The organism is Buttiauxella sp. 3AFRM03, from assembly GCF_003675305.1.
Taxonomy (GTDB): Bacteria; Pseudomonadota; Gammaproteobacteria; order Enterobacterales; family Enterobacteriaceae; genus Buttiauxella; species Buttiauxella ferragutiae.
Map to the genome: position 1 here is coordinate 1,319,778 of NZ_CP033076.1, position 57,671 is coordinate 1,377,448.

Genomic DNA, 57,671 nt, shown 5'->3' on the forward strand with positions numbered 1-57,671 from the left:
AGCGATAGCAATTCGCCCGAATTGGTAGTGGTGATTTTTTGCAGCGGCAGCAGATTGAGCAAATGCCAGGCCACCGACAACATAATCGGGTGCAGTCGGGTTTCAGGATCTTCCACCAGCAGCAATGGCCGCGCGTCTTTATCCAGAACCACGTTGCCTTTAGCCTGCAGCAAGGTTGAAAACATCCCCAGTAAAATCATTCGATGAGTGCGGCTGTTGGGTTTGTCGATCATGCGGTTGATGATGTCCAGATAACGCCAGCTGCGTTGTTCATCGTGCGAGCGGCGACGTAACAAGCGTTGATGCGCGGTAGCACCTTGCTCAGCAAAATAGTGCTCAAGCAATTGCACCATCGCCGACAAACCTTGCCGCAGCTGCGCATCGGTAAGATTTTGTGGACTCGAAACCAGTTCACGCGCCAGAAAATCAAGCTGGCGGGCGGTCATTTCGGTGTCTGGCATGGCGGGAATGCTGTCATTGCGTAAACGCCGCATAAAACGCGCATCACGCAAACGTAATACTGGATTGAGGCGGATGATTTGCTGGGCAAAAATGTCAATGTCATCAAGTTCGATAGCATGGCCTTTCTCATCGAGGAAACTGCGCAGCGTCAGAATAGAACCATCTTCCGCGAGCTCCCCCACCAGCCGATACATAATGCGATGAAAACCTTCCTCACCAGCAACCCATACCGGCGCAAGCGAACGATAACGTCGGCCAAGATGATGGCCGGGCGCGGTTTCCCGAAAGGTCAGTACAATATGTAAATGATGTTCCCGGCCCTGTACGTCCCCGGGCGGGAAATAGAAATCATCGCGATTGAAGTGATAGAGCGTTTGATGCGGCGACAATAATAGCGTTAATGCGTCCAGCAGGCTGGATTTACCCCAGGCGTTTTCACCGATCAGCACGTTATTTTGTTCAAGCATTAACGAAAGGCGGTTAATCCCCCGGAATCCGACAATCTCTACACGCTCAAGAAACATAACCCCTCCAGATTGGTTGATGCGCTTTCCTTTACCTGACCGGCTGCATAGTTCGAGTATAGCGACAGATTATGCGTACATCTCGGCCAAACTTTATACAATAAAAAAACAGCCGATTTTTCCATTATTACCTACTATTTATCTGAGTGTCGTAAAACAATTTCAATCCAAGAGGATTCTTGTTTATTAATAAACACTTTACTCAATCACACGTATGTTATTGAAAATAATGGCATCGCATTGCCCCACGTCAATTTATGAGGATTTAATAGGCTAGCACTGACTTAGCGAACTCATTAATATCACTGCTCTTTTATTATTAACGTTACTTCTTTCATGGTTGTAACAAACAATAACCGGGTAGGTGCCATTATATACCTCGCCCGGAATTCAATTTTTTGAAATGCAGAGGTGGTTATGTTTAGGAAATTAGCGGCAGAATTTTTTGGTACATTTTGGTTAGTATTTGGTGGCTGTGGGAGTGCGGTACTGGCGGCGGCTTATCCGCAATTAGGAATAGGTTTTGCTGGGGTTGCATTAGCTTTTGGCTTAACCGTATTAACGATGGCTTATGCTGTCGGTCATATTTCCGGTGGTCACTTTAACCCTGCTGTTACTCTGGGTTTATGGGCCGGCGGTCGTTTCCCTGCCAAAGAAGTCATTGGCTATCTTGTTGCACAAGTTATTGGCGGCATCGTGGCTGCCGGTATTCTCTATTTAATTGCCAGCGGTAAAAGTGGTTTTGATGCAGCGGCTAGTGGCTTTGCTTCAAATGGCTATGGCGAATATTCACCAGACCATTATTCCATGCTGTCAGCAATCATTATTGAAATCGTATTAACCTGCGGCTTCTTGATTGTTATTCATGGCGCAACAGATAAATTTGCTCCCGCCGGTTTTGCACCGATTGCTATCGGCCTGGCACTGACGTTGATTCACTTGATCAGCATTCCAGTGACCAATACTTCTGTGAACCCAGCGCGTAGTACTGCGGTGGCTATCTTCCAGGGGGGTTGGGCCTTACAACAGCTGTGGTTATTCTGGGTGATGCCAATTATTGGCGGTATCCTGGGCGGCGTTATCTACCGCACATTGCTGGAAAAACGTCACTAATTGACTCGCGTAGGGCGGATTCTTCTGCCCTACGCCAAAAGCTTTATCCCGCCGCATGTAATCTGCATAAAAAACCTCTTTTTTCGTAGCTTTACTCATTCCCTTTCTTTGGGTAGTGTGACATACGCCGTTACTTTTTTTGCAAGGATTGTCCGCACCATGTTTTCGGGATTGTTAATTATCTTAGTACCGCTGATCGTCGGTTATCTCATTCCATTAAAACAAACCAGTCTGCTCAAGCTTATTAATCGCCTGCTGAGCTGGATTGTTTATGTCATTCTATTTTTCATGGGCATCAGCCTCGCATTTCTCGATAACCTGGCCAGTAACCTGCTGGCGATATTTCAATATGCTGCGGTTAGCGTTGTGGTGTTATTGCTTTGCAATGCGGCAGCGTTGCTGTGGCTTGAGCGCTCTATGCCATGGCGACACAATCATGAACAAGAAAAGCTTCCTTCGCGCATAGCGATGGCGCTGGAATCTCTCAAACTGTGCGGCGTGGTGATTGCAGGATTTGCACTCGGTCTAACGGCATGGCCGATTCTGCAACACGCTACAGACGCCAGTGAATACACGCTAATTTTCCTGTTATTACTGGTGGGGATTCAACTGCGTAATAGCGGCATGACATTAAAGCAGATCGTATTAAATCGCCGCGGCATGATTGTCGCCGTTGTTGTGGTGCTCAGCTCAATGGCGGGCGGCGTCATCAACGCCTTTATTCTCGACCTGCCAATCAAAACCGGCTTAGCCATGGCGTCAGGCTTCGGCTGGTATTCACTTTCCGGTATTTTGATAACGGAATCTTATGGCCCGGTGATCGGCAGCGCGGCGTTCTTCAACGACCTGGCGCGGGAACTGATTGCCATCATGTTGATTCCCGGTCTGGTGCGCCGCAGTCGTTCAACCGCTCTCGGGTTGTCCGGCGCAACATCAATGGATTTCACACTCCCGGTACTGCAACGCAGTGGCGGTCTGGAAATTGTCCCGGCGGCGATTGTTCACGGCTTTATCCTCAGCTTACTGACTCCGCTATTAATGGCTTTTTTCGCCTCCTGATACCTCATTGGCGGTAGGTTCCTGCCGCCAAAATTGCGCTAAATCAATCTCCTTTTAAGTTGCATTAAAAATACCTTTTCCCGGTGCAGTACTGAGCATAACCTTAAAGATGTATATTAAATATAACTTTAAAAGGTACGATTATGTTTTGTGTGCAATGTGAACAAACAATCCGCACCCCGGCTGGCAACGGCTGCTCTTACGCTCAGGGGATGTGTGGCAAAACGGCTGAAACTTCTGATCTCCAGGATCTGCTGATTGCTGCATTACAGGGGCTGTCTGCATGGGCGATTGCCGCACGTGAAGCCGGCATTATCGACCATGATATCGACAACTTTGCGCCACGCGCTTTCTTCTCTACCCTCACTAACGTTAACTTCGACTCGCCACGCATTGTCGGTTACGCGCAAGAAGCCATCGCGCTGCGCGAAAGCCTGAAAGCACGCACTCTGGCGATTAACCCAAACGCCACCGTCACTAACCCAATGGCTGAACTGCAACTGGTCAGCAGCGATTTGGGCGACCTGCAACGCCAGGCGGCAGAATTCTCGCCAAACCGTGATAAAGCAGAAATCGGTGAAGATATTCTTGGTCTGCGCCTGTTATGCCTGTACGGCCTGAAAGGCGCCGCAGCGTACATGGAACACGCCCATGTACTCGGACAGTACGACAACGACATCTACGCGCAGTACCATAAAATTATGGCGTGGCTCGGCACCTGGCCTGCAGATATGGGCGCGCTGCTGGAATGCTCGATGGAAATCGGCCAGATGAACTTCAAAGTGATGAGCATTCTGGATCACGGTGAAACCGAAAAATACGGCCATCCGACCCCATCGCAAGTGAATGTCCGTCCGGTTGCAGGCAAATGTATTTTGATCTCCGGCCACGACCTGAAAGATCTCTACAACCTGCTGGAACAGACTGAAGGCACAGGCGTAAACGTCTACACCCATGGCGAAATGCTGCCAGCACACGGTTATCCGGAACTGCGTAAATTCAAGCATATGGTCGGTAACTACGGCAGCGGCTGGCAGAATCAACAGAGCGAATTTGCCCGTTTCCCTGGCCCAATAGTGATGACATCCAACTGCATCATTAACCCAGAAGTCGGCTCTTATACCGACCGCATCTGGACTCGCAGCATCGTTGGCTGGCCGGGCGTTAGTCACCTTGAAGGCGATGATTTCACCTCAGTGATTACCCAGGCGCAACAAATGGCAGGCTTCCCGTACAGCGAAATCGAACATCTGATCACCGTCGGCTTTGGTCGCCAGACTCTGCTGGGTGCTGCCGATACACTGATTGATTTAGTCAGCCGCGAAAAACTGCGCCACATCTTCCTGGTCGGCGGTTGTGACGGCGAGCGCGGCGAACGTAGTTACTTCACCGACTTCGCCACCAGCGTGCCGAAAGATTGCCTGATTCTGACCCTTGCCTGCGGTAAATATCGTTTTAACAAACTGGACTTCGGTGACATCGAAGGCTTGCCGCGCCTGGTAGATGCCGGTCAATGTAACGATGCTTATTCGGCGATTATTCTTGCTGTCACCCTCGCAGAAAAACTCGGCTGTGGCGTCAACGATTTGCCGTTAAGCCTGGTTCTGTCCTGGTTTGAGCAAAAAGCGATTGTCATCCTTCTTACCCTGCTGTCGCTGGGCGTGACAAACATCGTCACCGGCCCGACCGCTCCAGGCTTCCTGACGCCAAATCTGTTAGCTGTTCTGAACGAGAAGTTTGGCCTGCGTGCCATTACCACCGTTGAGCAAGATATTGAACAGCTGATGAGCGCATAAGGAGCAACCATGACTATGCCAACGCCACTGTGCCCGCATCGTATGCAGGTGCACCATATTCACCAGGAAACGCCGGATGTCTGGACGCTGTCGCTGATTAATCACGACTTTTATCCCTACAAGGCCGGGCAATATGCGCTGGTGAGTATTCGTAATAGTGACGAAACACTACGCGCTTACACGATTTCTTCGACACCAGGACTCAGCCCGTTCATGACGTTGACTATCCGTGGTATCGAGAATGGCGTTGGCTCACAATGGCTGACACAAGAAGTGAAGGTCGGTGATTACCTGTGGTTGTCAGAAGGCCAGGGGGAATTTACCTGCGAAGAGCTGGCTGCCGAACGTTTCCTGTTATTAGCGGCAGGTTGTGGCGTAACGCCAATTATGGCGATGCGCCGCTGGTTAGCAAAACATCGCCCACAAGCCGATGTACAGGTTATTTATAACGTCCGCTCACCGGAAGACGTCATCTTTGCGCAGGAGTGGCGTAATTATCAGGTGACGCTGGTTGCTGAGAATAATGCGACGCATGGTTTTATCGCTGGACGCCTGACGCATAACATTCTGGCTAGCGTTCCGGACATTGCCTCGCGTACTGTCATGACCTGCGGCCCTGCGCCTTATATGGAAATGGTTGAGAAAGAAGTCAAAGCATTGGGCGTCAGTGAATTTTATTCGGAGAAATTCTTCACCCCCGTCGCAGCGCCCGTCGATAACGGTTTGAAGTTCACCACTTTAAAGCCGCTGCGTGAGTTCTACGCACCAGTCGGCAGCACCTTGCTAGCCGCGCTGGAAAGCAACAGTGTTCCGGTCAATGCCGCGTGCCGTGCAGGAGTTTGTGGAAGTTGCAAAACCCGAGTCGAATCCGGTGATTACACGGTCAGCAGCACGATGACTCTGACCGACACTGACATTGCTAATGGTTATGTGCTGGCCTGCTGTTGCCATCCGCAAGGTGATTTAGTTCTCGCTTGATCCCACTAGTGCCACTCTGATTTTGAGTGGCACTTTCTGCTCCGTATCTTCTGTTTCCTTGACTAAGCTTGTTTACGTTAACTGAATCGTGACAAGGAGCAGTAATGAAACAGACAGTAGCCGCTTATCTGGCAAAAACTCTCGAAAGCGCAGGTGTTAAACGTATCTGGGGTGTCACTGGCGATTCCCTCAATGGCCTGAGTGACAGCCTGAACCGCATGGGCACTATCCAGTGGATGCCCACCCGCCATGAAGAAGTCGCGGCGTTTGCCGCAGGCGCGGAAGCGCATCTTTCCGGCGAACTGGCGGTTTGTGCTGGTTCGTGCGGGCCTGGTAACTTGCATTTAATCAATGGCCTGTTTGACTGCCACCGCAACCGCGTTCCAGTGCTGGCGATTGCCGCACATATTCCGTCGAGTGAAATTGGCAGCGGTTATTTCCAGGAAACCCATCCCGAAGAGTTGTTCCGCGAATGCAGCCACTATTGCGAGCTGGTGTCATCCCCGGAACAAATTCCCCAGGTACTGGCGATTGCGATGCGCAAAGCGGTGCTTAATCGTGGCGTGTCAGTCATAGTTTTACCGGGCGACGTGGCGTTAAAACCCGCGCCAGAAACCGCCAGCACGCACTGGTATTCCGCGCCACAACCGGTCGTTATTCCGGCACACGAAGAGCTTAAAAAGCTTGCTCAATTACTGCGCTATAACGACAACATCGCTCTGATGTGCGGTAGCGGTTGTGCCGGTGCGCATGAAGAATTAGTGCAGTTTGCCGCCACCCTTAAAGCGCCGATTGTTCACGCGCTACGCGGCAAGGAGCATGTTGAGTATGACAACCCTTATGATGTCGGTATGACCGGCTTAATTGGCTTCTCGTCCGGGTTCCATACCATGATGAATGCCGACACGCTGATCTTGCTTGGCACCCAATTCCCGTATCGCGCGTTCTACCCGACGGACGCGAAAATTATTCAAATAGACATCAACCCTGGCAGTATCGGCGCTCACAGTAAAGTGGACATGGCGTTAATTGGCGATGTTAAAGCGACGCTTGCGGCACTGCTTCCACTTCTGGAAGAAAAAACCGACCGCAGCTTCCTCGACAAAGCGCTGGATAACTATCGCGAAGCCCGTGAAAGCCTGGATGAACTGGCACAAGCTGGCGATGGCAACGTTATCCATCCGCAATATGTCGCCCAGCAAATCAGCCACTTTGCCGACGAAGACGCCATTTTTACTTGTGATGTTGGCACGCCAACGGTCTGGGCTGCGCGCTATCTGAAAATGAACGGCCAACGCCGCCTGTTAGGTTCTTTCACTCACGGTTCAATGGCCAACGCCATGCCGCAAGCGCTTGGCGCAAAAGCCACTGCACCAAACCGACAAGTTGTCGCGATGTGTGGCGACGGCGGTTTCAGCATGTTGATGGGCGATTTTCTCTCGGTCGTGCAAATGAAGTTGCCGATCAAAATTGTGGTGTTTAACAACAGCGTGCTGGGTTTTGTGGCGATGGAAATGAAAGCAGGCGGCTATCTGACTGACGGAACCGAGCTGCATGCCACTAATTTTGCCAATATCGCCAACGCCTGCGGAATCACAGGTATTCGGGTTGAAAAAGCCGAGGAGCTGGATAACGCATTGCAGCGTGCTTTTAGTATTGACGGCCCCGTTCTGGTGGACGTGGTAGTGGCGAAAGAGGAACTGGCGATCCCGCCGCAAATCAAGCTCGAACAAGCCAAAGGGTTTAGCCTGTATATGCTGCGTGCGATTATCAGCGGACGCGGTGATGAAGTTATCGAACTGGCGAAAACCAACTGGTTCCGGTAAAACATTCCTTTAATTGAGGATAATAATAAGGATCGACCGTGATTGACTTGCGCAGCGACACCGTAACCCGCCCGAGCGAAGAAATGCTCAAACGTATGATGGCAGCCCCAACGGGCGATGACGTTTACGGTGATGACCCTACGGTCAACGAACTACAGGATTACGCCGCCAAACTTAGCGGCAAAGAAGCGGCGCTATTTCTGCCAACCGGCACCCAGGCAAACCTGGTGGCGCTGTTGAGCCATTGCGAACGTGGCGAAGAGTATATTGTTGGGCAACTGGCGCACAATTACCTCTACGAAGCGGGTGGCGCTGCGGTGTTAGGCAGTATTCAGCCACAGCCTATTGATGCTAATCCAGATGGTTCACTGCCGCTTGATAAAGTCGCCGCGAAGATTAAACCAGACGATATCCACTTTGCGCGCACCAAACTGCTCAGCCTCGAAAATACCCATAACGGCAAAGTTCTGCCGCGTGAGTATCTGAAGCAGGCCTGGGAATTTAGCCGCAACCATAATCTGGCTTTGCACGTTGACGGCGCGCGTATCTTTAACGCCGTGGTGGAATATGGCTGCACGCTGGAAGAAGTGGTGCGCTACTGCGACACCTTCACGATTTGCCTCTCAAAAGGCCTCGGCACGCCGGTTGGTTCTTTGTTAGTCGGCAGCCACGAATACATCAAACGTGCGACGCGCTGGCGCAAAATGGTCGGCGGCGGTATGCGCCAGGCCGGTATTCTGGCAGCCGCAGGTTTGTACGCTCTTGAGAATAACGTGCAGCGCCTGAAAGAAGACCACGACAACGCGCACTGGCTGGCGGGTGAATTACGTGAAATTGGCGTCAATGTGACCCGTCAGGACACCAATATGGTGTTTGCGCGTGTTCCGGTTGAGCAGGCTGAAAGCCTTGGCAAGTTCATGAAAGAACGCGGTGTGCTGATGAGCGCAGGGCCAATCACTCGTCTGGTCGTGCACCTTGATGTGAATCGCCAACAACTGGCTGAAGTGGTTGCCCACTGGCAGGCATTTTTACAACGCTAAGTGAGGGTTCAGGGACGATGACACAGCCACAAAATATTCTGGTGCTCGGCGCAAGCGGCTATATAGGGCAGCATTTGGTGCCGCAACTTGCCCTGGCAGGGCATCATGTTACCGCCGCCGCAAGGCGGGTTGAGTGGCTGGAAAAACAACCCTGGGATTCGGTCGTCTGCCGCCATGTCGATTTGCAATGGCCGGAGACCCTCCCCGCGCTGCTGGAAGATGTCGATACGCTCTATTATCTGGTGCATAGCATGGGCGACGGAGCGGATTTCGTGGCCCATGAACGCCAGACAGCGCTCAACTTGCGCGATGCACTGCGCGCGCATCCGGTAAAACAGCTGATATTTCTCAGCTCGCTGCAAGCCCCGGAAGGTGATGGTGATTCTGAGCACCTGCGTGCTCGCCAGCTTACCGCCGATATTTTACGTGATGCTGGCGTACCGGTAACTGAAGTCCGTGCGGGGATCATTGTCGGCGCGGGTTCCGCCGCTTTTGAAGTGATGCGCGATATGGTTTACAACCTACCGGTACTCACTCCGCCACGCTGGGTTCGCTCACGTACTACGCCTATCGCTCTTGAGAATTTACTGCATTATTTAGTCGAACTACTGAAGCATCCTTCACAGGAAAACCGTGTCTTTGAAGCCGCTGGCCCTGAAGTATTGAGCTACCAACAACAATTCGAGCGCTTTATGGCGATTAGCGGCAAACGCCGCCCGTTGATCCCGATTCCGCTGCCGACCAGTTGGATCTCAGTGTGGTTCCTGAACATGATCACCTCCGTGCCGCCGACCATTGCCAAGGCGCTGATCCAGGGGTTAAAACACGATCTTCTGGCGGACGATCGCGAATTACGCGCGTTGATCCCGCAACAACTCCTGAATTTTGATGATGCAGTGCGCATCACGCTTGAAGACGAAAATAAACTCGCGAATTCACAAAACTGGGGATACGACGCACAGGCCTTTGCCCACTGGCGTCCCGAGTATGGCTACTTCCCGAAGCAAGCAGGTTGTACGCTAAATACCACGGCTGAACTGGCAGATTTATGGCAAGTGGTGAATCAGATTGGCGGCAAAGAGGGTTATTTCTTCGGCAATATTCTGTGGAAAACCCGCGGCTACATGGATTTGTTAGTCGGGCATAAACTGGCAAAAGGCCGTCCGCCACGCGACATGCTCGAAGTCGGTGATCAAGTTGATAGCTGGAAAGTGATTATTGTTGAGCCGCAAAAAGAGCTGACGCTGTTATTTGGGATGAAAGCTCCAGGGCTTGGGAGGCTTTCATTCACCTTACGCGACCACGGTAAGCATCGTTCGCTTGATGTACGCGCATGGTGGCATCCTCACGGAACAGCCGGTTTGTTCTACTGGTTGGTGATGATCCCCGCGCATCTGTTTATTTTCCGTGGTATGGCCCGACGGATTTGTCAACTTTCCGAACAATTGTCATATAAAGTCCGTTAAGTTCTCCTAATCTTTGGTATTCCCATTGCAAGCGCTGCCATTTCACGGAAAAATGCGCAGCGTAAATCTCAATTATCATGAGTTGGTTGACATGAAGGTACTGGTAACGGGCGCCACCAGCGGCTTAGGCCGAAACGCGGTCGAGTTTCTTTGCGCTAAAGGCATCAGCGTTCGGGCTACCGGGCGCAATGAAGCCATGGGTAAACTGCTGGAAAAAATGGGTGCAGAGTTTATTCACGCTGACCTTACCGAATTGGTTTCCTCGCAGGCCAAGGTAATGCTGGCTGATGTCGATACGCTTTGGCATTGCTCGAGCTTCACCTCACCGTGGGGGACTCAGCAAGCGTTCGATCTGGCTAACGTCCGTGCCACTCGTCGCTTAGGTGAATGGGCCGTTGCCTGGGGTGTACGTAACTTCGTGCATATTTCCTCGCCGTCGCTCTACTTTGATTACCACCACCATCGCAATATCAGCGAAGAATTTCGCCCTGTCCGCTTTGCTAACGAATTTGCCCGCAGTAAGGCCGCCAGTGAAGAAGTGATTCAGCTGTTAGCGCAATCAAACCCGCACACACGCTTCACCATTTTGCGCCCGCAAAGTTTGTTTGGCCCGCATGACAAAGTCTTTTTCCCACGCCTGGTGCATATGATGCGCCACTACGGCAGCGTTTTGTTGCCACGCGGCGGCGATGCGATGGTGGATATGACTTATCTTGAGAATGCGGTGCATGCGATGTGGCTCGCCTCTCAGCGTTGCGAATCGTTACCCTCGGGGCGCGCGTATAACATCACCAATATGGAAGCTCGCCCGTTGCGCGTTATCGTGCAAAAGCTGATTGATGACTTAGAGATTAAGTGCCGCATTCGCTCTGTTCCGTATCCAATGCTGGATATTATCGCTCGCAGCATGGAGCGTTTTGGCGACAAATCCGCCAAGGAACCTGCACTAACGCATTATGGTGTATCGAAACTTAATTTTGATTTAACGCTGGATACCACACGTGCAGAAACAGAATTGGGTTATCAGCCGATTGTGACGTTAGATGAAGGCATTCGGCGTACCGCGCTGTGGTTACGCGATCACGGTACGTTGCACCGCTAACCAGACCCGCCATCCTTCAAGCCGCAGTAGTATTGATTGCAGCTTGAAGGATAACGAGTTTACCCCTGCCCGTATTTCTCAAGTAACGCTTCTGCAATTGCCTCCGTTTGCGCATCCGGCTGGCCAGAATATTCTTTTGGACGGAAGTGCATCTGGAAAGCCTGAATCACTCTCTTTTGCTGCTCCGACGTCATTTCAGGCGTCACCTGATAACCATAACGCGATAGCAAATCAAGCAAACCTCGTTTATCCACCGGTTGGTACGGACCACGGCCATTCAGATAAAAGGCAACTCTGTTAGCATCCGGCCAGGCACCCACGCCCTGCTGTGCCAGTTGCTGCCACGGGAATAACGGGCCAGGATCAACTTTACGCTGCGGGGCAATATCCGCATGTGCGACCACGTTTTGCGGCTGGATTTGATAGCGAGCGATAATCACTTTCGCCAGTTTCTCCAGCACCGAGATCTGCGGCGCATTGAACGGATAGAACTGCTTTGCGCGGCCCTGGCGCGTGAAACCTTTATTCTCCAGTTCAATACCAATCGAGGTGTCATTAATGCGGGTGGCACCACGCCAGAAACTTACCCCGGCATGCCACGCCAGTTCACTTTCAGGCACCAGTTGCCAGATAACCGGTTTGCCGCCGGATGTCGGTGGCGTATCGGGTATCAAGTAGTGAGAACTGACATTTTGGTCAGTCAACGTGGATAACGAACCGGCAAAATCATCGGCGGTGTAGTGAATAACCAACACTTTCACACGTGGATAAGCTGCCCGCGCAGTGTGGCTGGTGTCGACTTTAAAATCGCCTTTATCAACAACGGTTTTATCGGCAACTTGAGGTTTGCTGGCACACCCCGCCAGCAAAATCGCGATTAAAAATGTGGCTAGACGGCCTTTCATCGTTGCGTTTTCACCGCAGTACCGGTGACGCTCACCATCAGCATGCTCCCTTCTTTGCCCACGGTTTCGTAGTCAATATCGATACCGACTACGGCATTAGCGCCCAAACTTTCTGCTTGTTCCTGCAATTCTCTAAACGCGATTTCACGCGCTTTACGCAACTCTTTTTCGTATGCACCGGAACGGCCACCGACGATATCGCGGACTCCAGCGAAAAAGTCGCGAAAAATATTGGCGCCCAGAATCGCCTCCCCTGTCACCACGCCACAATACTCTGTGATGCTCTGCCCTTCGAGCGTAGGGGTCGTTGTAAACTGCATAAGCTTCTCCTCTCTTTGGATCAATATCTTAGCGTAGAACCTGCCACGCATTTTGACAGCGATACGCTATGCTAAGTTAGTCCTCCTGAGAAAATAAGGAAATAAAAATGCGCAGCTCAGTTTTGGTTCTTCTTCCGTGCGCGATGTTCCTCACGGCCTGTACTACCCCCGTAACACCCGCGTTTAAAGATATTGGTACCCGCAACGGCCCTTGTATTGAAGGTGGCCCGGATAGCGTGGCGCAGAAATTTTACGACTATCAGATAAGCCATAAAACTCAGGGCAGCAGCGCCATTACCGGCTTGCGTCCGTATCTGAGTGATGACCTTGCTGCACAAATGCAAAAAGCCAGCGCTTCGCCAAATGCACAAAATGAGTTTATGCGCAGCAACATGTTTACCAGCAACGCAGATGGTGCAGACAGTGCAACAGTGGCTTCTTCGTCAACTATTCCTAACACCGATGCGCGCAATATCCCGCTACGAGTGGACCTCACAAAAGGCAGTCAAAGCTGGCAAGATGAGGTGCTGATGATTCGTGCAGGCCAGTGCTGGGCGGTCGATGACGTGCGTTATCTCGGGATAAACAGCCATGCGCCTTCTGGCAGCCTGCGTCAGGCAATAGAAACCGAGTAATTTTCCCTGCGGGAGAGGTAAGGTAACCCATGTAAATAGTCTGGAATTTTCTGATAACTCCGACATTTATTCTTGCCCCCCTCCCGCCCCGCTATATTGTGCTACCTTTAAGGCGTGGGAGTAGTTATTTTTAGGTTTTAACGCACAAAGATTGCATAACTATTCTGTTAAAGGTACCCTTTGCGGCTTCAATTGCTATTCAAGTTATGCGCATGAGTATTCAACTAAACGGCATTAATTGTTTTTACGGCGCACATCAAGCGCTGTTCGATATCACCCTTAGTTGCCCACAGGGCGAAACGCTGGTGCTGCTTGGTCCAAGCGGCGCAGGCAAAAGCTCGCTTTTGCGCGTACTCAACCTGCTTGAGATGCCGCGCTCCGGGCAACTCACCATTGCAGACAACCATTTTGACTTTACAAAAGCGCCTGGCGATAAAGCCATTCGTGAGTTACGTCGCAATGTGGGCATGGTGTTCCAGCAATACAATCTTTGGCCTCACCTCACTGTGCTGCAAAACCTGATGGAAGCGCCTTGCCGTGTCCTTGGGATCAGCAAAGATGAAGCCCGCCTTCGTGCAGATAAACTGCTTGAGCGTTTACGCCTGAAACCTTACATGGACCGCTATCCGCTCCACCTTTCCGGTGGCCAGCAGCAGCGTGTCGCGATTGCCCGTGCATTGATGATGGAACCACAGATTCTGCTGTTTGATGAACCAACCGCAGCGCTGGACCCAGAAATCACCGCACAAATCGTCAGCATTATTCGTGAGTTGGCTGAAACCAACATCACTCAGGTCATCGTGACCCACGAAGTGGAAGTTGCGCGTAAAACCGCAAGCCGCGTGGTTTACATGGAAAATGGCCACATCGTTGAACAAAGTGATGCGAGTTGTTTCGCAAAACCACAGACCGAAGCGTTTAAATTCTATCTGTCACACTGATGTATCCGGGAAAATAACCATGAAAAAAGTTCTGCTTGCCACATTATTAGCCAGCCTGAGCCTTTCCGCGACGGCTGCACAAACGATTCGTTTTGCTACGGAAGCGTCTTACCCTCCGTTTGAATCTATGGATGCCAGCAATAAAATCGTTGGTTTTGATGTCGATTTAGCAAACGCACTGTGTAAAGAAATTGATGCAACCTGCACTTTCTCAAACCAGTCTTTTGACAGCCTGATCCCAAGCCTGAAATTCCGTCGTATCGACGCGGTTATGGCCGGTATGGACATCACTCCAGAGCGTGAAAAACAAGTTCTGTTCAGCACCCCTTACTACGATAACTCTGCATTGTTTATCGGCCAGAAAGGTAAAGTTGCTGATATTGCGGCGCTGAAAGGCAAGAAAGTTGGCGTACAGAACGGCACCACGCACCAGAAATTCATCATGGATAAACATCCGGAAATCACTACCGTTCCTTACGATAGCTACCAGAACGCGAAACTGGATCTGCAAAATGGCCGTATCGACGCGGTATTTGGTGACACAGCTGTCGTGACCGAATGGCTGAAAGCTGAACCAAAACTGGCCGCTATTGGCGATAAAGTGACAGACAAAGGTTACTTCGGTACCGGTCTGGGCATCGCGGTTCGTCAGGGCAACACTGATTTACAGGCTAAGTTCAACACGGCGCTGGAAAAAGTGAAGAAAGATGGGACTTATCAGACCATCTACGAAAAATGGTTCCAGAAGTAATCTGAATGAACGAAATGTTTCCTTTAGCGAGCGCCGCCGGGATGACCGTCGGCCTTGCCGTTTGTGCGCTGGCAATCGGTCTGGCTCTGGCGATGGTTTTCGCCGTATGGGAGTCTGCGAAATGGCGCCCAATTGCCTGGCTGGGTTCAGCTCTGGTAACGGTGCTGCGCGGCCTGCCTGAAATTCTGGTGGTGCTGTTTATTTATTTCGGCTCCTCACAGCTACTGCTGATCCTCTCGGATGGTTTTGTCCTCAACCTCGGTTTTGTACAAATCCCCATCCAATTACAAATTGAGAATTTCGATGTCAGCCCGTTCTTGTGCGGCGTGATTGCGCTTTCCCTGCTCTATTCGGCTTATGCTTCGCAGACTTTGCGTGGTGCACTCAAAGCCGTGCCAATTGGGCAATGGGAATCCGGCCAGGCTTTAGGCCTGTCGAAAGCTGCAATTTTCTTCCGTCTGGTGATGCCGCAAATGTGGCGTCATGCGTTGCCGGGTTTAGGTAATCAGTGGTTAGTTTTACTGAAAGATACCGCACTGGTTTCGCTGATTAGCGTTAATGATTTGATGCTACAAACTAAAAGCATCGCCACCCGTACTCAGGAGCCATTTACCTGGTATGTGGTTGCGGCAGCCATCTACCTCGTTGTCACCCTTATTAGCCAGTACGTTCTCAAGCGTATTGACCAGCGAGCGACACGTTTTGAACGGAGGCCTGGCTGATGCTTGAGTATTTACCAGAATTGTTTAAAGGCCTGCACACCAGCCTGACTCTCACCGTGGCATCGATTGTCGTCGCGCTGATTTTATCGCTGTTTTTCACCATCGTTCTGACGCTGAAAACACCAGTGCTGGTTCACTTTGTGCGTGTCTACATTACTCTGTTTACCGGTACGCCTTTGCTGGTGCAAATCTTCCTGATTTACTACGGCCCAGGTCAATTTCCGGCGATTCAGAATTACCCAGTTTTGTGGCACCTGCTTTCTGAACCGTGGTTGTGCGCATTGATTGCGCTGTCGTTGAACAGTGCAGCCTATACAACACAACTATTTTACGGTGCGATCCGCGCTATCCCTGATGGGCAGTGGCAGTCATGCGGTGCTTTGGGTATGAGCAAGAAAGACACCCTGGCGATTTTGCTGCCTTATGCATTTAAACGCGCACTTTCTTCTTACTCGAACGAAGTGGTTTTAGTGTTTAAAAGTACTTCTCTGGCGTACACCATTACGCTAATGGAAGTGATGGGGCACGGGCAACTGCTGTACGGACGCACTTACGATGTGATGGTATTCGGGGCTGCTGGTCTGGTTTATCTGGTCGTTAACGGATTACTGACGCTGCTAATGCGAGTGATAGAGCGCCGCGCATTGGCGTTCGAACGCCGTAACTAAGAGATCGTTAATGAATCATAAAGGCGGGGACTCCCCGCCTTTTTTGCACCCATATAAATATAATTATACGTTTTATTTGCATATAAATTCATTTACTGGCATGATTTTTTGACACTGGGAAACGGTGAAAACAATAAAACACGACAGACGGGAGCAACACACATGAAGAAGTTTATTTTGGCCGCTATGTTCGCTACAGCCGCATTTAGCGTGGCCGCAGCAGATAAAATCAACTTTGGCTCTTCGGCCACTTATCCGCCATTTGAATCGCTTGATGCCAACAATCAGATTGTCGGTTTTGATATCGATTTGGCGAAAGCTTTATGCAAACAAATGCAGACTGAATGCACATTCACAAACCACGCGTTTGACAGCCTGATCCCGTCGCTTAAATTCCGCAAATATGACGCGGTGATTTCAGGCATGGACATTACGCCTGAGCGTAGCAAACAAGTTTCCTTCACCACGCCGTACTACGCCAACTCGGCGGTTGTGATTGCCAAAAAAGGTGCGTTTAAATCTTTTGACGAACTGAAAGGCAAACGTATCGGGATGGAAAATGGCACCACACACCAGAAATATCTCCAGGAAAAACATCCTGAAATTAAAACGGTTTCTTACGATAGCTACCAGAATGCGATTATCGACCTGAAGAATGGCCGTATTGATGGGGTGTTTGGTGACACAGCAGTGGTAAATGAGTGGCTAAAAACTAACCCACAGCTAGGCACCGTCGGTGAGCATGTGACCGATGCAGAATACTTCGGAACTGGGCTGGGTATTGCGGTGCGTCCGGATAACCAGGCGCTGTTAACTAAACTGAATACGGCACTGGCGGCAATTAAAGCTGACGGGACGTATCAGAAGATTAGTGAGCAGTGGTTCCCGCAGTAATTATTGCCCTCACCCTGCCCTCTCCCACAGGAGCTGTCTCTTATACACAACTTTGAGGGACGGTTCCTGCCAAGCCGGAGAAGGTTCCGTTCACCAGGCGACAGCGTGTTTATGTCGCGACTGAACCGGTGAACGTCTTAGGGTGGCCACCGTCGCCACCCTAAGAACCCGGACTCCCGGCAAATAAATCGCCGCAAGCGGTAAACCTCCATTTTGCCTCCGTGTCAGGGTCGGTTGCGATTCGTTCCCGACGATCGCGCCCTCCAGCCGTTCCCGACGGCTGGACCCTGCCACCTGGAGTCAAAATGGAGGCGATTTAAGCCGGACCCGAAAGTCAAAGTCAAAAGACAGAGCGGTTTTGACCTTGTTCCCAGCTTCAGTCGCACCGTTTGCGGGAATTACAGAGATAACTGAACGCACGGGTGAACGGAAAACCTGAGAGGCTAACAGATCTTACCCTGACAAAATTGCCAGGGTGAGTTGTGTATAAGAGACATCCCACCGGAGAGGGAGAAACCAGACAGTCCCCTCTCCCTGGGGAGAGGGTTAGGGTGAGGGGAAAACTACCCGCGCACCAACAGCGCCAACACCTCGTAATGTGCGGTGTGCGGGAACATATCGAACAATTGCACGCGTTCTACCCGATATCCCGCCAGCGACGCTATATCCCGCGCCATCGTCTGCGCATTGCAGCTTGAATAGATAATGTATTGCGGGGCCATGTTATTAAGGAAATAACACAACGCCTGGCCAATGCCACGCCGTGGCGGATTCACTAATACCAGGTCAGGAACATCTTGCTGTTCAGTGGCAAATTTCGTTGAATCCAGCGCCTGGAAGTGAATATCGGTTAATCCTAGTTTTTCCGCCGACTGACGTGCACAGGCAATAGCCTCAGGGGAAATTTCAATTCCGGTCAGTTTCATCTCCGGCGTTGCGCAATGCAGGCCAAACCCACCTACCCCGCAGAACAAATCCCACATATGTTTGACTGGCAACCCGTGTACCCATTCGCGTGCCGTGGCATACAAAGATGCCGCGACCGTCGGGTTGGTCTGGAAGAAACTTTGCGGGCGGATATACAGTGGCACACCGTTAAACTGCTCTTCCAGTGCCTGCTGTTCGGTTAACGGGATTTCCTGCTCGCCTTCCATAATCGCCATATGCACTGGCTGAATATTGGCGGAGATAACCTTTAATTGTGGGAGCTGTTGTTGCAACCAGGGTAATGCGGCGCGTAACTGTTCTAGTTTGGCATCGCTTCGCAGCACAAAACGCAGCATCATGCCACCGTCTAGCTGGCTTTCAGTGATAAGCAGATATTTCAGTTCACCGCGTTTACGCGCCACGTTATACGGCGTCAGCCCCGCACGCGCGATAAACGGTTTAAGTGCGGTAAACACAGCCTGGAATGAAGCCGGATAAAGCGGGCATTCGGTCAAGTCTTCAGGTGTACCGTCGCGATGGAGCATTCCCAGCAACGGTTTTTCTACGCTACCGCTGACCACCATTTTGGCTTTATTGCGGAATGCGTGCTCAGGGCCGCTGACTGGTGCACACCACTTTTTCACCGCAATACCCTCCAGCAATTGCTGAAGCTCATTCATTTTGGCGGTGAGTTGCTCGGAAATCGGCTGTTCTATCCACGTACAAGAACGGCAACGATTAGCCTGATATAGCGCGCAGTACATAATTAAGCCCTAAAGAATTTGGACGCAGATTGTAACACTACGCAGTCATTGAAGTTTGAAAAAAAGCCGACTTCGCGAAGGGATAAATAACAAGAATAGCACCAAAATGTCGGGCAGTTTTTGCGTCATGAGTGAACGTAAAATCTCTCGTTTTGACTCACCTGGAATGCTAAACAACTCGGGATAGCCCCAACCGAGTGACGCCGCCCATAAATAGCTAACGGAAATAACCTGTGTGGCAAGAAATACCCAGCGTCCCCAATTACGCCCTTTCATAATGACAAATGCACAGCGTAATTCGACACACAGCATCACCAGGCTGGCGAGGAAAATCAGCGTCAGGCTCCAGGTTTGCACGCTGCGGTGAATAAAATCAAGCGCGCCACTGACCCCGAGCAAGTTGAAAACCAACATCAGATCGAGGATGCGTGTCGTTAGAATAGCAATGGCCGCCACCAGCACTAATGTGGGAGCGTTCAATTTTGCCTGTGTTTGAGTTCGTTTCCTGAAAATTTCCGCAAACCTCGTGTTCCATACGATACAGTGCCGCGTCTTCCGCGGCACTGTGGGTTTTATCAGATTTTAAGACTTTCAGCTACGCCTTGCACGTTGGATGTCGCGCAGACGCTGCTTTTCTGCTCGCGACATCAGCCACCAGGCGATTAACCCAATAAAACCAACAACGCCCAAAATGATGGATGCCAGCGCGTTGATTTCCGGGTTAACCCCCATTCTGACGCTTGAGAATACCAGCATCGGCAAGGTTGTCGCACCTGGGCCGGAAACAAAGCTCGCAATCACCAAATCATCAAGCGATAAGGTAAATGCCAACAGCCAGCCAGAAACAATCGCCGGAGCGATCATCGGAACGGTGATCACGAAGAAAACCTTCAGCGGTGTCGCGCCCAGGTCCATGGCAGCTTCTTCAATTGAGTGGTCCAGTTCCCGCAAACGGGAACTAATTACCACAGAAACATAGGCGGTACAGAACGTGACGTGTGCCAACCAAATAGTCAGCATGCCGCGGTCATTCGGCCAGCCAATGGCGTGCCCTAATGCCACAAACAGCAACAACAATGAAAGGCCGGTGATGACGTCCGGCATAACCAGCGGCGCGGTGAGCATAAAGGCAAAGCCCGTGGAGCCACGAAACTTGCCAAAGCGCACCATCACCACTGCGGCGATAGTCCCAAGGATCACCGCCGCCGTAGCGGCTGCGGCTGCAATGGTCAGGCTCAGCCCCACGGCACTCATCATTGCTGAGTCATGGAACAGCTCGACATACCAGCGCGTCGACCATCCCGCCCAGACCGTTACCAGCCTGGAGCTGTTAAAGGAGTACACCACCAGCATTAACATTGGCGCGTAGAGGAAGGTGAAGCCGATCACCAAAATCAAAATGCGCCACGGTGAACGCACTACCGGTAAGTTGTTCATGCGTGGTCCCCCGCAGTTTTGTTCTGGTATTTGTGGAACCACATAATCGGCACAATCAGCAAGATAAGCATGGTTATCGCCACCGCTGATGCCACCGGCCAGTCGCGGTTATTAAAGAATTCTTGCCACAATACGCGGCCAATCATAATGCTATCAGGCCCGCCAAGCAGTTCAGGGATAACAAACTCGCCCACTGCCGGGATAAACACCAGCATCGAACCGGCAATAATGCCGCCTTTAGTCAGCGGCACGATTACGCTAAAGAAGGTTTTCAGCGGACGCGCGCCCAAATCTAAGGAGGCTTCAACGAGCGAGTAATCTAGCCGCGTCAGTGCGGTGTAAATCGGCAGCACCATAAATGGCAAGTAGGCATAAACGATACCGATATACACCGCAAGATTGGTATGCAGAATCACCAACGGTTGGTCGATAACGCCCAGCCACATCAATACGTTATTGAGCACGCCGTTATTTTTCAGGATCCCCATCCACGCATACACGCGGATCAAGAACGATGTCCACGATGGCAAAATGACCAACAACAACAGAATATTACGCGTCGATGATTTGCTGTGCGCCACCGCCCATGCCAATGGGTAACCTAACAGCAGACAGAAAATGGTGGACACCCCAGCCACTTGCAACGACTGTAAATAGGCTTCCGCATATAGCGGATCATCGGTTAACTGGAGATAGTTCGCCAGATTCAGCGCGAAGGTAATCTGATCGTCAGCCCAGGTGATCAAATCGGTATACGGCGGAATCGAACGCGCTATTTCAGCAAAGCTTATCTTGAAGACAATCAAGAATGGTAGCATGAATAGCAGAATCAGCCACAAATACGGTAATGCAATCACCAGTTTGCGGCCATGGCGCATTTGCATTTTAGCCAGCCACAATTTGAAACCGCTTACCGGTGGCTCAGCCGGGCGTTCAGTCATCGTGCTCATTTCGCCCCCTTAAACTGTCAGAACCACACAACTTTCAGCATCCCAACACAGACGCACTTCGTCGCCCCATGTTGGCATTCCTTTACGACTACGATGTTCGTTCTGCAACTGTGCACTGATCATCTGGCCGCTTTTCAGGCGAACATGATAAATAGACAGGTCGCCAAGATAGGCGATATGCACTACTTCGCCGACTGCAAAGTTGTAGCCGTCAGCAGGAGGTTCTTCACACAACATCACTTTTTCCGGACGCAACGCGACATACACCGGCACGCCATCGACCACGGAAATATCAGCATCAACTTTGAGTGGATGGACAAGCCCTGGGCTGTCAATCACCAGCCCGTCTTCCTGGCGTTCTTTCAGCAAGCCTTCAAAGACATTCACCGAGCCGATAAATTCAGCGCTGTAGCGTGTCGTCGGATATTCGTACACTTCTTCCGGTTCACCGATTTGCTCGAATTTACCGCGATTCATGATGGCGATACGCCCCGCCATGGTCATCGCTTCTTCCTGGTCATGTGTCACCATCACGCAAGTTGCGCCGACACGCTCAAGAATATCGACCACTTCAAGCTGCATGCGGTCGCGTAATTTCTTATCCAGCGCGCCCATTGGCTCATCAAGCAGTAACAGTTTTGGCCGTTTCGCCAGGCTCCTGGCCAACGCGACACGCTGGCGTTGCCCACCAGAAAGCTGATGCGGTTTACGTTTGGCAAACTCTTGCATATGCACCAGCGTCAGCATTTCCTGCACCCGCTGCGTAATTTCATTTTTCGGCAACTTGTCTTGCTTGAGGCCAAACGCAATGTTCTGCTCCACCGTCATATGCGGGAAAAGCGCATACGACTGGAACATCATATTGATCGGGCGCTGGTACGGCGGCACATGCGACAGATCGACGCCATCAAGCACGATCTGCCCTGCACTCGGTTGCTCAAAGCCTGCCAACATGCGTAAAAGTGTTGATTTACCGCAGCCGGACGGCCCGAGCAGCGCAAAAATTTCGCCTTTATAAATAGTGAGATTCACATCATCAACGGCGTGTTGCCCGTCGAAGGATTTTGTGAGGTTGCGTACTTCAAGCAGCGGGGTGAGCGCTTTGCGAGTTTTCGCGTGTGGACGAGGAGTTGCGTCGTTCAATATGTTGCTCTCCGGCAATTCTTTCGAGATGTTGTAGGGTGGATAAGCGACAGCGCCATCCACCTTTTGTCGGTTGACGCTGCGCTTAACCGACCTACAACTAAAAAATAGGTCTATTTCCCAGTTTTAACTTTAGTCCACGCCCGGGTAATCACGCGGTCCACTTTTGGCGATTGCACCCCCTGGGTGAACAACTTGGCACGCACGTCAGTCGGTGGATAAATTCCTGGGTTATCACGGATCTCTGCATTCAACAGCGGAGTAGACTCTTTATTCGCGTTAGCGTAATAAACGTGATTACTGATATTCGCTACCACATCCGGGCGCATCAGGTAATTCAGGAACTGGTACGCTTCGTCTTTATTTTTCGCGTCATTAGTCATAGCGAACATATCGAAGTACACCATCGCGCCTTCTTTAGGAATGGTATAAGCAATATTCACGCCATTTTTTGCTTCTTTGGCACGGTTAGCTGCCTGCAGAATATCGCCAGACCAACCAATCGCGACGCAAATATCACCGTTGGCTAAATCGTTGATGTATTGGGAAGAGTGGAAGTAACGAATTGACGGACGTAATTTCAACAGCAAATCATTCGCCGCACCGGTGTAATCTTTTGGATCGGTGCTGTTAGGATCTTTGCCCAGATAGTGCAGCACGCTAGCATAAACCTCACTTGGCGCATCAAGGAACGAAACACCACAGCTTTTCAGCTTCTCAAGGTTTTCTGGTTTCAGAATAAGATCCCAGCTATCAACTGGCGCGTCTTTACCTAACACCGCTTTAACTTTTTCGACGTTATAACCAATACCGGTAGTGACCATCATGTACGGAATACCGTATTTATTGTCGTGGTCATTATGCGCCACCAACTTAAGCATTTCCGGATCGAGGTTTTTGTAGTTCGGCAGTTTGCTCTTATCAAGTGGCTGGAAAATACCGGCCTGAGCCTGTCGCTCAAGGAATTGCGAAGAAGGCACGACGAGATCGTAACCTGTGCTGCCCGCCATCAACTTCCCTTCCAGAACCTCATTGGAGTCGAAGACGTCGTACACCACTTTAATACCGGTTTCTTTGGTGAAGTTTGCCAACGTATCTGGAGCGATATAATCAGACCAGTTATAAACGTGCAGCGTCTTCTGTTCAGCGGCAAACGCGGTGGCAGACACGGTCATCAACAAACCCGCCACCATACCCGATAGCAATTTTTTACGTTGGGCGAACATAGTCTATTCCTTCTGAATAAAGGGCAATTCTCGCTTTCGCGAGCATAATTTACGCAATCAAGCTTTTACGCATTTTTTCTCGCCGTTGGGACATGCAAGAATCATGCATCTCTATTCAAACTGCCGTGAAAAAAGGCTGACGCCTTCCCAGCAGACATTGCACGCTTTAAGCGCTCCGCAAGAATAACTGTAGCCAGACTTAGTGACTATAGCCCAGTCAGAAAAGTGACTTTTATCAATTTTTTAACCATAAAACATCTATGGTATGGCCCCAAATTGGCCATAGTGGCGAGAGTCATGCTGGTTGTGGTTAATAAAGCAGAATAAAAATATGTGGAGAGCAGCGGACATGGCAGCCGCTGCGGTCAGGAAAGGAACGATTAGTGCAGGAAATGGGTTTGAATAACGGTGCTGTCTTGCTCTTCTTCGTCGGAAATAAAGAGCAACTGGTTCGCGCAAGCTTCCAGAATTACCATCGAGATTTGCTCTTCACTCTGTTTTACAAAGGCAGCAAACTGCTCGCGAGTAATTCCAACTTCGGCCTGTAACGACTGGCAAACCACGAGTTTAGGTAAATTGTCGTCCTGGATATCCAAAAAGGCTTTCACCGTCAGCGAACTGGCGTTAATAGACGAGAGATCGGATGCCAGGGGCAGCAACGCAGAGGGTTTTACCTCAGCCAGGGCTGAAAACAAGATGATATTATCGACCAGATCGATTTTCGCATCGTAGACACCATCAAAATTCTGCATGTGTGGCAGATGGAGCGCCTGGCAGGTATCGCACTCGAAAATGGTCACGCCGATTTCATCGAGCCAGCGGCGTAAGATGTCCAGAGTAGGGACAACGAGTGAATCCATAAATGCCGTAGCCTCTTTTAAAGGGGGGTAATTTAGAGCCTGACTAAACAGGCTCGAAGTCGCGCCATAGCTTACGCAAAAACAGCGCTTCATACTATGATTATGCGCCCATGGGTGCCGATGCTGGAATTTAGCCACCCGTTTTCAGGCAATAACCGGGTTGCGCTTGTTGCTCAATCCACTTGATCATTAAGGTCGCAATATCGATACCGCTGGTCTTTTCAATACCTTCAAGACCCGGTGACGCATTCACTTCCATCACCAGCGGGCCGCGTTTGGCACGTAAAATATCGACACCAGCCACATCCAACCCCAAAGTTGCAGCAGCATGCAGGGCAATTTCGCGTTCACGCTCTGTAATAGTAACCTGATGCGCAACACCCCCACGGTGCAAATTGGAGCGGAAATCCCCTGGTTTTGCCTGGCGTTCGATAGCTGCCACTACTTTGTTGCCGACCACCAGACAGCGAATATCCCTGCCCTTGGCTTCTTTTATGTACTCTTGCACCAGAATGTGAGCATTCAGACCGCGAAATGCGTCGATCACACTTTCGGCCGCTTGCCGCGTTTCCGCAAGCACCACGCCAATTCCTTGCGTCCCTTCCACCAGCTTCACCACCAGCGGCGCACCACCAACCATGTCGATTAAATCACTGGTGTCATCTGGCGAGTGGGCAAAACCTGTCACCGGTAAATCAATCCCCTGACGTGCCATCAACTGTAACGATCGCAGTTTGTCACGTGCACGAGTGATCGCCACCGATTCATTGAGCGGATAACTGCCCAACATTTCAAACTGGCGTAACACGGCGGTGCCGTAGAACGTAATAGCAGAACCGATACGCGGGATCACCGCATCATAATGAGGAAGCTGACGTCCCTTATAGTGCACTGAGGGGGCCGCCGGATTGATGTTCATGTAGCAAGAAAGGGGATCGATGATTTCGACGACGTGACCACGGCGAGAGGCCGCCTCACGTAGACGTTTGCAAGAATAAAGCGTTCCATCCCGGGATAAAATGGCGATTTTCACCCTGTACCTCAGCGTTTCCAGTCCAATAATGAAAGCGGGGTTATCATAGCACTGCCATGACATTTCAACGAATGGGCAATGTGCCTGGCGATTGTTTTAATACGTCAATTAAATGGCGCGTCGTGGAAGCCAGATGATGCGGATCGTACACCACGTAAAGATCGGCGGGGATCGCCTGAGCCAGTGGGCGGAAAGTGACACCCGGCCAGTTCATTTGCGCATAGCTGTCGGCCATGATGGTCAACCCCATTCCAATACTGACAAGCGCCAGTACGGTTTGCGGTTCCACCGCTTCCCTGACCACATGTGGGACAAACCCAGCCTCGCGGCAAACACCCTGCAAAAAAGTCCAGTCAGAATGCACTGCCGTCATGGTGACAAAGGCTTCACGGCGCAATTGTTCAATATTAATGGCGGATTGTTTTGCCAGAGGATGCTTTTCTGGCAACGCGACCAAAAACGTAGCGTCGTGAAGTTTTTCGCTGCGTAAACCCGGAGGCGGATTGGTTTCCATGCGCCAGATTCCGGCGTCAATGTCGTGACGGTCAATCAAAGCAAGCTGGTCACCTGGTGACTTTTCACGGAACAAAATATCGATAGCGGGATAATCGGCGATAAATTGCTGTAACCCCAGACGCAGACCACCCCAAATAGCCGTACCGACAATGCCCAGATGAATTCGCCCACCTTCCCCACGGCCGATTTGTTCCACGCGAGCCAGGGCCTGGTTTGCGCTATCGAGCAGCAGCCGGGTTTCTTCCAGCAACACTTCACCGGCATACGTCAAGGCGACGCTACGGGAATGGCGTATAAACAGAACGGTGCCGAGCTGGGATTCTAATTCTTTGATATGGAAGCTTAGCGGCGGTTGCGACATGTTGAGCCGCGCGGCAGCTTTTCCAAAATGCAGCTCTTCCGCTACCGCCTGAAAATAGCGCAGTAGTTTTAAATCGGTACGATATGTTCGCTGTGAAGTACTCATGAGGCTCCCTATGCTCTGGCAGCCCCATAAGTTATCACTCCTGCCACGCGCTGTAATCCAGCCGACGCTTAATGTGCGAGCGGTGCCGAAGCCTTAAGCGAAGGCGTGTGGCGATACTGGAAACTAAAGTGAAAAATAATCGCCAGCACCAACGCATATCCGGCGAAGACTAGCCAAATGGTCGTCCAGTCTTTCACACCGTCCACGCTGAAGTAATCCACCACGTAGCCGCTAAGAATCGCGCCCATGTATGCGCCAATCCCGTTAACCATCGTCATGAACAGCCCTTGAGCACTGGCGCGAATGCGCGAATCCACTTCTTGTTCCACAAAGACCGAACCGGAAATATTGAAGAAATCGAAGGCACAACCGTATACCACCATCGAGAGCAGCAGTAACACAAAGCCAAACGCTGATGGGTCGCCCCAGGCAAAAAGTGCAAAGCGCAACACCCATGCCACCATACTCATCAGCATCACTTGTTTGATACCAAAACGGCGCAGAAAGAAGGGGATGGTGAGGATAAACGCCACTTCGGACATTTGAGATACAGACAGCAGAATCGATGGATATTGCACTACGAAGCTATTGGCAAATTCAGGCTGGCGAGCAAAATCATGCAGGAACGGATTGCCAAAAGTATTGGTTATTTGCAAAACCGCACCTAACAACATGGCAAATAGGAAGAAAACGGCCATGCGCGGGTTTTTGAACAACACAAACGCATCTAACCCCAGGCGGCTCACCCACGTGCGAGATACGCCGCCCTTTACTACTGGAATAGTTGGCAAAGTCAGTGAATACAAAGCCAGCGCCAGAGAAGCGCCCGCAGCAATATATAACTGGAGATTACTGAGCTCGAAGCGCATCAGGCTGACAGTCCACATCGCGGCAATAAAGCCTATGGTGCCAAATACGCGGATCGGCGGGAAATGGCTGACGGTATCCAGCCCTGCCTTTTCGAGACTGGCATAAGAGATAGTATTCGACAGTGCAATCGTTGGCATAAATGCCATCGCATTACCCAGCATCACCCAAAACATCAGCCCCGGCTGGTTAATGCTGGCCGCCCAGGCCAACATTGCCGCACACACCAGGTGGCAGAGAGCATACACACGATTCGCAGGCAGCCATTTATCGGCAATAATGCCGACAATCCCCGGCATTAACAGTGCAGCAATACCTTTGGTACTGTAGACCATGCCCACATCAGCGCCCCGGAACCCGAGGGTGTTAATCATGTATGAACCCAGCGTGACCAGCCAGGCTCCCCAAATGAAATACTGCAAAAACAACATGATTTTCAAGCGAGGTTTTATCGCCATAGAGTTAATCGCCATGTGTTTTACCCGGTGTGTTGGAATGGCCTCAGGCGAGCTTGCCCAGGAAACCGCAGATCAGATTGATAAAGTTCTGACGCGAAAGTGCTGCCGCCGCCAAAGTCTGCGCGTGGGAAAGCTGTACGCTGCCGAGGCCTTCAGCCAGGTTAGTGATTGCCGAAACCGCCACCACTTTTAGGCCACAATGGCGAGCACTGATCACTTCAGGCACCACTGACATCCCCACCACATCGCCACCGATGATTTGCATCATGCGAATTTCGGCTGCTGTTTCAAAGTTTGGGCCAGGATAGGAAACAAACACCCCTTCAGTGAGTGGGAAGCCCTGCTCTTTAGCCACATGCTGCAAAATGCCACGGTAATCAGCGTCGTAAGCGTTCGCCAGGGAGAAGAAACGCTCACCGAAACGGTCATCGTTAGGGCCAACGGTCGGCGTACCCGGCATGGTATTAATGTGGTCGTTAAGCGCAACCAGTTGACCTGGGCCAACTTCAGGGCGCAGTGAACCCGCCGCGTTAGTCGAGAAGAGGATTTCACAACCGAGCAATTTGAAGGTACGGATCGCATTGGTCATCACAGACATGCCACGTCCTTCGTAAAAGTGACCCCGCCCTTTCATACAAGCGACGGGAACACCGGCGAGAGTACCAACCACTAATTCGCCAGCATGGCCGTGTACCGTACTAACCGGGAATCCAGGCAATTCGTCGTATGGGAATACCACTGGTTGTTCGATTTTCTCAGCCAATTCGCCAAGCCCGGATCCCAGAATGAAAGCCACGCGTGGCACCAGGCCATTAATACGTGAACGGATAATATCTGCGGCGTAAAACGGGGAGTTATCAAGAGTCGTCATCGGCATCGGGTGTTCCTTGTCATCGTGTCGAAATAATCACAGAAAGTGTGGCTAGCTCTGTTATACCGACTCGCGACTACGCACCACCAATACCGTTTAGGCGGGTGATTGATAGTAAAAATGTATTGATTGGCGGTGGCGGGAGCCACCGCTTGATAGTTTAGCGCGTTGCCCAACCCTGCTTATGCAGATAATCGAGAATGAAAGGACGGTTTTCTTTAATGATGGTGCGACGAATGTGGTCACTCCATGTGTCACGGCGAGCATTGCTACCGCGAGAAAGATAGTACTGCGCCATCTCTTCGTCATACTGCGCCAACACCTCGGCGTCGACGGGCTTATAACTATTCTCATGCACTACCATCGCAGCAGGCATACGAGGCTTGATGTCATGATCTTCATCAGGCCAACCCAGACACAAACCAAACAATGGCAGAACATGCTTTGGCAAAGCTAATAGCTCGGTCACCGTTTCGATACTGTTACGAATACCGCCGATATAGACACCGCCTAAACCCAGAGACTCCGCCGCAGTAAAAGCGTTTTGCGCAAGTAGCGCGGTATCCACCACTCCCAGCAGTAATTGCTCTGCCAGACCGAGCTGTGCCTCAGGGCAGATTTGCAAATGGCGGTTAAAGTCGGCGCAAAATATCCAGAATTCTGCGGCTTGAGCCACATGTTTTTGCCCCCCCGTCAGCGCAACAAGCTGTTCACGCAGTGATTTATCGGTAATGCGAATAATCGAACTGCATTGCAAAAAACTAGAACTTGAAGCAGCCTGGGCGCTGGCAATAATGGCTGCACGCTGTTCGTCTGTAATGGGAGCGTCGGTAAAACGACGAATGGAACGGTGTGAACGCAGCAGATCAATGGTCGGCGTCATTGCGTTTATCCTTTGGCTTTTCTGAAAGAGATTTATCGACGGGTGGCTGGCCTTTAGTCAGCAGCGGTGCCACATTTTGCGCCATCGCCCACACCATAAATGCTGCTGCTGGAATCATCAACGCAATGCCGACGAAAACCATGACTATGGCCGCAGTGGCACTGCCTATGGGAGCGGGCAACACGACGTAACCATTCAAGGAAAGATATGAAAGCAGTAAAAAAGCGATACCAATAACTTCAAGGACTAACACCGGTTTCGGCAAAGCACCAAGTGAGCGCATCCGCTTGTCTCCATAGGCAATAATCGATTGAGTATACCCTGGCCGGTAGCAGTTTTGTCCGCGCAATATAGGTGCTGAGTATCAGACTAACAGGCAAGACCTTCTTCCCATTCATCACAGTTAGCGGCATTATAGATGCCATACGCCGCTTCGTTCGGCCATAAAAAATGAAGGAGATACCATGTTTGCAGTAATTTTTGGCCGCCCAGGCTGCCCATATTGCGTTCGTGCTAAAGAGTTGGCTGAGAAACTGACCGCTGAGCGTGACGACTTCAACTTCCGTTATGTTGATATCCATGCAGAAGGCATCAGCAAAGCCGATCTGGAAAAAACTGTCGGTAAACCGGTTGAAACCGTTCCACAGATCTTCCTCGACCAGAAACACATTGGTGGTTGCACTGATTTCGAAGCTTACGCGAAAGAACACCTGAGTTTGTTCCAGAACGCAGAATAAGCCTCAAACTAAAAAAAACGGCTCGGTTTAAGCAACCGAGCCGTTTTTTTATCGCCGCTGACGGCGGAGAAGTCTACGTAAAAACAAGTAGCACAAAGCTCCAAGAGCACACCAAAACACAGCACTAAACATCCAGGCCATTTCTTGCCAGAACGTTCGCGTTGGCGACAACCAAAATTGAATGATTAGCAGACAAAGCGGTGAAGCCAGTACTGCGCCCATCAGCGGTTTGATCACTCTGCCATGGCGGGAAAACACGCTAGCGATAACACCAGGCAGGATAAAAAATAACATTCCCCACTCTGAGTGCTTATCACCCGGGTAGCTGTTGGCGGCCATTAATTTCTGAGAAAGAAACACGCCAACAAACAACACGAAGCAGCAAATGACCCCAAACCAACGTTGTCCACGCATGAACAAACATCCTCCTGACGCTCGCCTATATACCGTCATCCTTCAAGCTGCATGGGTGTTGGCTGCAACTTGAATGCTAACGGGTATAGAACTTAAAATTACAGTTCTGCACGCAGAATCTGCCCGAGTCAGATAAGTTTCAGCAATCCTTGCTAAAAAAATACATCGCGCAATTAGCATAATATTCTTACTAGCCGTTAATCTTTATAAAGATTAAACTACTGGCCATTATCAGGTCTGCGCACTGGATATTTTAATGCAAAGAAAATACATCAAATTGCGTCGTCATTAGTAGAAACCTTAAACCAAAAAACCATCTCTTTCAACAAGTTACTAGTAAACAAGAAGTTAGCCTTCGTGAATATAAACGTCGCAGATTTGTTAAGCGGGAATTACATCCTGTTATTATTTGTTGTTCTGACCCTGGGCTTATGCCTGGGGAAATTACGCCTTGGCTCTATCCAACTGGGTAATTCCATTGGTGTTTTAGTGGTCTCTTTAATACTCGGCCAGCAACATTTTTCGATTAACACTGACGCCCTAAATTTGGGTTTCATGCTGTTCATTTTCTGTGTCGGCGTGGAAGCTGGGCCAAACTTTTTTTCAATTTTCTTCCGCGATGGCAAAAATTATCTGATGTTGGCCCTCGTGATGGTTGGCAGCGCCATGCTGCTGGCATTAGGTTTGGGGAAACTCTTTGGCTGGGATATCGGCCTGACCGCCGGGATGCTTGCAGGTTCGATGACCTCCACGCCGGTGCTGGTTGGTGCAGGTGATACTTTGCGCCATTCGGGTGTTGCCGGAGCCCAGTTAGCCACGTCACTGGATAACCTGAGCCTCGGATACGCCCTGACTTATCTGATAGGCCTGGTTAGCCTGATTGTTGGCGCTCGTTATTTGCCAAAACTTCAGCACCAGGATTTGCAAACCAGCGCGCAGCAAATCGCTCGCGAACGCGGGTTAGATACAGATGCCGCCCGCAAAGTTTATCTGCCTGTTATTCGAGCCTACCGCGTGGGTTCTGAACTGGTTGCCTGGGCTGATGGTAAAAATCTGCGTGAACTTGGTATCTATCGCCAGACCGGTTGCTACATTGAACGTATTCGTCGTAATGGCATTCTGGCAAACCCGGATGGTGACGCAGTACTACAAAAAGGCGATGAAATTTCGCTTGTAGGCTATCCGGATGCGCATTCCCGCCTCGACCCAAGTTTCCGTAACGGTAAAGAAGTTTTCGACCGCGACCTGCTGGACATGCGCATCGTCACCGAAGAAATTGTGGTGAAAAACCACAATGCCGTTGGCCGCCGACTGGCCCAATTAAAGCTGACCGATCATGGCTGCTTCCTCAACCGCGTTATCCGTAGCCAAATTGAAATGCCGATTGACGACAATATCGTGCTCAACAAAGGCGACGTTTTACAGGTCAGCGGTGACGCCCGACGCGTGAAAACCGTGGCAGAACGCATTGGCTTTATCTCAATTCACAGCCAAATTACCGACCTGCTCGCTTTCTGTGCCTTCTTCATTATTGGTTTGATGATCGGCATGATCACCTTCCAGTTCAGCTCCTTTAGCTTCGGCATAGGTAATGCAGCAGGCTTACTGTTCGCAGGAATTATGCTGGGCTTCCTGCGAGCCAACCACCCTACCTTCGGCTACATCCCGCAAGGGGCGCTGAATATGGTGAAAGAATTCGGCTTGATGGTATTTATGGCGGGTGTAGGTTTAAGCGCAGGCAGCGGCATTGGCAACGGTTTAGGTGCGATTGGCGGGCAAATGCTGGTTGCCGGGCTGATCGTCAGCCTTGTTCCGGTAGTGATCTGCTTCTTGTTTGGAGCATACGTTTTACGAATGAACCGCGCATTGCTGTTTGGCGCAATGATGGGGGCACGGACCTGTGCACCGGCAATGGAAATCATTAGCGACACCGCGCGCAGCAACATCCCGGCACTGGGTTACGCCGGAACCTACGCTATCGCTAACGTGTTGTTAACCCTGGCCGGGACGCTTATCGTAATCATATGGCCTGGTTTGTGATCTGTGCCGCAGACAAAGAAAAAAGATTTTTTTAAGACATTGCGAACTTTTTACCTTGGGCAAAGTCTTAATTAGTGCCACTGCTTTTCTTTGATGTCCCCAATTTGTGGAGCCCATCAACCCCGCCTCTTTGGTTCAAGGTTGATGGGTTTTTTATTGCCTGAAATCCGTGACCGCAGACGCCCTCCGCTTGCAACCTATCACTTAGCACCCATACTTTTGAGTCATACTGGTGGGCTAAATGGAGTTGCGCGATGTTAGTTGAAGGCAAAGTAGCGGTGATCTTCGGTGGAAGTGGTGCTATCGGTAGCGCCGTTGCGCATGCTCTGGCACGCGAGGGCGCACAGGTGTATTTGGGTGCACGCAACCAGGATAAATTGAGCAGTGTTGCTGATGAGATTCGCGCAGAGGGTGGAAAGGCCGAAACATTCATCATCGACGTCCTCGACGAGCAGTCCACCAGCGAGCACGTTGCACAGCTTGCACTACAGACTGGTGGTTTTGACGTGGTGATCAACGCGACCGGTTTTGTCCATAATCAAGGCAAAGGAATTGCGGAGTTATCCCTCACAGAATTCAGGCAAGGAATAGACCCGTTCCTGGCAGCACAATTCAACCTATCCAAAGCAGTCATTCCCTATATGGGCGGTGACCGCGCAGGCGTCATCCTCTCGGTGGTCGCACCCGCAGGGCCAATGGCAATTCCAGGCCACCTGGGTCATGTTGTCGGCAGCGCAGGTATGGAAGCCTTCACAAGGGCTCTGGCCTGCGAACTAGCGCCAAAGAATATTCGAGTCATCTGTGTGCGTTCACATGCGCTAGACGGCGCTATTCAGGCGGGTTCCTATACCAGCGAAGTGTTTGCACCAAAGGCACAAGCAGCGGGTTTGACGGTGGAACAGTGGGTGGCGGGTGCTGCGCAAAGCACCATGCTAAAACGTCTGCCAACACTCTCGCAAATTGCCGAGCTCATGGCATTTTTGGCGTCGGATCATGCAGGCGCAATGACGGCAACGGTGGTCAATATGACTGCTGGTACAACTCTCGACTAAAAATAGGCGGTAAAGGTTGGTACTCCCCGCTCTTTACCGCCTGACTAAAACCTGTTGCGACTACCGGGAATTAGCCACTATTTTTAAGATTCAAAGCCGTTCCCTCTCTTCGCCCAGCTAAATGATTCGTGGCGAGTACACAAATCAGCACCACAAACCCACCGCCAGAGCTGAGGTACAGCACCCACGCAGGGTCGAAAATGTCAGCGGCAAAGCCTGCTATTACCGGAAGAATCAAGGTGATAATCAGTTGTACGCGCCAGGCCTTCGCCATCGCCCTGCCGGTGACAGAGGCAGGAAACGATTGCATGATGTTTAGCGTCGCCAGCACATAGACAATGTTGGTGAAGATGTGCGCCATAACTATCAGCAACATAGCCAGCCATTGCTTATCGGTGATCGAAACCAGTGCGTAGCAGCAGATAAACAACGCGAGCGAAATGATCAGTACATTGAGTTTCCCCGAGTGGCGTTGCAGCTGTGCTTCAGACAACAGCAATGGGCCGATAAGCTGCCCTGTACTGCGAGCCAGTAACAACATCAACCCCGAGTCAGTGGATGAGCCGCTAAAGTTTGTCGCCAGTGCCGGTAACAGTGCCATTGCTGGCGCACCGACAAGCGCAATCGCCGGGAGAAAAAGCAGACTTCGGCGTTGTAATTGTGTGAGTCTTCGCCAGCTGAGGTTGCCTATAACCTCACCATTTTCCGGCACACACACTGGCCGAAATGCCCGGTGTGCAGCGAACAGCAGCACGATACCCAGAACAAAACTCAGCGCATCCAGAGCGAGAATAGCCACTGCAGGCAGGTGCCCATAAAGCAAGGTACCAATGCCGATGCCAAGGATGACGTTTGCCGCAAAGATAAAGGTTTCCAGGCCCGATGCAGCGGGGAGTTCCGTGGGTTTAAGGCCGCTTTTTAACGTCTGGCTTAAAACCGGCACCATCATGCCCCCCGCAAAGGCCGCCACCGCCTGGCTTGAAAGCAGCAGGATCAGGTTATCGCTATATAACGACCACACCGGCAGAGACAATCCCAACAGCCCGATGATTTCAGACAAAATCATGACCGGAATAGGTGCCATTTTGGTGAGCAATTTTTCTGCCAGATAACTCCCCGGGAAGCCGGGTGCTAGCGCGAGAATATAGGCAAGCGTCAGTACTGAAGGTTTTGCTTCGAGTGCGAGGAGCTTCCCAAAAACAATGACATAAGTCAGGCCATTCCCGACAGAAGAAAGCAGTAATGCCGCCCCAAGCAGGGCAAACCAGCGGTGCTGGCGAAGCGTACGCAGAATGAGAAAAAACATGTGTTATCCCTTATCAACAAGCACAAAGAAGTCGCCGACGATCTAGTCGGTTTTAAAGCTGTGTTTATCGTTAAGGGGACAACTACATTGGTAAGGGACTCACATTAGGAAACTGCTTCAAACTCTAGCTAACAACAGGCAAAAAATCACCTGCCAAATTTATCCGACAATTTTTGCCAGCATTCTGCTGAGATCTGCCCGGCTCAACGGATGCCGATCCGTCACGTAATGCAGTGTCATCCCTTCGATAAAAGCATCCAGGGTTCGGGCGGTAATCGGGTCAAAGAAGGCTTCCAGCACTTGTTGGCTGCGGCACATCCAGTCCTGCATGATGATTTTTAGCTGTGGATTACGATTGGCGTAAGCATACAGTTGATACATCACCTGCAAGTTATAAGAGGTGGCAATTTTCTCGCCACAGATCATGTCGACAATCGCTTCGCAGGCCTCATTGCGATTACTGGCTTGCGCCAGACGGTTACGGTAATCGTCTGACATCTGGTGGGCAAACTGCGTGAATGCCTCACTGAGCAATGATTCGATACCGTCGAAATAATAGGTCATCGACCCTAACGAAACGCCTGCTGCTTCGGCAATTTTACGGTGTGTGATATGGCTAATACCGTGTTCCACCAGCATATCCAGCGTAGCTTGCACAATTCTTTCACGTCGGTCTGGATCGTTACGGCGCGGGGCTTTGCTCATGATTTATACTCGGTTAAGCCGGACTAAAAAGAGTTTACCAGGCAATGTGTACAAATGTACACATTCTTGCTAGTGTCATTCTCATTCACCGCCAACCGGTATTTCCATGTCTGCCGCTATTAGCCAACGTAAAGCAACCCAACGTCGCACCTGGGCATTGTTTGCCTTCTTCTTCCTGCCTGGTCTTGTTATGGCCTCCTGGGCTACACGTACTCCAGCCATTCGGGACACGCTCAGTGTGTCGACCGCCGGTATGGGTATTGTGCTGTTTGGTCTTTCGGTTGGTTCGATGAGCGGCATTCTCTTTTCCGGCTGGCTGGTTAAGCGTTTTGGTACGCGTAATATTATCCGTAGCGGTATGACGCTAATGGTCACCGGCATGTTGGTGATGGGCGTTGCACTGTTCTTTTCTTCCCCGTGGCTGTTTGCGCTGGGGCTGGCGATTTTAGGTGCAGGTCTTGGTTCATCTGAAGTGGCGATGAACGTAGAAGGCGCCATAGTTGAAGGGCTGCTGAAAAAGACAGTGTTACCGATGATGCACGGTTTTTACAGCCTTGGCACGCTGGTTGGCGCAGGTATTGGCATGAGCCTGACAGCCTTTAACGTCACGGCTTATGGGCATTTGTTGGTGATTGGCATAATCGTGATTACCCCCATTATTATCGCGATTACCGCCATCCCGCATGGTGTAGGCAAAGACAATGCCGACGCGAATTCCGCTGATACCCACGAGCCACACCCTCCTTTTTATAAAGATCTACAACTGATATTGATTGGTACTATTGTGCTGGCGATGGCATTTGCAGAAGGCTCCGCCAATGACTGGTTGCCATTGCTGATGGTCGACGGTCATGGTTTTAGCCCAACGTCTGGTTCAATGATTTATGTCGGCTTTACGCTGGGTATGACCGTGGGCCGTTTCACTGGCGGCTGGTTTATCGACCGCTACAGTCGGGTGACCGTGGTTCGCGCCTGTGCAGTGATGGGGATTTTGGGCATCGGCTTAATCATCTTTGTCGATAATGCCTTTGTCGCTGGCATTTCCGTCATTTTGTGGGGCCTGGGCACCTCGCTCGGCTTCCCGCTCACCATTTCTGCCGCGGGCGATACCGGTCCAGACCCGGCAACTCGCGTCAGTGTCGTTGCCGCTTCTGGCTATATTGCATTCCTTGTGGGGCCGCCGCTATTGGGCTTCCTCGGCGAACATTACGGCCTGCGTCTGGCTATGCTGGTAGTACTGAGTTTGATGGTTGTTGCAGCGCTAGTTGCGAAAGCCGTCGCAAAACCTACAGACCTTGTACCCGAATTAATTCAACGGAGAAATCGATGAGTGTGAAACTAATTGCCGTCGACATGGATGGGACTTTCCTCGACGATAATAAAGAGTACAACCGCGCGCGTTTTGCAGACCTTTATGCACAAATGAAAGAACAAGGGATTCGCTTCGTGGTCGCCAGCGGCAACCAGTATTATCAGCTAATTTCATTTTTCCCGGAAATTGCCCACGAGATTTCGTTCGTAGCCGATAACGGGGGTTGGGTGGTCAGTGAAGAAAAGGACACCTTTAACGGTGAACTGACAAAACAGCAGTTCAACACCGTTATCGACCATCTGCTGACGCTGCCTCACGTAGATATTATCGCTTGTGGTAAGCACCACGGTTATACATTGAATAGCTACGATGATGCGTTCATCCAACTGGCGCGCATGTACTACCATCGCCTTGAATTAGTAGATAATTTCTCAAATCTGGATGATGTATTCTTTAAGTTTGCGCTGAATCTGCCAGACAGTATGTTAGACGACACCATGAGCGCTCTGACAGACATTCTCGACGGTATTATGGTGCCAGTTACCAGCGGCCATGGCTCGATTGACCTGATCATTCCCGGTATTCATAAAGCTAACGGCTTGCGGATCCTGCAGGAAAAATGGGGCATTGCTGACAGCGAAGTCGTGACGTTTGGCGATGGTGGCAATGATATTGAAATGCTGCGTCAGGCCAGGTACGGATTTGCCATGGCCAATGCCCCTGAAAAAATTAAGCAAGTTGCGACTTATCAGGCAGGGCATTGCAATCAGCAAGCGGTGCTGGATGTGATTGAAAAGGTGCTGAAGAAAGAAGCGCCGTTTAACGTGTGATTTTAAGTAAAATGGTGGATGACGCGCTCCTATAACGACCCTTCGTAGGTCGGATAAGCGCAGCGTCATCCGACATTTATCTCAAATACAGCAGACCGTAACCCACCGCCGCCGCCCATAACAACATCGGCAATGAATAGTAGTGGAAACGCACCCAAATACGGCGATCGTTAGCCATACGTAAAGCAATCAAATTTGCCAGCGAACCGGGCAGCAGACCGAAACCGCCAATGTTCACTGCAAAGGCTAGCAGCATCGAAGCGGGGACGTAATTCAGCAGTAAAATGGTCGATGGAACATTACTAATCAACTGCGACAAACCGATTCCCAATGCAAATAATCCTGTGGCTGAAAGCTGATTAATGCCCGCTAACGCGTGCTGTAACACCGGAAGTTGTGTGATCAGCCAGACGTCGATAAACATCACCATAAACACCAGCAACAGACTCCAGTCGATACTGAGCAATACTCTTCGAGCCAACAGCAAGAAACCCATGGCCACAACCACCAGCCCCCAGATGTCTTGTTTTAGCTCCAGCGCGACAATAAATACCACGTACAGAGCCACACAACTCAGCACCAGCCGTGGCTGCCAGTCGTGCTTTTTATCATGGATTTGGTAGACGAGTTTTTTGTTGGGAAAACAGAACCAACAAAGCGCCAGCAGGCTGAGCATGATAGCGAACGCTATTGGTGCCATTTGCCAGCTAAATTCCCCGAACGATAAACCCGAGCGCCCCCACAATAAAATGTTCTGCGGATTACCAATCGGCGTGAGCATTGAGCCAGCATTGACCGCCAACGCTTCAAAGATGATGATCCGATTAATCGGGATGGCGCACAGTTTTTTCAGCGTGATGGTCAACGGCACGATAATAAACAGGGCCACGTCGTTGGTCAGGAATGTGGCGAGCAATGCCGCCGCGCTGACTAAAAACATCGCCAGCGTTCGCTCGTTATCAAAGCGTTTCACCATGCGACGGCCCAGCACATCGAAATAGCCGCTTAACTCGACGCCTTTGGTCAGCATCATTAAGCCCGCAAGCGTAATAATGGTGTGCCAATCAATGGCATGAACCCAAAGTGTTGGATGAAATGGCGCGATGAAACTTAATACCACACCGCACAGAAGCAATAGATGAAGGAATCGATCGCGAGCAAACGGGCGAACCAGGCTTAACAGCATCGCTACTTAAATCCTCGCTGCTCACTAAACAAACGAAATGCCGCCAGGGTTTCTTCACTGACGTGATGCTCCACCCCTTCGGCATCAATCCTTGCGGTTTCCGGGCTAATTCCCAACGCGAGGAAAAAGTTTTCCACAATCTGATGACGTTCGCGGCTGATTTGCGCCAGCTTTTCACCTTCAGCAGTTAAAAACACACCGCGCCACGGAATTTGCTCAATCAGCCCAACCGAGGCGAGTCTCTTTAACATTTTCGCAACGGTTGGTTGAGAAACACCGAGTCGCGCCGCCATATCAACCTGACGGACTTCCCCCACTTCGCGAATCAAATCTGAAATCAACTCAACGTAGTCATCAATCAATTCACGACGGTGCGCTTCCCGCACCTGCCGAAAGCCTTCGACATGCTCTTCAACGTTTACCAACTGCGTCACTTTCTGTTTATTTTTTTGGCCAGGCGTACGGCTCATGATGCTTCCTCTTGCAGTGGCGCGGCATCGTCCAATGACGACGTTCGGCCCCATTGTAAACCAGCATCACGGAAGCACAAAAATTTAACGAATTAGCAATAGCTATACAATATAGCCTGTGCTATATCTGTATGTAATGCAGACAGCCTTAAAGGGAAACAAGGGCAGCAGAAGTGAACAGGAGGGTTATATGAACGAATTTAAGAGGTGCATGAGCGTGTTTACACATTCCCCGTTTCAAGTGCGGCTAATGCTGCTCAACATGTTGTGTGATTTGGTTTCCGGGAAACCACAACAGGGCGAAAAACCTAAGTCATAGGCAGTCGCCCTGCCTTTTCGGGTTTAGTCATTCTGAACGGCTCATCTATTTGTAACTTTTCATTTCATGATGATTCAGTGAATACCTCACGCAACAGCGCTTTAACCTTACCATTTGTTGGATTTGCTACCTGCTTCGCAAAACACATTTCTCTTATCAGTTGATCTTCTTATCGTACCGCTCTATCTTCTTGCAGCCCTGCACATGAAGCGGCTCGCAGATGCGGTCCAGTATCCCTTCTTTTCCGTCTGTCAGGCAGGTTCTTACCCTCGTCGCCAGGGTTTTCGCATGGCGTTTAGTAGATCTCGATAAACATGAATTTAACGCTTAAAGATTCCCTGACGATCCGCGCAGTGGCGCTTAATCCGTGGACTGGCTTTTATTTCCTGCAGTCTTTACTGATTAACTTTGCGCTCGGTTATGAATTTAGCATTCTGTATGCAGTGGCATTTAGTTGCGTATTACTGCTGCTATGGCGCAGTGCGCCCAAATTCCAAAAAGGCTTGCTGGCGATTTGCAGCCTGATTGCAGCAATGTATTTCCCTTTTGGCCAGGCCTACGGCTCGCCGAACTTTAATACCCTGCTTGCCCTACACTCAACTAACTTCGAAGAATCCACGGAACTGATGACTATCTTCCCGTGGTACAGCTATTTGGTGTCGATCTTTATTCTGGTGCTTGGCGTTATTGCGCTGCGCCGCAAAGTTGCACCTAAAAAACGCCTGTGGTGCCATTTTGATAGCTTATGCCTGGTTGTCAGCGTGGTCTGTTTCTTTGTCGCTCCGGTACAAAACCTGGCGTATGGCGGCGTATTTAAAATCAAAGACTCTGGTTACCCGGTATTCCGCTTCGTAAAAGATGTTGTGGTCAATAACCAGGAAGTGATTGATGAGCAAACGCGCATGAAGGCCTTCGCGCAGATGAAGGACACCTGGAATGTGCTGGCGGTTAAACCTAAATATCAAACTTACGTGGTGGTGATTGGTGAAAGTGCGCGCCGTGACGCATTAGGCGCATTCGGTGGCCATTGGGATAACACCCCGTTTGCCAGCCAGGTGAATGGCAATATATTCATGGATTATGTGGCGGCCAGCGGCTCAACGCAGAAATCGCTGGGCATGACGCTTAACCGTGTCATTGACGGCAAACCGCAATATCAAGACAGCATTATTACGCTTGCCAACCGGGCAGGCTTCCAGACCTGGTGGTTCTCGAACCAAGGGCAAATTGGTGAATACGATACCGCCATTGCCAGCATCGCCAAACGTGCCGATAAAGTGCAGTTCCTGAAAAGCGGTGATTTTGAAGCCGACAAAAATACCCGTGACGAAGCTTTGTTGAAAATGACCGCTCAGGTATTCGCGACACAACGAACCACGCCACAATTAATTGTGCTGCATTTGATGGGTTCACACCCGCAAGCATGCGACCGCACGCAGGGTAAATACAAAGATTTCGTCCAGTCGAAAGAAACGTCCTGCTATCTCTATACCATGACGCAAACCGACGATTTGCTGAAGCAGCTCTACCAACAGCTACAAAATACCGGGCAGAGTTTCTCGATGGTCTACTTCTCCGATCACGGTCTGGCAATTAAAGAGCGCGGCACTGAGGTGCAATATCTGGCGCATGGTGACGAGTTCCAACAAAACTTCCAGGTCCCATTTATGGTGCTGTCCAGCGACGATAAAGTGCATCGCCAGATAAAAGCGCGCCGTTCAGCGAATGATTTCCTGAATTTCTTCTCAGCGTGGACAGGGATTAAAACCAAAGAGTTAACGCCGAAGTACAAGTTCATTTCTGAGCAAAAAGCGGGGCCAATCTACATCACCAACTTTAAGCTCAAGAAGGTGGACTATACTCATCTGCAGACGGATGTGTTTGATACCAAGACTCGTTAACTAATCCCCTAATCAGGGAATTCAGAAATAAAAAAATCCGCCTCAAGGGGCGGATTTTTATTTTCACTCGATAAAAGAGTGAAATTAGAAGCGGTAACCTACGCCTGCGATCCAGGTGCCAACGTCAACGTTACGGATGCGGCTCTGCTCGTAGGAAACGTCCAGTGCAACGTTTTCGATTGGGTTGAACTGCATACCCGCGCCGTAAGAGAAGCCGTAATCGCTGGTGTCAGCTTTGTTCGGGAAAGAGGTGCTCTGGAATTTACCGTAACCAACACCGACTACACCGTAGATGCTTGCCCAATCGTTGATGCGGTAAGCAGGACCAGCAGTAATACCGTAGTATTGGCCTTTGGTGTAAACGCCTGACTCAGAACGGTCTTTCTCGGTGTAAGTGAAAGAACCGATGTAGCCCAGTGGGGTGTCGTTTTCGTAACGGTATTTCAGGTTGAAACCGCCAGCTTTGTTAGCAACGCCCTGCATATCGCTTTGTGCATAGCCGCCAGTTACGGTGCTAGTTGCAGCAGATGCGGTACCAACGGAAACGGCCAGAACACAAGCCAGTGCTGAAAGACATGCAATTTTTTTCATAATCCACCTCAATATGCTTCAAGTAACTTCTAAGTTTTTAATATATCAAAATTGTATCGGAAACTCTTCGATATTTACGTTGTCTAATGAATCCTTTCCTGTAACAGATCATTTCCATTACACCCTACTCCCTTAAATTTATAGCCTTTTTATCAAAAAACGACCTAATTGTTGTCATGAATTGCAACATAGTCATCCAGATAATTCTTAAACACTTTTGAACAAATCTTACGCAATCACACAGTTATGTTACTGCATCCGGCCATGATTTTTTTCAATGAAATCTCAACCAGCCATAACTTAATCATTTACACTGGGTCACTTTTTATTTTCTTTACTTAAATATACCCATTAGCATTCGAGTTTCAGGTAGGAGGCAAGGACGAGAGTCCCCAGGAGCTTACTTGAGTAAGTGACTGGGGCGAGCGTCTACGGCCAACACCCCTGCAACTTGAAGGATGATGGTATAGACACTGACTGACAGGATGCTGGATGCCCTTATCGCCACGTAAAACCCCCTTATGGTTACCCATTGTTGTTCTTTTGATTGCCATGACCTCGATTCAAAGTGGCGCATCACTTGCAAAATCACTCTTCCCGTTAGTCGGAGCACCAGGAGTGACCGCTTTGCGCCTGTTCCTGGGGACATTCATCCTGGTGGTTGTCTTTAAGCCGTGGCGTTTGCGCTTCAAAGCGGAGCAGCGCATCCCTTTGCTGATGTACGGGCTGGCGCTCGGCGGCATGAACTACCTGTTCTATTTATCGATTCAGACGGTTCCCCTGGGGATTGCCGTCGCCCTTGAGTTCACCGGCCCACTGGCCGTGGCACTGTTTTCATCACGTCGAGCGGTGGATTTTATCTGGGTGATTCTGGCGGTATTGGGTCTCTGGTTCTTATTACCGCTGGGGCAGTCAATTTCGCATGTCGATTTAGCCGGTGCCGCCTATGCACTGGGAGCCGGGGCATGTTGGGCGATATACATCCTGTTTGGACAAAAAGCCGGTGTCGATCATGGGCCAGCAACCGTGGCATTCGGTTCGCTGATAGCAGCAATAATCTTTGTACCGATTGGCGCATGGCAAGCGGGTGATGTTTTTTGGCACTGGTCACTTTTACCGTTAGGTCTCGGTGTTGCGGTATTATCGACAGCACTGCCCTACTCGCTGGAAATGATCGCCCTGACGCGTTTACCGACCCGCACCTTTGGCACGCTGATGAGTATGGAGCCTGGGCTCGCTGCACTGTCGGGAATGCTGTTCCTTGGTGAGCATCTGACTCTGGTGCAATGGCTGGCATTGCTTTCCATTATTGCCGCATCCATCGGTTCAACGCTGACTCTCAAGCGTGAAACGCAGATTACTCAGGTCGATGTAAAGTAGCCCACTCTGATATTATTTACCGTGGTTACGATTCCCACGGTAAATAACCTCTGCGTTCAACCACTTATATCTCCCTCTCTTACCTTCACAAAATAATAATTATTCCCATTCAACAATCACTCTTTGTTTAATTCAATTACCACTCGAAATACAAAATTGAAATTTATTGACTAACAATGAGTTACTAAATTCTATCCTTTCATTGCTATTAATCTGATAGGTACAACCTGCTCCTTCGAATACGAAATCAGGTGCTATACTTATTTCCGGTAATTCATTGGACATAACATCAAGAGGACGAAAGATTATGACTACCGCTAAACTGGTAAAAACCAAATCTACCAACCTACTGCATACCCGTAATGATGTTTCAGACAGCGAAAAGAAAGCCACCGTTGAGCTGCTGAATCGCCAGGTCATCCAGTTCATTGATTTGTCGTTAATTACCAAGCAAGCGCACTGGAATATGCGTGGTGCAAACTTTATTGCCGTTCATGAAATGCTTGACGGTTTCCGCACCGCCCTGACTGACCATCTCGACACCATGGCAGAACGCGCCGTTCAACTTGGCGGTGTCGCACTGGGTACAACGCAAGTCATTAACAGTAAAACACCACTGAAAAGCTATCCGTTGGATATTCACAGTGTTCAGGATCACCTTAAAGAGTTGGCCGACCGTTACGCGATTGTGGCGAACGATGTGCGTAAGGCAATCAGTGAAACGAAAGACGAAGATACCGCCGATATTCTGACTGCGGCTTCGCGAGATTTGGACAAGTTCCTGTGGTTCATTGAGTCAAATATCGATTAATTGCTAGCAGATTGTTACTTCATCCTCCCATTTCCGGGAGGATGGATGCACTGTTTTAGCGCATAAAAATGGTTATCCCTGCCGCAAAAGTTACTCATTTGTAATAATCACTTCACACAATCGTTAACAGCCGATTGTTTTACCGCCTTAATCTGCGGTAAAACTAGACTTCATCGTTCCTCAATACTTAACGCACCAAAACTGGGCACCATTAGAGTGCGCTGTAACTCACTTGCAACCATTATTGTGCAATGTTACATATTCACATCCTTGCAAAAACAGTAAGTTGAAAACCTGGCATGATTTTTCCATGTTGCCGCTTACTGATGCAGGGGATTGCCCCATGGATAAACAAGGAAATGCTATGAAGTCGATTTTAAAAGTTTCACTGGCTGCACTCACTCTGGCTTTTGCGGTTTCTTCCCACGCCGCTGATAAGAAACTGGTCGTTGCGACCGACACCGCATTCGTTCCTTTTGAATTTAAACAAGGCGACAAATACGTCGGTTTTGATATCGATTTATGGGATGCCGTAGCAAAAGAATTAAAACTGGATTACACCCTCAAGCCAATGGATTTCAGCGGCATCATTCCTGCACTGCAAACCAAAAATATCGACCTGGCGCTGGCGGGTATCACCATCACCGAAGAACGTAAAAAAGCTATCGAATTCTCTGACGGCTACTACAAAAGCGGCCTGTTGGTGATGGTTAAAGCCGACAACGATTCCGTTAAAAGCGTGAAAGATCTCGACGGTAAAGTAGTTGCAGTGAAGAGCGGCACCGGTTCTGTTGATTACGCGAAAGCCAACATCAAAACTAAAGACCTGCGTCAGTTCCCGAACATCGATAACGCCTACATGGAACTGGGCACCAACCGTGCTGACGCGGTACTGCACGATACGCCGAACATTCTTTACTTCATCAAAACGGCTGGCCAGGGCAAGTTCAAAGCAGTTGGCGACTCTCTCGAAGCACAGCAATACGGTATCGCCTTCCCTAAAGGTAGCGATGACCTGCGTGTGAAAGTGAACGGCGCGCTGAAAACCCTGAAAGAGAACGGCAAGTACAACGAAATCTACAAAAAATGGTTCGGCACTGAGCCAAAATAATAAATCTAAAATGATGTAAGCAAGACCTAAGGGGCGGCTTTCGCCCCTGATACTTTTGAACCACGGTATACATAACAGGAAATAATCATGGAGTTCGACTGGAGTGCCATCTGGCCTGCAATCCCGCTTTTGATTGAAGGCGCCAAAATGACTTTGCTGATTTCGGTCATCGGGTTGTTTGGTGGTCTGATTATTGGTCTGGTTGCTGGTTTCGCCCGTACTTACGGCGGCTGGATTGCCAACCACATCGCATTAGTTTTCATTGAAGTGATTCGCGGCACGCCGATTGTCGTACAGGTGATGTTTATTTACTTCGCCTTGCCTATGGCTATCCCGGATCTGCGCATTGACCCGTTCAGCGCCGCGGTCGTGACCATTATGATCAACTCCGGTGCCTACATTGCGGAAATTACCCGTGGTGCGGTGCTGTCGATTCATAAAGGTTTTCAGGAAGCCGGTCTTGCACTGGGGCTTTCTAAACGCGAAACCATTCGCCACGTGATTATGCCGCTGGCGCTGCGTCGTATGTTGCCACCATTGGGCAACCAGTGGATTATCAGCATCAAAGACACTTCACTGTTCATCGTTATCGGTGTGGCTGAGCTGACCCGTCAGGGACAAGAAATTATTGCTGGAAACTTCCGTGCGCTGGAAATCTGGAGCGCCGTTGCGGTCTTCTATCTGATTATTACTTTGGTGCTGAGCTTCGTGCTGCGTCGCCTCGAAAGAAGGATGAAAATCCTGTGATTGAATTTAAAAACGTTTCTAAGCACTTTGGCAAAACCCAAGTGCTGCACAACATCGACCTCAACATTAAACAAGGTGAAGTGGTGGTGATTATCGGGCCGTCAGGCTCCGGTAAATCGACGCTGCTGCGCTGCATCAACAAACTGGAAGACATCACTAGTGGTGACCTGTTTGTCGACGGTCTGAAAGTTAACGACCCGAAAGTCGATGAGCGCCTGATTCGTCAGGAAGCCGGCATGGTGTTCCAACAGTTTTATCTGTTCCCGCACCTGACCGCGCTGGAAAACGTCGCCTTTGGCCCGATTCGTGTACGTGGTCTGAAAAAAGACGCCGCCGATAAACTGGCTAAAGAGCTGTTAGCGAAAGTGGGCCTTGCGGAACGTGCGCATCACTACCCATCAGAGCTTTCTGGCGGCCAGCAACAGCGTGTGGCAATCGCCCGGGCGTTAGCGGTTAAACCGAAAATGATGCTGTTTGATGAGCCAACCTCGGCACTTGACCCGGAACTGCGTCACGAAGTGTTGAAGGTTATGCAGGATCTGGCTGAAGAAGGCATGACGATGGTTATTGTGACGCACGAAGTCGGATTCGCCGCCAAAGTCGCCTCGCGCCTCATCTTCATTGATAAAGGGCGCATTGCTGAAGATGGTAACCCGCAAGAACTGATTGAGAACCCACCAAGCCCGCGTTTGCAGGAATTCTTGCAGCACGTTTCCTGAGTTCTCGACCTCACCCTCTCCTTTTGGAGAGGGTCGGGGTGAAGGGAATGCTATTTATAACGTGTGGCAGCCCAACGAACGCGCTGCGCATCGTTCATAAAGGTCCAGGCAATGAAGCGGCTCTGCTTCTGCCCCTGGGCCATCTCTTTCTTCACCACTTTTTCGACGCCAGCTTCTTGCAACGCGCGATAAATCAACGGCAGGTTCTCACCACGAGAAACCAGCGAGGTGAACCACTGCACCTGGCGGGCAAACGCCTTGCTTTCGTTGACCATCTGGTTAATAAACGCCACTTCGCCACCTTCACACCACAACTCTTGCTCACGTCCGCCAAAGTTCAGTGCGCCGTCTTTCGCCTGGCCGAGGTTTACACGTTTACGCTCGCTACCGCTGCGGGCCGCCTGTGCAGAATCGTGGAACGGTGGGTTGCACAACGTGGCATCGAACATTTCGTTTTTATGAATCACACCCGGCAAAATTGCGGTTGCCGTTTTCTGGCGACGCAAACGAATCAGACGTGACAGGCCTGGATTAGCATCAATAATCGCCGTTGCGTTACGCAAAGCCTCGCCATCCACATCGGTGCCGGTAAAACGCCAGCCGTATTCATGTTGGCCAATAAGCGGATAAATACAGTTGGCCCCCACACCCACATCCAGTACTGAAGCCTGCGAAGGCACCACGCCGCCGTTACCTTCTGCCAGTAAATCTGCCAGATGGTGAATATAATCGGCACGCCCAGGCACCGGAGGGCAAAGAAAGTCTTCAGGAATATCCCACTGCTTCACACCGTAGAAATGCGCCAATAGCGCCTGATTCAGCGCTTTCACTGCCAGCGGGTCAGCAAAATCAACCGTCGTTTCGCCATGCGGGCCAGGGCGTAAAAATGCGCCGAGTGCTGGGCTGCTTTGTGTCAGCGCCTGGAAATCATAACGGTTACGATGACGATTACGTGGGTGCAGACCCGGTTTGGTAGTGGCAGGGGTTTTCATTGCGGCTTCTCCTTGTGTGGTCGCGTAAGATACTCTGTGAAGCCAGCGGGGTAAACAACGCCGCGCCAATTTCATCACTGAAGCAGAGGTTTTATGTCCGCGAAACGTTATTACTACGAACCTGCCGACGGCCATGGTTTACCGCACGACCCGCTCAATGCCATTATCGGCCCGCGCCCAATAGGCTGGATTTCCTCATACGATCAACAAGGTAACCGTAATCTGGCGCCGTACAGTTTCTTTAACTGTTTTAATTATCGGCCACCTATTATTGGTTTCGCCAGCAGTGGCTGGAAAGACAGCGTACAAAATATCGTTGAAACAAAAGAGTTCGTCTGGAACCTCGCCACGCGTGAACTGGCTGAGCAAATGAATGAAACCTCAGCCTCCATACCACGCGGTGAAGATGAGTTCGTTCGCGCGGGGTTAACTGCCGTTGTCGGGCAAAAAGTCAAAGCCAGCCTCGTTGCCGAAAGCCCGGTTAATTTTGAATGCCGCCTGTCGCAGTGCATTCAACTCACGACTGCCGACGGTGCGGCGATTGATAGCTGGCTGGTGTTGGGCGAAGTGGTCGCCGTTCATATTGACGAGTCACTACTAAAAGACGGTGTTTACCAGACCGCGCTGGCAAAACCGGTGCTGCGTGCGGGTGGCCCATCGGCTTATTACACTATCGATGAAAGCCATCGTTTTGACTTAACTCGCCCCGACGCCCGATAAAATCAGCAAAATCATACACCTGTATCTATATGATTTGTAAGAATTTCGTCAAGTTATGTCGTTCAAAAAATGAGCACAAGTCCATCAGTTTTTTGCGTCTATGGTTTGGCGCATTGCACCTACACTGTAGGTGCTGATGATTTTTTAATCGGTTCCCAAAAGCGATGAGGATGTGATTATGAAAAAATTGCTGTATTTTTCTGCGGTTGTCACCCTTGCGGCATTACCGTTTGCCACCATGGCAGCTCAAGAAACGAATGACATCAATAACAGCCAACTCCGCCCTGCGGGGACGGTTTCGGTCTCAGGCGCGGCGAATCTTGACGATCTGGAAGCCAAACTTGGAGAAAAAGCGAAAGAAGAAGGTGCAAAAGGTTTTGTTGTTAACTCAGCCAGCGGTGAAAACAAGATGTTCGGCACCGCAACTATTTATAAATAGTCTTAATAGTTATCCCCGGGGTGACTTTCAATAACGGTTTCCATAACAGGATACCGTTATTTATTGTTAAGTTTGTTGGTTCATCCGTTCCAAATTAAATCAAAAACAATAAATACCCTTCGTAAATACTGCCTAATACCTCGGTAACTCCTTGCATTCATTTTCTCAACTTAGAATAAATTCACGAGAGAAACAAAAGACATTTCCAATCATATTAAATTGAGTGAGCAACAACACAAAAAATAGCAAAACCACTCCTGATTAATAAAAAATGTGAAGTCTATACAAGTTGGTTATCGGACAAATGCAATAAGCTGTCATACAGCAATAACGGCCTCCATTCGAAACTTCACCTTTTCTTTTATGCAGGAAGCATTTTATATGAAATTTTTGACACTACCACGCAAACTACTTTGTGCCTCGCTGATTACGTTGTGTGCCACAGGTGCAAATGCCGCTGACAAAATAACTTTAAAACTCGCGCATAACCTGGAACGCAGCCATGTTGTGCATCAAGCCTATGAACAATTAGCCAAAGAGGTACAACAACTTTCTGATGGCAGTATGCGTATTCGTATTTATCCAAGTAGCCAAATGGGTAGCGCCCGTGAAACATTAGAACTATTACAAAATGGCGCACTGGATATGACCAAAGGTTCTGCCAGTGATTTGGAATCTTTCGACAATACTTACGCTATTTATAATTTGCCATATTTATTCAAAGACCAACAACATTTTAATCGCGTGGTATTTGGTGAAATCGGCAAAGAAATTATGGAATCAACCAAAGATAAAGGTTTCTTTGCTATTTCAGCATATGTTGCAGGCACCCGCAGTTTTTATGCAAAAAAACCGATTACCAAACCAGAAGATTTAAAAGGACTTAAAATTCGCGTTCAGGCCAGCCCAACCACCTTGAAAATGGTTGAATTAATGGGCGGTTCACCAACCCCTATTTCTTTCGGCGAAGTGTATACCGCAATGCAGCAAGGCGTTGTTGATGGCGCGGAAAATAACGTTCCATCATGGGTGCAGACTCGCCATATCGAAATCGCCAAAGTGTTCTCGGAAGATGAACATACCTCTATTCCCGACTTCCTCGTTATCTCAACCAAAACCTGGGACAAACTATCCCCTGAACAGCAGCAAATCTTGATGACAGCGGCGAAAAACTCCGAAACATATCAACAAAAGCTTTGGGACAAAGTCGATTCTGATTCACGTGCTCAAGCTAAAGCGATGGGGGCCACTATCCTCAGCGTTGATAAAGCCCCGTTCCGCGCAGCCGTAAAACCGCTGTATGACGACTTCGCCAAAGATCCAAAACAAGCGGCTCTGCTGGCTAAATTCGAAGCCGCTACCGAGTGATTTAGGGTTGCAGGTTTCAGCGGGTGAGCCCCTCACCCGCTCGTCCAAAGTTAATTTTCAGGTATACAAACATGATACTAAAGCCCATAAAGCTTGCGGTAGACCGGACTATTGCCACTTTTTCCGTACTGGTAATGGTCGCGCTGGTCATCTGCGTGGTGTGGCAAGTGTTTAGCCGCTATGTACTCAACCAGCCCAGCACATTGACCGATGAACTGGCGCGTTTTCTGATGATCTGGGTGGGTCTATTGGGCGCGTCATACACCGTGGGTGCACAGCGCCATCTGTCCATCGATTTTCTTTCCATGATGATGCCAGACAATAAAAAACCCCTGCTCGGCATGCTAATCAACACACTGGTGCTGCTATTTTCTGGCGGGGTTATCGTCAATGGCGGCCTAAAACTCATTGAAAAGACACTTGCCACTTCGCAACTCTCGGCGGCGCTGCAAATCCCTATGGGCTACGTCTACATAGTGCTGCCGTTAAGCGGGGCGATCATGATGTTTTATTCGCTCTACTTTATCTTGACCGATGCTCAAACTTTAGTCCGTCACGAGGGTAAATAATGGAAACTTACATCGCCCTTACCTTATTCGGTGCGTTCTTCGTGCTGGTGTTTCTCGGGGTTCCTATCTCATTCGCCATTGGGATCGCCACCGTTTCATCGATGCTTATCATGTTCCCATGGGACGTTGCCATTATCACGGTTTCACAACGCCTGGCGAACGGGTTGGATAACTTTGCTCTGCTGGCGATTCCGTTCTTCATTTTTGCCGGAACGCTGATGAACAGCGGCGGGATAGCCATCAGGCTAATTAACCTGGCGCAAATTATGGTAGGACGGGTACCGGGTTCACTGGGCCACGTTAACGTACTGGCGAACATGATGTTTGGTTCGATTTCCGGTTCAGCAGTCGCGGCGGCTGCTGCCGTGGGTGGCACACTTTCGCCGATTCAAAACAAAGAGGGTTACGATCCGGCGTTCTCGACAGCGGTCAACGTTTCGTCTTGTATTACCGGTTTACTGATCCCACCTTCTAACGTGTTGATCGTCTTCTCGCTGACTGCTGGCGGGGTTTCGGTCGCTTCGCTGTTTATGGCCGGGTACTTACCTGGCATCCTGATGGGTCTGTCCATCATGCTGGTGTGCGGGATTATCTCCAAACGCCGCGGCTATCCAGTATCCGCTCGTCCAACGTGTGCACAGGCGGCCAAAGCGTTTCTCGATGCCTTGCCAAGTTTGTTGCTGGTGATCATCGTGATGGGTGGAATTCTGGGCGGCGTATTTACCGCAACGGAAGCCTCGGCTATCGCGGTAGTTTATACCTTCGTGCTCTCGGTGCTTATCTACCGCGAAGTGAAATGGCGCGATTTACCGAAACTAATCCTCGATTCCGTGGTAACCACCTCCATTGTTCTCCTACTGATTGGCTTCTCAGTTGGCATGTCGTGGGCGATGACCAATGCTGATATTCCATACATTATTAGCGACACGCTGATGGGGATTTCAGACAACCCACTGATTATTCTGCTGCTGATTAACATCGTGTTGCTGATTGTCGGCATCTTTATGGATATGACGCCTGCGGTGCTGATCTTCACGCCAATCTTCCTGCCGATTGCGCAAGAGTTGGGTATGGACCCGGTACATTTCGGCATCATGATGGTAGCGAACCTGTGCGTCGGGTTGCTGACACCTCCGGTGGGAAGTGCGCTGTTCGTGGGCTGCTCGATTACCGGCGTGAAAATCCAGCACCTGATCAAACCGCTGCTACCGTTCTATGCCGCATTATTTGTTTCACTGATGATGATTACCTACATTCCTGAGATTTCGCTGTTCATTCCTCGATTGCTGGGACTGATGTAATTCCTGCCTGCTTGAGACTGATGACAAATCACACACATGGTGGATGACGCTGGCGCTTATCCACCCTACAAAACCGTCTGGAACAGAGTAGGTTGGATAAGCGCCAGCGTCATCCACCCTACAAAACCTTCTGGAACGGAGTAGATTGGATAAGCGCCAGCGTCATCCACCCTACAAAACCTTCTGGAACGGAGTAGATTGGATAAGCGCTAGCGTCATCCACCCTACAAAACCTTCTGGAACGGAGTAGGTTGGATAAGCGCCAGCGTCATCCGACAGCTGACCTTACCATAAGTAATCATGTGATACTTTTGTGAATCCACTCACTTTATTCGCCGCTAACAATCCCTACTGTATACAACACAAGAATTGTCTCTTGTGATTACTTACGGAGCGGTAAGAATGAAAAACCTGATGGCCGCAATAGAAGCAAAGCTGATGCCGCTGGCCGCGAAAATGGCGCAACAACGCCACCTCGGAGCCATTCGCGATGCCTATATCTCGTTTATGCCGTTTATCATTGTCGGTTCAATCCTGCTGGTTATCTCCTCTTTCCCAAGTACCGCCTATCAGCAGTTTATGGCGTCGATTTTTGGTGAAGGCTGGTCTGCAACTGTCGAAATCCCGTTTACTGCCATCTTCTCCACCATGGCGGTATTTATTAGTTTTCTGGTCGCCTACCGTCTTGCCGAACGTTATGACATCGACAAAATGTCATCCGGAATTTTGTCTCTCTCCTGCTTCTTGATTCTCACCCCTTTCGCGAAAACTCAGGAAATCGGCAACCTGATCCCCATGGAATGGCTCGGCTCCAAAGGCTTGTTTGTGGCGATGCTCGGCGCAATTGCCAGTACCGAATTGTTTGCCTGGATGCTGCGCCAGAACTGGGTGATTCGCATGCCGGATGGCGTGCCACCCGCAGTGCAAAAATCCTTTGCCGCGCTGATCCCGTCATTGCTGGTTCTGGTGCTTGCGCTGGCGGTTCGCGTGTTGTTTGCCAAAACCGAGTACCACACCATTCACCAGTTTGTGTACGAAGTGCTGGCCACGCCAATCCGCCACTTTGGCACCTCGTATGTCGGCGCGTTGTTTACCTGCTTTAGCATCACCGGCTTGTGGTCTGTCGGGATTAACTCCGGCTCGATGGTGAACGGCATCCTGCGTCCTTTCTGGATGGAAAATCAAATGGAGAACCTGGCGGCTACGCAGGCCGGTTTACTTCCACCGCACGTTGTCACTGAGCAGTTCTACGACATGATTTGGATGGGTGGCGCGGGCGCAACTTTGTCTCTGGTGATTGCTATGCTGCTATTTGCCCGCAGCCAGCACATTAAGAACGTTTCGCGTCTGGCCATCGGTTCTTCCATCTTCAACATTAACGAACCGGTGCTGTTTGGCCTGCCGGTTATCATGAACCCGATAATGCTAATCCCATTCAACCTGGTGCCGCTGGTACTGGTCACCGTGCAATACATCACCATGTCGCTGGGTTGGGTCGCGACCACCACGGGCGTGTATATCCCCTGGACGCTGCCGCCGGTGTTGAGCGGGTTTATCGTGACCGGGCATCTTAGCGGTGCGGTGATTCAGTTAACCAACCTGTTGATTGGCGCCATTATTTATCTGCCATTCCTCAAAGTTGTGGATAAGCAATATCGGGCCAATGAAGCGCCGGAGCTTTCTGCATCCACCAAACCCGCCACGGAGTAACTAAAACATGACGTTATCGACAAACTGGGGCGTGATTGCGACCTGGCGTATGGCCTGGGAAGGCGTTGGCGAAGCCGCGCAAATGTTGCAAGAGAACAGCGACGCCAGTGGCGCAGCAGTTCGCGCCGTCACTTGCGTGGAAGATTATCCATTCTATAAATCTGTCGGCTACGGCGGTTTGCCCAACGAGCAAGGCGTGGTTGAGCTCGACGCGGCCTTTATGGATGGCTCAACGCTTGCCATTGGCGCGGTCGCTAGTCTTCGCGATATCGCCAATCCTGTCCTTGTGGCACAGGCGTTAAGCCGTGAGCGCTTCAACAGTTTTATGGTTGGTGAAGGAGCGCAAACCTGGGCTTTAGCACAGGGCTTTGAGCGCAAAAACATGCTGACGGATCGTGCGCATCAACATTACCTGAAGCGCAAACGTGAAACCCTGGATCGCGGCCTCAGCCCGTATACCGGGCACGATACCGTGGGTGTAATTACCCTCGACCATAACCAGCAAATGTGTGTCGCCACCTCCACCAGCGGCTTGTTTATGAAGCGCCCAGGACGCGTGGGCGACTCCCCCGTTTCCGGTTCAGGTTTTTATGCCGATAGCCAAATTGGTGCTGCCACCGCCACAGGCCTTGGCGAAGATCTGATGAAAGGCTGTATTAGCTATGAAATTGTCTGCCGGATGGGGCGTGGCATGTCACCCCAACAGGCTGCTGAATCGGCGGTTTACGATCTCGAAAGCCAGCTGATTGCCCGTTTTGGTCGCGCCGGTGATTTATCAGTGGTGTGTATGAATAACCGTGGTGAATATGGTGCGGCAACAACCATCGATAACTTCTCGTTTTCCGTCGCCACTCCCGCACAAAAACCCACGGTCTTTTTGACGACCCGCGAAGGTAAGCACACGCTGATTCGCCCGGCAGACCAGGCCTGGCTTGATGCTTATCTGCAACGCGTAACCGCAGAGGTGATTATATGAAATGCCAGTTAGCCGCTTTTACACCATGCCCACCAGACGCGCATTTGGTGTTGTGGAAAAATCACACCGATGCGTGGCCGAAGCCATTGCACTCTTTGCTTGATGAAATGGCGCAACATGATGAAGTGCAGTCCACCACTTTCGGCTTGCATGGTGTTTGCCAGCAGTTGTCTCTTTTGCCATCCAGCCAACTGGATAGCCCCGTGGTGTTGCGCCAGCTAACGGAAAGTTTGACCAACCTGCTGCCCAGCCCCGTTTCGCATCCGATTGCCATCGATATTTCTGGTTTTGACCTGGCAAACCCTGGCGTTTTTGCTCGCCTGCGCACGTTGCTGGTCGCGCTGATGAACCGCTTTTATCAGTTACCACAGTTGGGTTATCGCCAGCAGCAGAAAGAGAGTAACGGGCAACTTTGGTTGTTAATCCGCGAAGCAAACATACAGGCGCATGAACTCGCCTGGCAAACTCAGGCCATCGCGCAAGGCATGCTGCTTTCCCGCCGCCTTGCCGACACGCCAGCTAATGATTGCCGCCCCCAAGACGTTGCTCAACAAGCCGCAGCCTGGGCCGCTACCCATCCGCAAACACACTGTGAAATTCTTGATGAACACGCGATTCGTGAACTCGGCATGGGTTGTCTTGATGCCACAGGAAGAGGCAGCAAAAATCCGCCCCGGTTGGTGACATTGCGCTGGCAGGGTGCGGCGGAAAATGCCCCAACTTATGCGTTTGTCGGTAAAGGGATAACCTTTGATACTGGCGGCCTGTGGCTGAAAGAAGGCGAAGGGATGCGCACCATGAAATACGATATGTGTGGTGCCGCCGTGGTCTTCGGGCTGATGGAGATTGTTAGAACACTGCAATTGCCACTGAATGTCGTGGCAGTAATGGCGCTGGCCGAAAATATGCCGGGCGAAAACGCCATGCTGCCAGGCGATGTAGTGAAATCTCACGCGGGGCTAAGCGTGGAAATTATTAATACCGACGCCGAAGGCCGTCTGGTGCTGGCAGATGCGTTGAGTTATGCCGCCACGCGCTTTAATCCGGCAGCATTAATTGATGTCGCCACCCTGACCGGAGCGGTAGTGAAAGCACTGGGTTATGACATTTCTGGCCTGATGAGTAACCAAGTACAACTCAGCCAGCAACTACAGCAAGCTGCCGACTTAACGCAAGACCGAGTCTGGCCGTTACCACTGGACGAAAGCTTTGATCCGCAAGTCAAAAGCCATATTGCCGATCTCACCAATACACCGCCGAACAATGCAGCAATTGCAGTCTCTGCCGCCCATTTTTTAAGTCAGTTTTGCCACCAAAAACCCTGGGCGCATTTAGATGTCAGCGGTACCGCGCTGAGTCGTGGTAAATTTACCCAGGCCAGCGGCCGCCCTGCTTTACTATTGACGCAGTTCTTACTCGGTCTTTGCGAAGGGAAAACGAAGGATCTGTAGCCAGGTTATAAGCGGGATTTTAACCACGCAACCGGTGAGAGGTTTTTCAGCCGGTTGCGGATAATTCGTTTATTCAGCAAATCCTCGAACTCCAGCAATACCGCACCAAATCCCAGGCGTTTGTCATAACGTTCACCGTTAAGTAGTTGTTCCAGAGTCTGCGCCCACTCACCGTTTGCTGCGCGAATTTGCCACTCTTCCTGCTGCGCTTCATGCAGTGGAACCTGTAACTTGTGCGTCAGTTGACGAGCAAGTTCGCTCGGGCAGGCCATTATCGACTGCACCTGCAACGGTAAACCTTGCTGCAAAAAGCCCACCAGCGCCTCCAGCGTTTGCTCACTTCCCCGCTCACGCAGTGCCACCGCCAGGAAACCTGAAACCGGGCAGCTAAATGCCAGTAGCGCGCCGTGTTTGTGGCTAATGGTTTCCGGTAGTGGGAAAACATCCAGGCGCAGATGACCCACAGGTTGTTTTAAATCGGGTTTCGTCAAACGGGATTGCTGCCAGTTTTGCAGCGTTCTACTGACACTTGCGCGGGAAATGCCTTGCTGAACCAGTAATTGCGCGGCTTCTAACAGTTCATCAAGCGACAAAGCCAGACGCACACGCAGGAAAATCAGCAGCGCCTCTTGTTCAGGGCTAAGTGCACGATGAATGGTATTTGGCCGATGAGATTTGTCGTAACAGTCATCTCGCTTACGCCAGCGCCTGACGGTATCCACAGAAATATTCAGCTCTTCCGCCAGTTCACTGTCGGATTTGTCAGAGCTTTGAATATATTTGCGGGTACGCGGCGTCGTGGTGGCATTGGTGTGGAGCTTAATCTCCATCAGACCTCATCAGGCATACGGTTAAGTAAAGCCCTCATTATAAAAGCAACTTTACGAGCGAAAAGAGCAAATCGACAGATT

The 57,671-nt window shown here is 50.4% G+C and carries 58 protein-coding genes (1 of these 58 only partly in view); 34 read left to right on the top strand and 24 right to left on the bottom strand.

The window, feature by feature from the left end:
- Positions 1 to 986, bottom strand: the 5' portion of a protein-coding gene (locus D8682_RS07755; RefSeq protein WP_064548278.1) for an ATP-dependent endonuclease. Its footprint begins 670 nt before the window's first position; 986 of the gene's 1,656 nt are visible here — the first part of the coding sequence; its start codon is at positions 984 to 986; its stop codon lies beyond the left edge, outside the window.
- Between the two features lie 417 nt (positions 987 to 1,403).
- Here D8682_RS07755 and aqpZ point away from each other — a divergent pair, with 417 nt between their 5' ends.
- From aqpZ to D8682_RS07795, 8 genes are all read left to right on the top strand, one after another.
- Complete coding sequence (aqpZ, locus tag D8682_RS07760) at positions 1,404 to 2,099, top strand: aquaporin Z (RefSeq protein ID WP_121813964.1); 696 nt, start codon at positions 1,404 to 1,406, stop codon at positions 2,097 to 2,099.
- A 159-nt stretch (positions 2,100 to 2,258) separates the two neighbouring features.
- Positions 2,259 to 3,158 carry a lysine exporter LysO family protein gene (locus tag D8682_RS07765; protein ID WP_121813965.1) on the top strand — a complete coding sequence of 300 codons (900 nt, stop codon included), beginning with the start codon at positions 2,259 to 2,261 and terminating at the stop codon, positions 3,156 to 3,158.
- A gap of 143 nt (positions 3,159 to 3,301) precedes the next feature.
- Positions 3,302 to 4,954 (top strand): hydroxylamine reductase, encoded by a 1,653-nt coding sequence (gene hcp / locus D8682_RS07770; protein ID WP_121813966.1) that lies wholly within the window; start codon positions 3,302 to 3,304, stop codon positions 4,952 to 4,954.
- A 9-nt stretch (positions 4,955 to 4,963) separates the two neighbouring features.
- Positions 4,964 to 5,932: an NADH oxidoreductase gene (hcr, locus tag D8682_RS07775; RefSeq protein WP_121813967.1), complete on the top strand. Its 969-nt coding sequence runs from the start codon at positions 4,964 to 4,966 to the stop codon at positions 5,930 to 5,932.
- A 104-nt stretch (positions 5,933 to 6,036) separates the two neighbouring features.
- Positions 6,037 to 7,758, top strand: coding sequence for a ubiquinone-dependent pyruvate dehydrogenase (gene poxB / locus D8682_RS07780; RefSeq protein WP_064548288.1), 1,722 nt, complete (start codon positions 6,037 to 6,039; stop codon positions 7,756 to 7,758).
- Between the two features lie 38 nt (positions 7,759 to 7,796).
- The gene (gene ltaE / locus D8682_RS07785; protein WP_121813968.1) at positions 7,797 to 8,798 is read left to right on the top strand and encodes a low-specificity L-threonine aldolase; all 1,002 of its coding nucleotides are present in this window, start codon (positions 7,797 to 7,799) and stop codon (positions 8,796 to 8,798) included.
- Positions 8,799 to 8,815: 17 nt separating this feature from the next.
- Positions 8,816 to 10,264 (top strand): SDR family oxidoreductase, encoded by a 1,449-nt coding sequence (locus D8682_RS07790; RefSeq protein ID WP_121813969.1) that lies wholly within the window; start codon positions 8,816 to 8,818, stop codon positions 10,262 to 10,264.
- A 91-nt stretch (positions 10,265 to 10,355) separates the two neighbouring features.
- Positions 10,356 to 11,366: an NAD(P)-dependent oxidoreductase gene (locus D8682_RS07795; protein WP_064548319.1), complete on the top strand. Its 1,011-nt coding sequence runs from the start codon at positions 10,356 to 10,358 to the stop codon at positions 11,364 to 11,366.
- 59 nt (positions 11,367 to 11,425) lie between these two features.
- Here D8682_RS07795 and D8682_RS07800 read toward each other — a convergent pair whose 3' ends face one another.
- Complete coding sequence (locus D8682_RS07800) at positions 11,426 to 12,271, bottom strand: N-acetylmuramoyl-L-alanine amidase (RefSeq protein ID WP_064548294.1); 846 nt, start codon at positions 12,269 to 12,271, stop codon at positions 11,426 to 11,428.
- A complete protein-coding gene (locus D8682_RS07805) occupies positions 12,268 to 12,591 on the bottom strand; it encodes a heavy metal-binding domain-containing protein (protein WP_064548296.1) in 324 nt (107 codons plus the stop codon). The genes D8682_RS07800 and D8682_RS07805 overlap by 4 nt, the downstream gene beginning before the upstream one ends.
- 107 nt (positions 12,592 to 12,698) lie before the next feature.
- On the opposite strand from D8682_RS07805, the gene D8682_RS07810 reads away from it, so the two are divergent.
- The 6 genes from D8682_RS07810 (at position 12,699) to artJ (ending at position 17,202) form a co-directional block, all read left to right on the top strand.
- Positions 12,699 to 13,226 carry a lipoprotein gene (locus D8682_RS07810; protein WP_121813970.1) on the top strand — a complete coding sequence of 176 codons (528 nt, stop codon included), beginning with the start codon at positions 12,699 to 12,701 and terminating at the stop codon, positions 13,224 to 13,226.
- Between the two features lie 212 nt (positions 13,227 to 13,438).
- Positions 13,439 to 14,167, top strand: a complete 729-nt coding sequence (artP, locus tag D8682_RS07815) for an arginine ABC transporter ATP-binding protein ArtP (RefSeq protein WP_121815661.1) — start codon at positions 13,439 to 13,441, stop codon at positions 14,165 to 14,167.
- A 19-nt stretch (positions 14,168 to 14,186) separates the two neighbouring features.
- Positions 14,187 to 14,918, top strand: a complete 732-nt coding sequence (gene artI / locus D8682_RS07820; protein ID WP_064548301.1) for an arginine ABC transporter substrate-binding protein ArtI — start codon at positions 14,187 to 14,189, stop codon at positions 14,916 to 14,918.
- Between the two features lie 5 nt (positions 14,919 to 14,923).
- Positions 14,924 to 15,640 (top strand): arginine ABC transporter permease ArtQ, encoded by a 717-nt coding sequence (gene artQ / locus D8682_RS07825; RefSeq protein WP_064548303.1) that lies wholly within the window; start codon positions 14,924 to 14,926, stop codon positions 15,638 to 15,640.
- Positions 15,640 to 16,308 carry an arginine ABC transporter permease ArtM gene (gene artM, locus D8682_RS07830; protein WP_064548304.1) on the top strand — a complete coding sequence of 223 codons (669 nt, stop codon included), beginning with the start codon at positions 15,640 to 15,642 and terminating at the stop codon, positions 16,306 to 16,308. The genes artQ and artM overlap by 1 nt, the downstream gene beginning before the upstream one ends.
- 162 nt (positions 16,309 to 16,470) lie before the next feature.
- On the top strand, positions 16,471 to 17,202 hold the full coding sequence (artJ, locus tag D8682_RS07835; RefSeq protein ID WP_064548310.1) for an arginine ABC transporter substrate-binding protein ArtJ: 732 nt from the start codon (positions 16,471 to 16,473) through the stop codon (positions 17,200 to 17,202).
- Between the two features lie 563 nt (positions 17,203 to 17,765).
- Here the strand turns inward: artJ and rlmC are convergent.
- The 13 genes from rlmC to D8682_RS07900 form a co-directional block, all read right to left on the bottom strand.
- Positions 17,766 to 18,893: a 23S rRNA (uracil(747)-C(5))-methyltransferase RlmC gene (gene rlmC / locus D8682_RS07840; RefSeq protein WP_064548325.1), complete on the bottom strand. Its 1,128-nt coding sequence runs from the start codon at positions 18,891 to 18,893 to the stop codon at positions 17,766 to 17,768.
- 45 nt (positions 18,894 to 18,938) lie between these two features.
- A complete protein-coding gene (locus D8682_RS07845) occupies positions 18,939 to 19,373 on the bottom strand; it encodes a YbjO family protein (protein WP_269811517.1) in 435 nt (144 codons plus the stop codon).
- 111 nt (positions 19,374 to 19,484) lie between these two features.
- Entirely contained in the window at positions 19,485 to 20,330 is an 846-nt protein-coding gene (gene potI, locus D8682_RS07850) for a putrescine ABC transporter permease PotI (RefSeq protein ID WP_121813971.1), read from the bottom strand.
- Complete coding sequence (gene potH / locus D8682_RS07855) at positions 20,327 to 21,280, bottom strand: putrescine ABC transporter permease PotH (protein ID WP_121813972.1); 954 nt, start codon at positions 21,278 to 21,280, stop codon at positions 20,327 to 20,329. The genes potI and potH overlap by 4 nt, the downstream gene beginning before the upstream one ends.
- Positions 21,281 to 21,289: 9 nt before the next feature.
- Positions 21,290 to 22,423: a putrescine ABC transporter ATP-binding subunit PotG gene (gene potG, locus D8682_RS07860; protein ID WP_162302998.1), complete on the bottom strand. Its 1,134-nt coding sequence runs from the start codon at positions 22,421 to 22,423 to the stop codon at positions 21,290 to 21,292.
- Between the two features lie 113 nt (positions 22,424 to 22,536).
- A complete protein-coding gene (potF, locus tag D8682_RS07865) occupies positions 22,537 to 23,649 on the bottom strand; it encodes a spermidine/putrescine ABC transporter substrate-binding protein PotF (RefSeq protein ID WP_121813973.1) in 1,113 nt (370 codons plus the stop codon).
- 380 nt (positions 23,650 to 24,029) lie between these two features.
- On the bottom strand, positions 24,030 to 24,509 hold the full coding sequence (locus D8682_RS07870) for a YbjN domain-containing protein (RefSeq protein WP_064548332.1): 480 nt from the start codon (positions 24,507 to 24,509) through the stop codon (positions 24,030 to 24,032).
- A 130-nt stretch (positions 24,510 to 24,639) separates the two neighbouring features.
- Positions 24,640 to 25,542: a 30S ribosomal protein S6--L-glutamate ligase gene (gene rimK, locus D8682_RS07875; RefSeq protein WP_064548418.1), complete on the bottom strand. Its 903-nt coding sequence runs from the start codon at positions 25,540 to 25,542 to the stop codon at positions 24,640 to 24,642.
- 64 nt (positions 25,543 to 25,606) lie between these two features.
- The gene (locus D8682_RS07880) at positions 25,607 to 26,524 is read right to left on the bottom strand and encodes a LysR family transcriptional regulator (protein WP_064548335.1); all 918 of its coding nucleotides are present in this window, start codon (positions 26,522 to 26,524) and stop codon (positions 25,607 to 25,609) included.
- 68 nt (positions 26,525 to 26,592) lie between these two features.
- A complete protein-coding gene (locus D8682_RS07885) occupies positions 26,593 to 27,849 on the bottom strand; it encodes a nucleoside permease (RefSeq protein WP_121815663.1) in 1,257 nt (418 codons plus the stop codon).
- Between the two features lie 43 nt (positions 27,850 to 27,892).
- A complete protein-coding gene (gene xapA / locus D8682_RS07890) occupies positions 27,893 to 28,726 on the bottom strand; it encodes a xanthosine phosphorylase (RefSeq protein WP_064548339.1) in 834 nt (277 codons plus the stop codon).
- A 154-nt stretch (positions 28,727 to 28,880) separates the two neighbouring features.
- The gene (nfsA, locus tag D8682_RS07895) at positions 28,881 to 29,603 is read right to left on the bottom strand and encodes an oxygen-insensitive NADPH nitroreductase (RefSeq protein ID WP_064548341.1); all 723 of its coding nucleotides are present in this window, start codon (positions 29,601 to 29,603) and stop codon (positions 28,881 to 28,883) included.
- Positions 29,587 to 29,886 (bottom strand): YbjC family protein, encoded by a 300-nt coding sequence (locus D8682_RS07900; RefSeq protein WP_064548343.1) that lies wholly within the window; start codon positions 29,884 to 29,886, stop codon positions 29,587 to 29,589. Before D8682_RS07900 ends, nfsA begins: the two co-directional genes overlap by 17 nt.
- 181 nt (positions 29,887 to 30,067) lie before the next feature.
- Between D8682_RS07900 and D8682_RS07905 the strand changes: the two genes are divergently transcribed.
- Entirely contained in the window at positions 30,068 to 30,340 is a 273-nt protein-coding gene (locus D8682_RS07905; RefSeq protein ID WP_034456459.1) for a GrxA family glutaredoxin, read from the top strand.
- Between the two features lie 48 nt (positions 30,341 to 30,388).
- On the opposite strand, the gene D8682_RS07910 is transcribed toward D8682_RS07905, so the two are convergent.
- Positions 30,389 to 30,754: an inner membrane protein YbjM gene (locus tag D8682_RS07910; protein WP_064548345.1), complete on the bottom strand. Its 366-nt coding sequence runs from the start codon at positions 30,752 to 30,754 to the stop codon at positions 30,389 to 30,391.
- 357 nt (positions 30,755 to 31,111) lie between these two features.
- Here D8682_RS07910 and D8682_RS07915 point away from each other — a divergent pair, with 357 nt between their 5' ends.
- Both D8682_RS07915 and D8682_RS07920 read left to right on the top strand, forming a co-directional pair.
- Entirely contained in the window at positions 31,112 to 32,794 is a 1,683-nt protein-coding gene (locus D8682_RS07915; RefSeq protein WP_064548347.1) for an aspartate:alanine antiporter, read from the top strand.
- Between the two features lie 254 nt (positions 32,795 to 33,048).
- Positions 33,049 to 33,846 carry an SDR family NAD(P)-dependent oxidoreductase gene (locus D8682_RS07920; RefSeq protein WP_121813974.1) on the top strand — a complete coding sequence of 266 codons (798 nt, stop codon included), beginning with the start codon at positions 33,049 to 33,051 and terminating at the stop codon, positions 33,844 to 33,846.
- A gap of 70 nt (positions 33,847 to 33,916) precedes the next feature.
- On the opposite strand, the gene D8682_RS07925 is transcribed toward D8682_RS07920, so the two are convergent.
- A complete protein-coding gene (locus tag D8682_RS07925) occupies positions 33,917 to 35,152 on the bottom strand; it encodes an MFS transporter (protein ID WP_121813975.1) in 1,236 nt (411 codons plus the stop codon).
- Positions 35,153 to 35,311: 159 nt separating this feature from the next.
- Entirely contained in the window at positions 35,312 to 35,857 is a 546-nt protein-coding gene (locus D8682_RS07930) for a TetR/AcrR family transcriptional regulator (protein ID WP_064548353.1), read from the bottom strand.
- Between the two features lie 106 nt (positions 35,858 to 35,963).
- Here D8682_RS07930 and D8682_RS07935 point away from each other — a divergent pair, with 106 nt between their 5' ends.
- Positions 35,964 to 37,187: an MFS transporter gene (locus tag D8682_RS07935; protein ID WP_121813976.1), complete on the top strand. Its 1,224-nt coding sequence runs from the start codon at positions 35,964 to 35,966 to the stop codon at positions 37,185 to 37,187.
- Complete coding sequence (locus D8682_RS07940; RefSeq protein ID WP_064548358.1) at positions 37,184 to 37,999, top strand: Cof-type HAD-IIB family hydrolase; 816 nt, start codon at positions 37,184 to 37,186, stop codon at positions 37,997 to 37,999. Before D8682_RS07935 ends, D8682_RS07940 begins: the two co-directional genes overlap by 4 nt.
- Positions 38,000 to 38,075: 76 nt before the next feature.
- Here D8682_RS07940 and D8682_RS07945 read toward each other — a convergent pair whose 3' ends face one another.
- Both D8682_RS07945 and mntR read right to left on the bottom strand, forming a co-directional pair.
- Complete coding sequence (locus tag D8682_RS07945; protein ID WP_064548360.1) at positions 38,076 to 39,185, bottom strand: SLC13 family permease; 1,110 nt, start codon at positions 39,183 to 39,185, stop codon at positions 38,076 to 38,078.
- A 2-nt stretch (positions 39,186 to 39,187) separates the two neighbouring features.
- Positions 39,188 to 39,655, bottom strand: coding sequence for a manganese-binding transcriptional regulator MntR (mntR, locus tag D8682_RS07950; protein WP_064548362.1), 468 nt, complete (start codon positions 39,653 to 39,655; stop codon positions 39,188 to 39,190).
- A gap of 190 nt (positions 39,656 to 39,845) precedes the next feature.
- On the opposite strand from mntR, the gene mntS reads away from it, so the two are divergent.
- The gene (gene mntS / locus D8682_RS07955) at positions 39,846 to 39,974 is read left to right on the top strand and encodes a manganase accumulation protein MntS (RefSeq protein ID WP_064548364.1); all 129 of its coding nucleotides are present in this window, start codon (positions 39,846 to 39,848) and stop codon (positions 39,972 to 39,974) included.
- A 314-nt stretch (positions 39,975 to 40,288) separates the two neighbouring features.
- Positions 40,289 to 41,875, top strand: coding sequence for a phosphoethanolamine transferase (locus D8682_RS07960; RefSeq protein ID WP_121813977.1), 1,587 nt, complete (start codon positions 40,289 to 40,291; stop codon positions 41,873 to 41,875).
- Positions 41,876 to 41,959: 84 nt separating this feature from the next.
- On the opposite strand, the gene ompX is transcribed toward D8682_RS07960, so the two are convergent.
- Positions 41,960 to 42,466 (bottom strand): outer membrane protein OmpX, encoded by a 507-nt coding sequence (gene ompX / locus D8682_RS07965; RefSeq protein ID WP_064548371.1) that lies wholly within the window; start codon positions 42,464 to 42,466, stop codon positions 41,960 to 41,962.
- A gap of 492 nt (positions 42,467 to 42,958) precedes the next feature.
- Between ompX and rhtA the strand changes: the two genes are divergently transcribed.
- The 5 genes from rhtA (at position 42,959) to glnQ (ending at position 47,234) form a co-directional block, all read left to right on the top strand.
- Entirely contained in the window at positions 42,959 to 43,846 is an 888-nt protein-coding gene (rhtA, locus tag D8682_RS07970; protein ID WP_064548373.1) for a threonine/homoserine exporter RhtA, read from the top strand.
- 307 nt (positions 43,847 to 44,153) lie between these two features.
- A complete protein-coding gene (dps, locus tag D8682_RS07975) occupies positions 44,154 to 44,657 on the top strand; it encodes a DNA starvation/stationary phase protection protein Dps (RefSeq protein WP_064548375.1) in 504 nt (167 codons plus the stop codon).
- A gap of 364 nt (positions 44,658 to 45,021) precedes the next feature.
- Positions 45,022 to 45,768, top strand: a complete 747-nt coding sequence (gene glnH, locus D8682_RS07980) for a glutamine ABC transporter substrate-binding protein GlnH (RefSeq protein WP_034457213.1) — start codon at positions 45,022 to 45,024, stop codon at positions 45,766 to 45,768.
- Positions 45,769 to 45,855: 87 nt separating this feature from the next.
- On the top strand, positions 45,856 to 46,515 hold the full coding sequence (gene glnP, locus D8682_RS07985; protein ID WP_034456474.1) for a glutamine ABC transporter permease GlnP: 660 nt from the start codon (positions 45,856 to 45,858) through the stop codon (positions 46,513 to 46,515).
- On the top strand, positions 46,512 to 47,234 hold the full coding sequence (gene glnQ / locus D8682_RS07990; protein WP_121813978.1) for a glutamine ABC transporter ATP-binding protein GlnQ: 723 nt from the start codon (positions 46,512 to 46,514) through the stop codon (positions 47,232 to 47,234). The genes glnP and glnQ overlap by 4 nt, the downstream gene beginning before the upstream one ends.
- Positions 47,235 to 47,284: 50 nt before the next feature.
- Here glnQ and rlmF read toward each other — a convergent pair whose 3' ends face one another.
- Positions 47,285 to 48,226, bottom strand: a complete 942-nt coding sequence (rlmF, locus tag D8682_RS07995) for a 23S rRNA (adenine(1618)-N(6))-methyltransferase RlmF (protein ID WP_064548382.1) — start codon at positions 48,224 to 48,226, stop codon at positions 47,285 to 47,287.
- 93 nt (positions 48,227 to 48,319) lie between these two features.
- Between rlmF and D8682_RS08000 the strand changes: the two genes are divergently transcribed.
- The 8 genes from D8682_RS08000 (at position 48,320) to D8682_RS08035 (ending at position 56,760) form a co-directional block, all read left to right on the top strand.
- Positions 48,320 to 48,946, top strand: a complete 627-nt coding sequence (locus D8682_RS08000; RefSeq protein WP_121813979.1) for a flavin reductase family protein — start codon at positions 48,320 to 48,322, stop codon at positions 48,944 to 48,946.
- Positions 48,947 to 49,124: 178 nt separating this feature from the next.
- Positions 49,125 to 49,385, top strand: a complete 261-nt coding sequence (gene mcbA, locus D8682_RS08005; RefSeq protein WP_064548385.1) for a DUF1471 family periplasmic protein McbA — start codon at positions 49,125 to 49,127, stop codon at positions 49,383 to 49,385.
- Positions 49,386 to 49,766: 381 nt separating this feature from the next.
- On the top strand, positions 49,767 to 50,753 hold the full coding sequence (locus tag D8682_RS08010) for a TRAP transporter substrate-binding protein (protein WP_121813980.1): 987 nt from the start codon (positions 49,767 to 49,769) through the stop codon (positions 50,751 to 50,753).
- Between the two features lie 71 nt (positions 50,754 to 50,824).
- Positions 50,825 to 51,322 carry a TRAP transporter small permease gene (locus tag D8682_RS08015; protein ID WP_121813981.1) on the top strand — a complete coding sequence of 166 codons (498 nt, stop codon included), beginning with the start codon at positions 50,825 to 50,827 and terminating at the stop codon, positions 51,320 to 51,322.
- Positions 51,322 to 52,623, top strand: coding sequence for a TRAP transporter large permease (locus tag D8682_RS08020; protein ID WP_064548388.1), 1,302 nt, complete (start codon positions 51,322 to 51,324; stop codon positions 52,621 to 52,623). The genes D8682_RS08015 and D8682_RS08020 overlap by 1 nt, the downstream gene beginning before the upstream one ends.
- A gap of 402 nt (positions 52,624 to 53,025) precedes the next feature.
- On the top strand, positions 53,026 to 54,333 hold the full coding sequence (gene celB / locus D8682_RS08025; RefSeq protein ID WP_121813982.1) for a PTS cellobiose transporter subunit IIC: 1,308 nt from the start codon (positions 53,026 to 53,028) through the stop codon (positions 54,331 to 54,333).
- A gap of 7 nt (positions 54,334 to 54,340) precedes the next feature.
- Positions 54,341 to 55,309, top strand: a complete 969-nt coding sequence (locus tag D8682_RS08030) for a N(4)-(beta-N-acetylglucosaminyl)-L-asparaginase (protein ID WP_064548392.1) — start codon at positions 54,341 to 54,343, stop codon at positions 55,307 to 55,309.
- On the top strand, positions 55,306 to 56,760 hold the full coding sequence (locus tag D8682_RS08035; RefSeq protein ID WP_121813983.1) for a leucyl aminopeptidase: 1,455 nt from the start codon (positions 55,306 to 55,308) through the stop codon (positions 56,758 to 56,760). Before D8682_RS08030 ends, D8682_RS08035 begins: the two co-directional genes overlap by 4 nt.
- A 5-nt stretch (positions 56,761 to 56,765) precedes the next feature.
- On the opposite strand, the gene D8682_RS08040 is transcribed toward D8682_RS08035, so the two are convergent.
- Positions 56,766 to 57,590 carry a helix-turn-helix domain-containing protein gene (locus D8682_RS08040; RefSeq protein ID WP_121813984.1) on the bottom strand — a complete coding sequence of 275 codons (825 nt, stop codon included), beginning with the start codon at positions 57,588 to 57,590 and terminating at the stop codon, positions 56,766 to 56,768.
- Positions 57,591 to 57,671 lie beyond the last annotated feature (81 nt).

Coding starts and splice junctions, on each gene's coding strand:
- artJ (WP_064548310.1), top strand. CDS start 16,471: ATGAAGAAGTTTATTTTGGCCGCTATGTTCGCTACAGCCGCATTTAGC.
- D8682_RS07960 (WP_121813977.1), top strand. CDS start 40,289: ATGAATTTAACGCTTAAAGATTCCCTGACGATCCGCGCAGTGGCGCTT.
- glnH (WP_034457213.1), top strand. CDS start 45,022: ATGAAGTCGATTTTAAAAGTTTCACTGGCTGCACTCACTCTGGCTTTT.
- artI (WP_064548301.1), top strand. CDS start 14,187: ATGAAAAAAGTTCTGCTTGCCACATTATTAGCCAGCCTGAGCCTTTCC.
- artQ (WP_064548303.1), top strand. CDS start 14,924: ATGAACGAAATGTTTCCTTTAGCGAGCGCCGCCGGGATGACCGTCGGC.
- D8682_RS08030 (WP_064548392.1), top strand. CDS start 54,341: ATGACGTTATCGACAAACTGGGGCGTGATTGCGACCTGGCGTATGGCC.
- potF (WP_121813973.1), bottom strand. CDS start 23,649: ATGTTCGCCCAACGTAAAAAATTGCTATCGGGTATGGTGGCGGGTTTG.
- glnP (WP_034456474.1), top strand. CDS start 45,856: ATGGAGTTCGACTGGAGTGCCATCTGGCCTGCAATCCCGCTTTTGATT.
- mntR (WP_064548362.1), bottom strand. CDS start 39,655: ATGAGCCGTACGCCTGGCCAAAAAAATAAACAGAAAGTGACGCAGTTG.
- rlmC (WP_064548325.1), bottom strand. CDS start 18,893: ATGTACTGCGCGCTATATCAGGCTAATCGTTGCCGTTCTTGTACGTGG.
- nfsA (WP_064548341.1), bottom strand. CDS start 29,603: ATGACGCCGACCATTGATCTGCTGCGTTCACACCGTTCCATTCGTCGT.
- D8682_RS07870 (WP_064548332.1), bottom strand. CDS start 24,509: ATGGATTCACTCGTTGTCCCTACTCTGGACATCTTACGCCGCTGGCTC.
- D8682_RS07920 (WP_121813974.1), top strand. CDS start 33,049: ATGTTAGTTGAAGGCAAAGTAGCGGTGATCTTCGGTGGAAGTGGTGCT.
- D8682_RS07795 (WP_064548319.1), top strand. CDS start 10,356: ATGAAGGTACTGGTAACGGGCGCCACCAGCGGCTTAGGCCGAAACGCG.
- D8682_RS08020 (WP_064548388.1), top strand. CDS start 51,322: ATGGAAACTTACATCGCCCTTACCTTATTCGGTGCGTTCTTCGTGCTG.
- potI (WP_121813971.1), bottom strand. CDS start 20,330: ATGAACAACTTACCGGTAGTGCGTTCACCGTGGCGCATTTTGATTTTG.
- artP (WP_121815661.1), top strand. CDS start 13,439: ATGAGTATTCAACTAAACGGCATTAATTGTTTTTACGGCGCACATCAA.
- D8682_RS07805 (WP_064548296.1), bottom strand. CDS start 12,591: ATGCAGTTTACAACGACCCCTACGCTCGAAGGGCAGAGCATCACAGAG.
- rhtA (WP_064548373.1), top strand. CDS start 42,959: ATGCCCTTATCGCCACGTAAAACCCCCTTATGGTTACCCATTGTTGTT.
- D8682_RS08010 (WP_121813980.1), top strand. CDS start 49,767: ATGAAATTTTTGACACTACCACGCAAACTACTTTGTGCCTCGCTGATT.
- D8682_RS07880 (WP_064548335.1), bottom strand. CDS start 26,524: ATGAGTACTTCACAGCGAACATATCGTACCGATTTAAAACTACTGCGC.
- D8682_RS07810 (WP_121813970.1), top strand. CDS start 12,699: ATGCGCAGCTCAGTTTTGGTTCTTCTTCCGTGCGCGATGTTCCTCACG.
- mcbA (WP_064548385.1), top strand. CDS start 49,125: ATGAAAAAATTGCTGTATTTTTCTGCGGTTGTCACCCTTGCGGCATTA.
- D8682_RS08035 (WP_121813983.1), top strand. CDS start 55,306: ATGAAATGCCAGTTAGCCGCTTTTACACCATGCCCACCAGACGCGCAT.
- D8682_RS07935 (WP_121813976.1), top strand. CDS start 35,964: ATGTCTGCCGCTATTAGCCAACGTAAAGCAACCCAACGTCGCACCTGG.
- D8682_RS07940 (WP_064548358.1), top strand. CDS start 37,184: ATGAGTGTGAAACTAATTGCCGTCGACATGGATGGGACTTTCCTCGAC.
- D8682_RS07790 (WP_121813969.1), top strand. CDS start 8,816: ATGACACAGCCACAAAATATTCTGGTGCTCGGCGCAAGCGGCTATATA.
- dps (WP_064548375.1), top strand. CDS start 44,154: ATGACTACCGCTAAACTGGTAAAAACCAAATCTACCAACCTACTGCAT.
- mntS (WP_064548364.1), top strand. CDS start 39,846: ATGAACGAATTTAAGAGGTGCATGAGCGTGTTTACACATTCCCCGTTT.
- D8682_RS07905 (WP_034456459.1), top strand. CDS start 30,068: ATGTTTGCAGTAATTTTTGGCCGCCCAGGCTGCCCATATTGCGTTCGT.
- D8682_RS08000 (WP_121813979.1), top strand. CDS start 48,320: ATGTCCGCGAAACGTTATTACTACGAACCTGCCGACGGCCATGGTTTA.
- D8682_RS07900 (WP_064548343.1), bottom strand. CDS start 29,886: ATGCGCTCACTTGGTGCTTTGCCGAAACCGGTGTTAGTCCTTGAAGTT.
- aqpZ (WP_121813964.1), top strand. CDS start 1,404: ATGTTTAGGAAATTAGCGGCAGAATTTTTTGGTACATTTTGGTTAGTA.
- D8682_RS07930 (WP_064548353.1), bottom strand. CDS start 35,857: ATGAGCAAAGCCCCGCGCCGTAACGATCCAGACCGACGTGAAAGAATT.
- potH (WP_121813972.1), bottom strand. CDS start 21,280: ATGAGCACGATGACTGAACGCCCGGCTGAGCCACCGGTAAGCGGTTTC.
- xapA (WP_064548339.1), bottom strand. CDS start 28,726: ATGCCGATGACGACTCTTGATAACTCCCCGTTTTACGCCGCAGATATT.
- D8682_RS07765 (WP_121813965.1), top strand. CDS start 2,259: ATGTTTTCGGGATTGTTAATTATCTTAGTACCGCTGATCGTCGGTTAT.
- D8682_RS07945 (WP_064548360.1), bottom strand. CDS start 39,185: ATGCTGTTAAGCCTGGTTCGCCCGTTTGCTCGCGATCGATTCCTTCAT.
- poxB (WP_064548288.1), top strand. CDS start 6,037: ATGAAACAGACAGTAGCCGCTTATCTGGCAAAAACTCTCGAAAGCGCA.
- D8682_RS08015 (WP_121813981.1), top strand. CDS start 50,825: ATGATACTAAAGCCCATAAAGCTTGCGGTAGACCGGACTATTGCCACT.
- hcr (WP_121813967.1), top strand. CDS start 4,964: ATGACTATGCCAACGCCACTGTGCCCGCATCGTATGCAGGTGCACCAT.
- D8682_RS07910 (WP_064548345.1), bottom strand. CDS start 30,754: ATGCGTGGACAACGTTGGTTTGGGGTCATTTGCTGCTTCGTGTTGTTT.
- celB (WP_121813982.1), top strand. CDS start 53,026: ATGAAAAACCTGATGGCCGCAATAGAAGCAAAGCTGATGCCGCTGGCC.
- rlmF (WP_064548382.1), bottom strand. CDS start 48,226: ATGAAAACCCCTGCCACTACCAAACCGGGTCTGCACCCACGTAATCGT.
- hcp (WP_121813966.1), top strand. CDS start 3,302: ATGTTTTGTGTGCAATGTGAACAAACAATCCGCACCCCGGCTGGCAAC.
- D8682_RS08040 (WP_121813984.1), bottom strand. CDS start 57,590: ATGGAGATTAAGCTCCACACCAATGCCACCACGACGCCGCGTACCCGC.
- ompX (WP_064548371.1), bottom strand. CDS start 42,466: ATGAAAAAAATTGCATGTCTTTCAGCACTGGCTTGTGTTCTGGCCGTT.
- D8682_RS07800 (WP_064548294.1), bottom strand. CDS start 12,271: ATGAAAGGCCGTCTAGCCACATTTTTAATCGCGATTTTGCTGGCGGGG.
- D8682_RS07925 (WP_121813975.1), bottom strand. CDS start 35,152: ATGTTTTTTCTCATTCTGCGTACGCTTCGCCAGCACCGCTGGTTTGCC.
- artM (WP_064548304.1), top strand. CDS start 15,640: ATGCTTGAGTATTTACCAGAATTGTTTAAAGGCCTGCACACCAGCCTG.
- D8682_RS07885 (WP_121815663.1), bottom strand. CDS start 27,849: ATGGCGATAAAACCTCGCTTGAAAATCATGTTGTTTTTGCAGTATTTC.